This is a genomic window from Caulobacter segnis (genome assembly GCF_031454995.1).
GTDB lineage: Bacteria > Pseudomonadota > Alphaproteobacteria > Caulobacterales > Caulobacteraceae > Caulobacter > Caulobacter segnis_E.
Map to the genome: position 1 here is coordinate 1 of NZ_JAVDRV010000002.1, position 57,671 is coordinate 57,671.

Consider the following 57,671-nt stretch of genomic DNA (forward strand, 5'->3'; position numbering starts at 1 on the left):
GCCGAAGGCGGCGAGGCGCAGGTGACGATCTTCGCCTCGGGCACCGAGGTCGGCGTCGCCGTCGCCGCGCGCGACATCCTGCAGGCCCAGGGCAAGCCGACCCGCGTCGTCTCGACCCCCTGCTGGGAGCTGTTCGACAAGCAGGACGCCGCCTACCAGGCGTCGGTCATCGGCAAGGCCCCGGTCCGCGTCGCCGTGGAAGCCGGCATCAAGATGGGCTGGGAGCGCTTCATCGGCGAAACCGGCAAGTTCGTCGGCATGAAGAGCTTCGGCGCCTCCGCCCCGTTCGAGGTGCTCTATCAGAAGTTCGGCATCACCGCCGAAGCCGTCGCCGAAGCGGCCTCGGAGGGCCTCCTGTGATCGACAGGCCTGTCTTACGGGCTGTCTTCTTTGACCGTGACGGCGTGATCAATGTCGATCATGGCTATGTGCATGATCCAAAGGCGCTGGAATGGGTCGAGGGCGCGCGCGAAATCCTCGCGGAGCTGACGAAGGCGGGCGTGAAGGTTTTGGTCGTCACCAATCAATCGGGTGTCGCCAGGGGCTATTTCGACGAGGCGGCTGTCGACGGCTTCCATGCGGCCATCCAAGCTGGGCTATCGGAGGCTGGCGCCAAGGTCGACGCCTTCTATTCTTGCCCCTATCACGAGAGCGCGCTCATCGAGCGATATCGTCATCCCGATCATCCGGATCGTAAGCCCAATCCTGGAATGATCCTTCGCGGGTTGGCTGACTGGGCGCTACGGCCCGAGGAGGCCTGCATGGTTGGCGACAAGGCTTCCGACGTTGAAGCGGCCAACCGTGCCGGCATGGAGGGCTATCTCTATACTGGTGGTGATCTCGCGGCGTTCTTACGCAGCAAGATCGTGGCTCGCTTTCATATCCAAGGATTCGAGACGTTTGGTGAGATTCGGCGGTCGACATCCTGAGATGTCTTAATTTGGATATTGCATCGATCGCGAGCTTTTTATTTGTTTTCGCAGTCGAGTGAGTTGAGTTCGTTGTGAAAGGGTCGCAGTTATGTGACCATAAAGGCTTTGGGAGCGTATGTTTCGATTGCTTGTTTGATCGACCTACGCGAGTGAAATTTCTAACTGTTTGTCCCGTTGTTTGAACGGGGATGTTGTTGTGGGGAACCTTCGATGCGCGTAGCGATGATTGGCACGGGTTATGTGGGCCTGGTGTCTGGGGCGTGTTTCGCCGACTTCGGTCACGTGGTGACGTGCATCGACAAGGATCCGAGCAAGATCGAGCGGCTGGAGCGGGGCGAGATCCCGATCTTCGAGCCGGGGCTGGATGACCTGGTCGCCCGCAACGTCCGTGAAGGCCGGCTGTTCTTCACCCTGGACGGCGCCCAGGCGATCAAGGACGCCGACGCGGTGTTCATCGCCGTGGGCACCCCCACGCGCCGGGGCGATGGCCACGCCGACCTCTCCTACGTCTATGCCGCCGCCGAGGAGATCGCCGGCCTGATCGATGGCTTCACGGTGGTGGTCACCAAGTCGACCGTGCCGGTGGGCACCGGCGACGAGGTCGAGGCGATCATTAAGAAGGTCCGCCCCGACGCCCAGTTCGCCGTGGTGTCCAACCCCGAGTTCCTGCGCGAAGGCGCGGCGATCGAGGACTTCAAGCGCCCCGACCGCGTGGTCGTGGGCACCGACGACGAGCGGGCCCAGGCGGTGATGCGCGACCTCTATCGTCCGCTGAGCCTGAACGAGACCCCGATCGTCTTCACCGGCCGCCGCACCAGCGAGCTGATCAAGTATGCCGCCAACGCGTTCCTGGCGATGAAGATCACCTTCATCAACGAGATGGCCGACCTCTGCGAGAAGGTCGGGGCCGACGTCCAATCGGTGGCCAAGGGCATTGGCCTGGACAAGCGGATCGGCGGCAAGTTCCTGAACGCCGGCCCGGGCTATGGCGGCAGCTGCTTCCCCAAGGACACCATCGCGCTCGTCAAGACCGCCCAGCAATACGGCGCGCCGACCCGCCTGATCGAGACCACGGTCGAGGTCAACGACGCGCGCAAGAAGGCCATGGCCACGAAGGTGGCCGAGGCCATCGGCTCGACGGATCTCGTCGGCAAGACGATCGGTGTGCTGGGCGTGACCTTCAAGCCCAACACCGACGACATGCGCGACGCCCCCAGCCTCGACATCCTGCCGGCCCTGCAGGCCATGGGCGCCCAGGTCCAGGCCTTCGACCCCGAAGGCGCCAAGGAAGCCGCCCACATGCTGGAAGGCGTGAACTTCAAGGCCGGCGCCTACGAGGCGGCCGAGGGCGCCGACGCCCTGGTCATCCTGACCGAGTGGGACCAGTTCCGGGCTCTGGATCTCGACCGCGTCAAGCTGCTGATGAAGGCTCCGGTCGTCGTCGACCTGCGCAACGTCTATAAGCCGGCCGAGATGGTCCGGTATGGCTTCACCTACGCCAGCATTGGCCGGGCATCGTGATGTCGCGGCGCATCTTTATCTACGGGATGAACTACGCCCCTGAATTCACGGGCGTAGGGCGCTATACGGGTGAGATCGGCGAGCACTTGGTCTCGATCGGCCATGAGGTCAGCGTCGTCACCACCGCGCCCCACTATCCGGGGTGGAAGGCGCGCGACGGCTATTCCGCCAAGGCTTGGTTCAAAGAGATGGTCGCCGGCGCGACCGTCTTCCGCTGCCCACTCTATCTTGACGCGGACATGAAGGGCTTCAAGCGCCTGCTGGCGCCGCTCACATTCGCGCTGACCTCGGCGCCGGTGGCCTTCTATCAGATCCTGAAGCAGCGCCCCGATGTCGTCCTCGCGGTCGAGCCAACCTTGTTCGTGGCGCCGATGGCCTTGCTGGCGGGTAAGTTGGTCGGCGCGAAGGTCGTGCTTCACGTACAGGACCTAGAGATCGACGCGGCCTTCGCCGTCGGCCATCTGCGCAAAGGGGGGCTCTTGGCCAAGCTAGGCGCGGCGTTCGAGCGCGTGGTGATGAAGGGCTTCGACCGCGTCATCACCATCTCGCACCGCATGGCCGAAAAGATCGTCGAAAAGGGCGTGAAGGCCGACCGGGTCGAGATGATCCGGAACTGGGTGGATGTTGATCGCATCAAGCCGCTGGCCGGCGCTTCGCCCTACCGGGATGAGCTCGGCCTGACCGACAAGGACTTCGTCGTCCTGTATGCCGGGGCGATTGGGGCCAAGCAGGGCGTTGGCCTGCTCATCGAGGCCGCCCGTCTTCTGGCTGACCGCCCCGAGGTGGTCTTTGTCGTCGCCGGTGATGGGCCCATGCGTCCGGCCCTCGAGGAAGCGGCGAAATCGCTGCCTAATCTTCGGGTGAAGCCATTTCAGCCCGAGGAGCGCTTCAACGACTTCCTGGGTCTCGCCGACCTGCACGTCCTGCCCCAGGAGCGCGGGGCCGCCGATCTGCTGCTGCCTTCGAAGCTCGGAGGTATGCTGGCTTCGGGCCGCCGTATCCTCGTGACCGCCGATGCTGGCACGGAGCTGGCGCTATTCCTGGGCGACTCTTGCGCCTTCGTGCCGCCGGGCGACTCGCGCGCGATGGCCGAGGCTATCGCGCGCGAGTCAGGGGCGGGGGCCGATCCGGACGCCAGCGCGGCGCGATTGCAAAGAGCCGCGTCGCTGGCCAAGGCGACCGTCATCGAGCGGTTCGTCGCCGCTGTCACCGAATGGCGGGGCGCGCCAGCTTCGCTCGTTCCAAACGAAAAATACTGAGGCTTCGACCATGGACCTCTCGCACCTGCAACATCTCCTTGAGGGCATCGCCAAGGCAAAAGTGCTTTGCCTTGGCGATGTGATGATCGATCGCTTCGTCTATGGCGACGTCGCCCGAATCTCACCTGAAGGCCCCATCCCCGTACTTAGCCGTAGCCGCCAGGCCGTGATGCTTGGCGCCGCCGGTAACGTGGCGCGGAACGTGGCCGCGCTGGGCGCGCATGCCGTCTTGGTCGGCGTCGTTGGCGACGACCCGACGGCGAGCGAGTTTGACCAGTTGGTCGCTGGCGAGACGCGACTTTCGGGCCGCTTGGTGCCCGAGGCCGGGCGGCGTACGACCGTGAAGACGAGGTTCGTGGCCGGTGGTCAGCAACTGCTGCGCGTCGACGAGGAAGACGCCTACGCGGTCTCGTCGTTGACCTGTGCGTCCTTGGCGGCCCAGATCAGCGAAACGGCGGACGCCAGCGTGCTAATGATCTCCGACTACGCCAAGGGCGTCGTCACCACCGAAGTCGTGGAGGCCTGTCTTCGCGCGGCCAAGGCGCGCGGCATACCCGTTATCGTCGACCCCAAGGGGCGTAGCTTCGCCAAGTACGGCGAGGTCGATCTGATCAAGCCGAACGCCAAGGAATTGGCGCTGGTGGTGGATTTGCCCGTGGGTACCGACGCCGAAGCCGAGGTGGCCCTGGCCAAGGCTCTTTCCGAGTGCTCGGCCAAGGCGATCCTCGTGACACGTTCCGAGAAGGGCATGTCCCTGGGCGTGCGTGGCGAGCCGGTCCGGCACTTCAAGGCCGCGCCGAAGGCCGTGTTCGACGTCTCCGGAGCGGGCGACACTTGCCTCGCCGCGCTGGGCTGCGCGCTCAGCGCTGGCCATGGCCTGGTCGAAGCGGCGGAACTGGCGTTGCTGGCGTCAAGCCTCGTGGTCGGTAAGCCCGGCACCGCGGTGATCACGCCAGCCGAACTGATCGAGGGCGAACTCTCCGCTCACCTGACTCCGGTCGAAGCCAAGGTCACCAGCCTGACCCGCGCGGCCGCGGTCGTGGAAGCCTGGCGCGAAAGCGGCCTCAAGGTCGGCTTCACCAACGGTTGTTTCGACATCCTTCACCGCGGCCACGTCACCTATCTCGCCGACGCGCGCCGAAATTGCGACCGCCTGATCGTGGCGCTCAACACCGACGCTTCGGTCAAGCGCTTGAAGGGTGATAGTCGGCCGGTCAACGGCCTGGAATCTCGCGCCTTGGTCATGGCCAGCCTCGCGTCGGTGGATCTTGTGGTCCCCTTCGACGAGGACACGCCGCTGAGTCTTATCGAGGCGCTTCGGCCCGACGTGCTGTTGAAGGGGGGTGACTACACGGAGGATCAGGTCGTGGGCGCCAAGGAGGTCCGGGCCTATGGTGGCGAGGTCAGGTTGGTGGAGTTGGTGGACGGCTACTCCACGACGGCCGCGATCCGTCGCATGGCGGGTGTCGCATGAGCCGGCGTTGGATTCTCGTTACGGGCGGCGCCGGTTTCATCGGTTCGAACATCGTCGCCGAGCTGTGCGCGCGCGATGACTACGACATCGCGGTCTGCGATCGCCTGCGCAGCGCCGAGAGCGGCAAGTGGCGCAACATCGCCAAGCAGCCCATCGCGGACTTCGTCGCGCCCGAGGCCATGTTCGCGTGGCTTGACGAGCGCCAGGGAGAGGTCGAGGCCATTATCCACATGGGCGCGATCTCCTCCACGACCGAGCCTGACGCGGACCTGATCATTCACAACAACTTCTCGCTGTCCAAGGCGCTGTGGGCCTGGTGCGCCAAGCACGAAACGCGGCTCATTTACGCCTCGTCGGCGGCCACCTATGGCGATGGCGCTCTCGGCTTCGACGACGCCGACGACGAGGCCTCGCTCAAGGCGCTGCGCCCGCTGAACGCCTACGGGTGGTCGAAGGCGCTTTTCGACATTCATGCGCGCCGCCAAGCTGATCGCGGCTTCGCGCCGCCTCAGTGGGCGGGTCTGAAGTTCTTCAACGTCTACGGGCCGAACGAGTATCACAAGGGCTCCATGCGCTCGGTCGTTCACCAAGTGTGGCCGGCGGCGTCAAAGGGCGAGACGGTCTCCCTGTTCCGCTCGCACCGCCCTGACTACGCCGACGGCGGCCAGCTGCGCGACTTCGTCTATGTGCGGGATTGCGCGTCAGTCGCCGTCTGGCTGCTGACCGCGCCGAACGTCAGCGGCGTTTTCAATCTGGGCACTGGCCAAGCGCGTTCTTTCAAGGATCTCGCGACAGCGGTGTTCAAGGTCGCGGGTCAGGAGCCGCGCCTCAGCTACATCGACACGCCGGCGGTCATTCGCGACAAGTACCAGTACTTCACGCAGGCGCGGATGGATCGGCTCGTCGCCGCGGGATACGGCAAGCCGTTCACAAGCCTTGAAGATGGTGTATCAGACTACGTGCTAGGCTATCTCGCGACGGAGGAAGCCTATCGGTAATTCCTTCTGGAGGTTGGGTAATTTCCTAGCCTTCTAACGATTTCGGTCGTTGAGCACAGGCATAACGGAGCCCTCTTGGTCGCTGAAGATCGTAAAATCGCGAGCTTGTCTTTCGGCTTCGGCTGCCTTGCGGTCGTTGCGTTTCTTATTCAGCTCGGTTTTCCAGACGCTCCGAAAACGCTCGTTCCAATCGTTCTCATTGGGTTCACAATTGGAATGATGATGGTCCGGCAGGGACTGTCGGATCCTGTGGTCATCGTGGCGACCTCTCTGGCCATATATGGCGGTCTTCCACTCTTTACGATGCCGGAATCCGGTACGCTTAACTTCGGTCTATCCTATTATGGAGCGTATCTGATCTATGCCACGGCATCGGTAGCGGTCATTTTTTCAATTGGCCTCTCGGTAGTTCTTATTCGGGGGGCAAAGGTCGAGCGCCGTGATGCTCCGGAAAGGCAAGATGTCTGGCTTCGGGCGTCGATAATCGCGTCCTCTATTAGTGTTATTCTCACCGCATTCTATGTTCTTCAGAATGGGACAGTTTTTACGGGGAACAAACAATACGGTGAAATGTTCCTGGCGCGACATGCGGCCGGATCAGGAATTCTTTTGCTTGGCGTGCCGTTGGCGGTTGCTGGCCTCTGCCTCCATCTATCGAGTGGCGTAAAGAGAAGAGTTGATATTCTTTTATTGAACTTTGCTCCGTTTATTTTCCTTTATATTACTCATATGCAGAGAAAATATCTCATTATACCGGCGATCATTTATGCTGCGCGGGTTATCAGGGTGAGGAGCGCGTCACGCGTCGCCGCCATCTTGGCCGGTATTTTTGTCGGCCTCGTGGTGTTCAGCTACGCCGGTTATCTCAGGATCAACAACATTTCGTTCTCGGAAGCCCTGAGCGAAAAGTCCCTGGCGGGCTTCTCAAACCAGTCTAGCGCCCAGTCCATTGGTGGGGAGACGATCATCCTCTATGCTACGGCCTCGTCCGCTTACAATGGTCAGGTTACGGCCCTTCCGATGGCGGGCGACTATTTTCTGGCGCCGATGATGTCGTTGCCCCAGTTCGTATTTGGTCGCGCGATTTTTACTAGTCTGAATGATCGGTTTTCCGAAACCGTGACCCGCGCGGCTTATTTCCGCGGCGGCGGTTGGGGGTTCTCTTTCTTTGGGGAGGCGTTCGCCGTCGGAGGCTTCGCCGTCGTGGCGCTAGTCACCTTTGTCATGGTTCTCGGCTTCCGTTGGCTCTACGTTCGGGCGCGTGCAACGGGCTGGCAAGGGGTCGCCAGCGCGGTCTGTCTCGCAAGTCTACCGAACGCGCTTTGGTTCCAGCGCAACGCCTTTGCTTACTTTTTTCGAGAGTTCCTAGTCATCCAGGTGCTTACGATACTGCTGGTTGTCGCGATGGCGATGCTTCTGACTCAGTGGTCGAGCCAGGGGGCTCGTCGGACTAAGTCCTCCTGAGATGAGCAATTCGCGCGGAGGCCTTGCTGCCGTGCCTGATCTGGTTGCCGCGCGGGATGCTGAGGTCGTCGATTTCGACACTTCCTTCGACGATATCGATCGTCGGCTTGAAGGCGTTCGAGCCGGCTCGCCGAATATCCAGCTTGCCGATGTGCACGCTTGTGGAAGCAGGGGCTACGTATAGGGCGCCGTGCCGATAGCCCCGCGAAATCGCGCTTCGTATCCTGATATGTTCGCCAGAAATTGAGATATCCGCATCCTTCGCGCCGGCACCATTGTTGATGCCGGTATAGGAGGTCATGTCGCAATCGTGCGCATGGCGGATGAAGATGCCGCTGCCGAAGCAGTCTTCACTGACGACGGTATGTATTTTTATCCTGGTACAGGGGTGTTCGGGCGACCCCTGGATCTTGATCCCGGAATTTTGAGTGTTGCCCCTTCGAAATTCCGCCGAAATAATTTCAACTCGATTTGATCCGGGTGATATTTTGATCCCTGCGTCGCAGTCTTCGGCAGTTATGCTGGATATACAAACGTCGATTCCGCCAATTAGAAAAGGATTTCCTGGTTGGTGAGGGTTTCTATATTTCCGTATCCTTGAGGCTGATATTTTTCCTATAATACATCTAGATATGTTCTGTCCCGGAGTTCCTCCAAGCATTATTGCTTGTCCGGTTATATTTGTTGCGTAAATTCGGTCTAACTTACAATCTGATACCGACGTGAATACGCATCCAGTATAATTGCAGTTTTTGATTCCGATATCTTCAAACGTGCTCGTAGTGGTTCCGTGGAACCATATCATCGGAGTTGTTCTGTCGCCGAAGTTACCATCGACGGTAACATTTCTAATAGAAATTCGATCGCCTAGGGCGTGAGTATTCTTGTTGCTCAGGGCAATGGCGTCTTCGTTGTTGTCCACTAACAGAATCGAATTTCTGAAGTCGACGCTTGCACCATCCGGAACTTCGATACAGTATTTTTTCGATATCTTCTGACCCATAGGATTCACGAAGAACTTAGTGCCTACGGAATTCAGTCTGTAAATCGCGCCAGCGGTGCCGAGGACCGTGGATCCGTTTTTGGCGGAAGCCTGCAAGGCTAGGTTTATGGCCTCGCTGTCGAGGGCCTTACCGTCTCCCTTCGCTCCGAAATCCGCTAGCCGCGCCGTGCCTCCAACATAGTTGTTGGAGCCCACGAGGGCGGACGTGAGTGCGGTGAGGAATTCGCGTCGATCAGGGGGAATGGGCATTTTGGGCATTTTCGCGACTAGGCGAAGCTCACTTGGTCGAGAGCTTTCGAAGCCTTGTCGATATAAGGCCGAATTCGCGAGAGACGAGGTCGAAGGGTGGCTTCGCGAGTGCCTCGAAAAGGCTGTTTGCGGGCATATCGAAAAAGCGCGTCACCCAGAATAGCGAAATGCCCGCGTAGGCGACGTCCATGGCGAGCACGCTGAGCGCCGCGCCGTTCAGGCCGATGTGCCTGGCGAGAAACCAGGAGAGGCCGAGATAGGGAAGCGCCATCGCGACGATCCAGAACGTCGCGCGATCCAGCTTGTTGACCGACATGAGCGCTTCCTGGCTTGGCAGCGACAGCGAGAAGAAGGCGGTGGACGCGCAGCAGATTAGCAGCAGCTCGTAGGACGGGGTGATGCGGTGCGCTGTCCAAACCGTAATCACGGTCGGTCCCGCCAGAACGACGAAGGGGATGGCGGCCAGCGCCAGCCACATCGAGAACCGGGTGGTGCCCTTGAGGAGCCCGCGCGCGCCTTCGTAGTCGCCTCTGCCGACGGCCATGGAGAGTTCGACCGTGGCGGCGTGGGCCGGAATGTCGATCGGGATGCGCACCATGCGCATGAGCATGGTCGTGACGGAATAGAGCGCGACGGCCGAAGGGCCCGCGACGCCAGCGAGAATGATCCGCGGCGCCTGCACGGTCATGCCGTAGTAGCCCAGGCTCATCGACAGCACGCCCAGCATCGGACGCCAAAGCCGCCCGATGACGGACTTCTTGAGGTGCAGGCCAGCGAAAAGGTCGGGCGCTGTCCTGTAAAGGCATACCAGCTGCGCCATGAGATAAAGGCCGGAGGTTATCAGATAGACTAGCACCGCTTGCTCCGGCCTCGCGGCGAATAGGCCGACCATGAGCAGTAGGCCCGAGAACTCGCCGAGCTGCCGCGTGGCGTCGATGAAGGTGGCCAGTCCATATCGGCCCAGAGCGCTGAGCGCGGCCTGCACCACGTTGCCGGTCGTGTAGATGATAATTTGAGCCGCCAGGACGGTGAGCACGAACGTCACCTGGTCCGCGCCCATGAAGCTGGCGTTGAGGATCTGGCCCATCGGCAAGACGCGAATCGCGATGGCGAAGGCGAGGCCCGCGGTCAGGCCGATACCACCGACCAGGGCGAGGCAGGTCTGGAAGGACTGAATGACGGCGGCGCGGTCTCCGCGTCCGTCGGCCATGGCCATGTCCGATCGCACGGTGCCGGGCACGCCGACATTGGTGTAGGCGAGGTAAGTGGTCAGCGCGGTGAGGGCCAGCCATTCCCCGTAGCCTCCCGCGCCCCAGCGCGTGATGAGCACAGGGACGGTCAGGACCTGGCCAAGGATCAGGACGCCCCGGCCATAGATCGCGCTCGCCAGGCCTTTAACCAGGCGTGTCCGAGCCGTGCTTGTCATAAATCATCCCCACGCGACGCCAATGGGTTGCTGTGCAGCTATGCCGGCAACGCCACCGAGTCGATCTCAAGTGCAGCTATTAGTCTTCTTGCGCGGAAAAAAATGTCTTTGTCACCGACATTTCTCCAATGTGTAGGCTCTATATCAGTGGTCCAAACTTTACGCTCGCCTTGCGAGACACTATGGCTCTTTCGCTCGGTAAGAGCGCAGTTGGGCTGTGGGGCGCGCCGATCATTGCGAAGCCATGAACCATGTCCGCCGAGCGCTTTGCCGGCCTTGCGCCGCCACCTTTTTACAACTGAAAGTCGAGCCCTTCATGTCTGACGCCGCCAGAGCGCCGAGCAAGGTGCTGATCTATCGCCTCGGCAGTCTCGGCGACACCGTGGTGGCCGTGCCGTGCTTCCGCCGGATCATGGAGGCCTTTCCGAACGCGGAGCGCATCGTCCTGACCAATCGGCCAGTATCCAGCAAGGCCGCGCCCCTTGAGATCATCCTTCGCGATGGCGGTTTCATCCACCGCGCCATCGCCTACCCCGTTGGACTGCGTGATCCGGCGGCATTGGTCGCGCTCGCTCGCCGCATCCGGGCGGAGCGCATAGACACGCTGGTCTATGTCGGCGGCGGACGTGGACGCTTGGCGGTGTGGCGCGACCTGGTGTTCTTCCGCGCCTGCGGGATCCGCAAGGTAATTGGCGCTCCGACGAGACCCGATCTGGCCATAAACCGCGTGGACGAGGCCGGCGTCGTCGAGCCGGAGGCCTCCCGCCTGGCCCGGTGCTTGGCGCCCCTGGGGGCTATCGACCTGCTGGCGCCCGACGCCTTCGACCTGAACCTGACACCCGACGAACACGCCAAGGCGGCGAGCCTGCTGGAGGCGCCCTTCGATCAGCCATTCATGGCGGTGAACACGGGCGGCAAGGTCGTCGAGAAAGACTGGGGCGAGGCGAATTGGATCGCGCTCTTCGGGGAGATCGCGCGGAGCCTGTCGCTGCCTCTCGTGTTCGTGGGCGGCGCGGAGGACAGCGCGCGCGCCCAAACCCTGGGCGCGCTCTGGAAAGGCCCGTGGCTTGACGCTTGCGGAAAACTGGCGCCGCGGGAAACCGCCGCGCTGCTGACACGCGCGGCGTTTTTCGTCGGCCATGACAGCGGGCCCATGCACCTGGCGGCCTCGGCGGGCGCGCCGTGCATCGGCATGTTCGGTGTCATCAACCGACCACGAAAATGGCACCCGTTCGGCGCGCGGCATCGCATCTTGCATGACACGGCGGGTGTCGAACGCATTTCGGTGGACGCCGTCCAGGAGGCCATCATGGAAATGGTGGCGACCCACATGCCGCGTGCCGCCGCTACGGAGGTGACCGCGTCGTGAGGCTTTTGCACTTGATCGCCACGGTGGATCCGGCTTCTGGCGGTCCGATCGAAGGCCTTGTCCGGCAGAACGAGGTGACGCGGGACACCGTGTCACGTGAGGTCGCCAGCCTCGACGCGCCCGACGCCGCTTTCCTGGCTGCCTTTCCGATGCCCGTACATGCCTTGGGAAATGGCGGCGGCGGACGTTTCTCGCGATACGGGTACACGCCCCGCTTCGTGCCCTGGCTGCGCGAGAACGTCCATAAATATGACGCTGTTGTCGTGCATGGCCTTTGGAACTACGTGGCGATGGGGGCATCGCGCGTACTGCCTGGCGGGCCGACGCCGTACTTCGTTTTTACCCACGGCATGATGGATCCTTGGTTCCGCCAGACCTATCCGCTGAAGCACTGGCTGAAGCAGCTGTTCTGGTGGATCGGCGAGGGGCGCGTGGCGGCCGGGGCCAAGCGCGTCTTCTTCACGTGCGAAGAGGAGCGCAGACAGGCGCGCGGGGTCTTCCTGGGCCATCGCTATCCGGAAGAGGTAGTCGGCTACGGCGCGGTAGATCCTCCCGCGGCGACCGCCGCTCAGGTCAAGGCCTTCCAGGACGCGACGCCCGGTCTGCGGGATAGGCGGTATGCGTTGTTTCTGAGCCGCATCCATCGCAAGAAAGGCTGCGACCTGCTGGTCGAGGCCTTCGCGCGCGTCGCCAAGGAGCGTCCTGACCTTGATCTGGTCATGGCTGGTCCCGATGCGACGGACTGGCGCCCGGAGCTTGGCGCGTTGGCCGCCCGGCTGGATGTCGCAGATCGCATCCATTGGCCCGGACCGCTGTTCGGGGACGCGAAGTGGGGCGCGATGCGGGGCGCGGAAGTCTTCATCCTGCCCTCACACCAAGAGAACTTCGGCATTGCCGTCGCGGAGGCTCTGGCCTGTGGCGCGGCTGTCCTGATCAGCGACAAGGTCAACATCTGGAGAGAGGTGGAGGAGGGCGGCGCCGGCCTCGTCGCGCCCGATGACCTCGAAGGGACAGAAGCGCTGCTGAGGCGTTGGTGTGGGCTATCTGACGGCGAAAAGGATGGAATGCGACGTTCGGCGCGTGCGCTGTTCGAGCGCAGCTTCGATGTTCGCAACACGGCGCCAGCCCTGATCGCGACTATAAGATCGCTGCTGTGATCCACGGTCGACGCCAAGGCGAGGACCCTTCTTTGGAAGCTGCATTCTCATGACGACCATTCTCGATGCGGCTCGGAGCCGTCCCATGGAGGGGGGCGCGAGTTTTCCGCTGTCCCACCGACTGCTGCGCGCGGCCTGGGGCGTGGTCTGGGGAGGGCTGGGCGCCTGGACGCCAACACCGCTGCACGGCTGGCGTCGTATGTTGCTCAGGTTGTTCGGCGCCAAGATCGACAAGACCGCCAAGGTCTACCCCGGCGTTCGGGTCTGGTATCCGCCGAACCTGACCATGGGCCCCTATGCCTGCTTGGGGCCTCGGTCGGACTGTTACTGCATGGCTCCGGTCTTGTTGAAGGACTACGCGTTGGTCTCGCAGGGGGCCTATATCTGCGCGGGCACCCACGACATCGACGACCCGAACTTCCAATTGCAGGCTTTTCCGATCACCCTAGAAGCCAGGGCCTGGGTCGCGGCCGACGCCTTCGTCGGGCCGGGCGTGACCGTCGGCGAGGGCGCGGTGCTGGGCGCCCGGGCCGTGACGGTCAAGCCGCTGGCCCCCTGGTCTGTCTATGCCGGCAATCCAGCCCGTCTCATCCGAGCCCGGACCTCACCCTTCGCTTCTGACACGGACCGCCCATGACGCTTGCTGTTCTAATCCTGACCCACAACGAGGCCCACCATATCGGGCGCGCGCTGGCGTCGGTGTCCGGGATCGCGACCGAAACCTTCATCGTGGACTCGGGTTCGACCGACGGGACGGTGGAGATCGCCAGGGCGGCGGGGGCGACCGTCCTGACCAACCCATGGGTCAACTACGCCAACCAATTCCAATGGGGTTTGGACAACGCGCCGATTACCGCCGAATGGGTGATGCGCCTTGACGCGGACGAGGTGATCGAGCCGGATCTCGCGAGGGTGATCGCCCAGCGCCTGGGCCAGCTTCCCGCCGAGGTCACGGGCGTCAACCTAAAGCGTAAGCACGTCTTCATGGGGCGTTGGATCCGTCATGGCGGCCGCTATCCGCTGATCCTGCTGCGCATTTGGCGCCGAGGCCTGGGGCGCATCGAGAACCGCTGGATGGATGAACACATCATCCTGGAGCGCGGCGCGACGGTGGTCTTCGAGGGGGGCTTCTCCGACGTAAACCTGGGCGACCTGACCTTCTTCACCGACAAGCACAATAAGTACGCGACCCGTGAGGCGGTCGACGTCCTCAATCAGCGGCTCGGTCTGTTCCCGCGTGACGAGGCGCTCGGCGATGCGTCGGAACAGGCGACCAAGAAGCGTGGTGTCAAGGAAGGCTTCTACAACCGCCTGCCGTTCGGGCTGGGACCGATAGGCTATTTCCTCTACCGGTACTTCTGGCAGCTCGGCTTCCTGGACGGCAAGGAAGGCGCGATCTACCACGGCCTTCAGGGTCTTTGGTACCGCTTCCTAGTTGATGCCAAGCTGCTCGAGCTTGAGCGCGCGCTGGCCGAAGTGGAAGGGCGGAAGGCTAAGCTCGCTCTATTGGCGCGCCTGACGGGGCTGAAGCTGCCGGCGGCGGATGCGGATTGACCGGCTCTTATATCGAACGCCCCCGCCAGTCGCGGGGGCGTTCGACACGCAAGGCGAGGGCCCTTTAAAGGCCGCCCACGGCTATTGGCGGCTATCGGCCGATAGGAAGGCCTGGTAGGCGCGTTGCACACCGTTCGGAAGCGCGATGCGCGGCGACCAGCCCATACCGCGCAGCTTATCGGCGCTCATAAGCTTACGGGGTGTGCCGTCAGGCTTGGATGTGTCGGTAATGATCCGACCATTGAAACCCACGACCTCGCAGACCAGCTGGGCTAGCTCGAGGATGGTAATGTCCTCACCCGAGCCCACATTGACGTGCTCGAAGTCCGAATAGGTCTTCATCAGGAACACGCAGGCGTCGGCGCAGTCGTCGGCGTTCAGGAACTCGCGGCGCGGCGTGCCCGTGCCCCAGATCGTGATGCTGTCGGCGCCGGCCAGCTTGGCCTCGTGCGCCTTGCGGATCAGGGCCGGCATCACGTGGCTGCTGTTGAGGTCGTAGTTGTCGCCCAGGCCGTAGAGGTTGGTCGGCATGGCGCTGATGAAGTCGCAGCCGTGCTGCTTGCGATAAGCCTGGGCCAGCTTGATGCCGGCGATCTTGGCGATCGCGTACCACTCGTTGGTCGGCTCAAGCGGACCGGTGAGCAGGGCGTCTTCCATGATCGGCTGTGGCGCGAACTTCGGGTAGATGCACGACGAGCCTAGGAACAGCATCTTGCCGACGCCGCTGCGCCAGGCCGCGTCGACGATGTTCGTCTCGATGACCAGGTTCTTGTAGAGGAAGTCGGCCGGATAGGTGTCGTTGGCCAGGATGCCGCCGACCTTGGCCGCCGCCATGAAGATGGCGTCCGGCTTTTCCTTGGCCATCCATGCTTCGACGGCGCTCTGGCGCTCGAGATCGAGCACGTCGCGGCCGGTGGTCAGGATTTCGCAGCCTTCGGAGGCGAGGCGCCGAACGATGGCGGATCCGACCATCCCGCGATGGCCGGCCACCCAGACGCGCTTACCCTCGAGAGGGAAGATCACGTCATTCGGCATTGCGACGCTTCTCCCGCGCGACATTGATCATGTCGGCCGCGACCATTTCGGCGCAGAGCTGCTCCCACTTGGTTTCGTGGACCCAGCCGAGCTTGGTCTTGGCCTTGGTCGGGTCGCCGATCAGCAGCTCGACCTCGGTCGGGCGGAAGTAGCGCGGATCGACCTCGACCAGCACCTTGCCGGTCTCGGCGCAGGTGCCCTTCTCGTCGACGCCGGTCCCCGACCAGTTGATCGTGATGCCCACTTCCGAGAAGGCCTTGGTCACGAAGTCGCGGACCAGGGTGGTTTCACCGGTGGCCAGGACGTAATCGTCGGCCGTTTCCTGCTGCAGCATCAGCCACATGCCGCGGACGTACTCGCGGGCATGGCCCCAGTCGCGCTTGGCGTCGAGGTTGCCCAGATAGAGCTTGTCCTGGAAGCCTTGTTTGATGGCCGCGACAGCGCGGGTGATCTTGCGGGTGACGAAGGTCTCGCCGCGCAGCGGGCTCTCGTGGTTGAACAGAATGCCGTTGCTGGCGTGGATGCCGTAGGCTTCGCGGTAGTTCACCACGATCCAATAGCTGTAGAGCTTCGCGGCGGCGTACGGGCTGCGCGGATAGAACGGGGTCTTTTCGCTCTGCGGCACTTCCTGCACCAGGCCGTACAGCTCCGAGGTCGAGGCCTGGTAGAACTTGGTCTTCTTCTCGAGGCCCAGGATGCGGATGGCTTCCAGCAGACGCAGGGTGCCGGTGCCGTCGGCGTTGCTCGTATATTCCGGGGTCTCGAAGCTGACCTGAACGTGGCTCTGGGCCGCCAGGTTGTAGATTTCGTCGGGTTGGGTCTGCTGCACGATCCGGATCAGGTTCGTGCTGTCGGTCATGTCGCCGTAGTGCAGGATGAACCGCGGATCGGCTTCGTGCGGATCTTGATAGAGATGCTCGATCCGGCCTGTGTTGAACGACGACGAGCGCCGCTTCACGCCATGGACCGTATAGCCCTTCGAGAGCAGCAGCTCCGACAGGTACGCGCCATCTTGCCCGGTCACGCCCGTGATGAGCGCGACCTTACCATTGCTTTTAACCGTCATTAGATCCCCACCATCAGGAACGCGGCTATTTCGCCTTGCGTAGCCGCTCCTTATCCCATGCATATGAACGACGCGAGACTGAATATGCTTTGTGCCGCCAAAAGTTCTGATTGGGCGTTGCGAGAGCAGGTAGCGGCCCGCCGTGTCCAAGTCGCGGGGGGACTTAAGTGAGGCGCCCGCCGATGTTCGTTAGAACTGAGCTTTTATTGATTGCCTAACGGGCGCGGTCCTGCTTTTGGGAGCTTGGCGATGAAGCCGCGCTGATCATGGGGGTTCGGGTGGGGATGCAGAGGGCGCGAGCGTCGAAAGAAGTCGTCGCGGGACTGGATGCGGCTCGGGCTCTGGCGGCTGTTTATGTTGTGGTTCACCACATTGCCATGGATCGAGGCGTGTCCGGCCTACTCGGCGCTACCCTCAGGTTGGGGCAGGAAGCGGTTATCGTGTTCTTTGTTCTCAGCGGCGTGGTGATATTTCTTAACGAATATAATCGCGTGAGCGGATTGTGGGCGTATTGTCTAAGAAGATTGCGGCGGATTTATCCCCCTTTGATCGTGTCGTTCTTCGTATCCGCCCTCGTAGCGCTGGACAATGGAGAGCTTTTTTCGAAGTTCAGCGCCGCGAATTTGTTGGGAAATCTGGCGTCTCTTCAGGACATCCGTGGGTTGAAACCCGGGGTGTGGGTTGATCCGTTCCTCGGAAACTCCCCCCTTTGGTCCCTCTCCTACGAAGTCGCGTTCTACGCGATCTTTCCAGCGGTCATGATTATCTGGAGGCGCTCTCCCGTCCTCTCATCCCACGTCGTGGGCGCGATTTCGTGCCTAGCCTATATTTCCTACGTCGCTGCGCCTAACCATCTTTCCCTGGTCGTAGCCTACTTCCAAGTGTGGTGGCTGGGCGCCATGGCGGTCGCTCAAGCTCTGAAGGGGTACCGAACGGCCGCGTCTTTGAAGGTGGAATTATTCTGGAGTTTCGCTCTGTGCGGGTTGGCCGCGGCCGCGGTGGCGATCGCGGGATACAAGGGGTTTGGCTACTATCCTTTTCTGCAGTTCCGGCATTTCTTTCTGGCGACGGTCGTTGTGTGCGCCTTGTTTGGGCCGGCCGGCTTATTCCTCGCCGCTGGCGCCGCGAGATGGGCTGGAGCGTGGGCTTTTATTTCATCGATCTCGTACGGTTTGTACATTTTCCACTACCCGCTAGTCGTGCAATGGAAGCGCGCGCACAGCTTCGCTGGCCTCCTGTTCGCGGGGAGCATGCTTCTAGTTTGCGCCTGGGCCTTTGACAGACAGTTGAACCGCGTTTTACCCAAGGCTCCTGCTTAGGGTGAGGGCGGGGTGCGCGGCGGCGGGCTATGGTCGGGGGCTAGTCGGGACCGTGCTGTCCTTTTGAACGATCGCGATCATTGATTTCGCCAGCGCGGGTATTCTTCCCACGTTTTTCCATCGTGGGCGATGAAAGCCGCCATCCGCTAGAAGGCGGGTCAGTGTGCGTTTTGACCAGAACTTGATGTGCATGTGCTCATGTAGCGCCGTGAAGTGCTTGTCCCAGCCGTCGACGATAGAGATCGCCAGATTTTTCCAATACCCATGGTACGGAGTCGTGATGATCAGCACGCCGCCGGGATTCAGCGCCCGCTGACACGTTTCGATCATCTTCTGTGGCGAGTACAAGTGCTCGATCACTTCGGCGCTCACGATGGCGTCGAACAAGCCGTGGGATGTGAGGTCGTCGTAGGCGGAGCCTCTGATGAAGGACAGTTCTGGATAAGAGAGGCGAGCGGCGTCGATCCCGTCGCTCGATGGCTCGATCCCGACGGTGTCATAGCCCGCCCTCGCAAGCGCCGCCGTGATCCTGCCATTTCCGCTACCAAGGTCGAGAACCCTTCGTGGGCGCTTTTCGCCCAGAACCTCAAGTATGGCGGGGAGGAGGTAGTCGTGGCTCTCAACGGCGTTGGTTGACCAGCCGTATCGCTCGATCGTGCCCATGATGCCCTTCCCCTGGCGATCTGGTGCGCTCAATTTCGATACTTTGGTATGGCGGACGATTGATTGTAAAGCCTCCGGTGAATTTTCGATGGCGGCGAGGCCGGCGAAGCCGTGATGCGCTATCCGCCCCCGATATCGTGATTATTTGACGGAAAATTCGCGCCCGTGCATCGGTGTGGGTGACGACCATAAGAACAAGGCGGGGAAACGTTGTCGGAAGGACGCGCGCGCGTCGTGGCCTGGCTGGGGCGGGAGATCCTGCCCCATGAAGCTTCCGTGCGCGCCTGGTTGCGGCGCTCGTTCGCCGCCGCTGGCGATGTCGACGACATCATCCAGGAGACCTATTGCCGCTTGGCCGCCTTGACCAACATCGAGCACATCGACCAGCCGCGCGGCTATTTCTTTCAGGCCGCGCGTAGCGTCGCGCTGGAGCAGATTCGCCGCGCCCGCGTGGTGCGGATCGAGACGGTCAGCGAGATCGAGGCGCTTGACCTAGCTCTGGAGGATCCCTCGGCTGAACGCATCGTCTCTGGCCGGCGAGAGCTTGAGCGGGTGAGGGGACTGATCGCCGATCTGCCCGAGCGATGCCGCCGCATCTTCGAGATGCGCAAGATTGAGGGTGTTCCCCAGCGCGAGATCGCCCAACGCCTGGGGGTTACCGAGAATGTCGTCGAGAACGAAGCGGTGAGGGGGCTGCGCGCCATCCTCGCGGCCATGACCGAGCAGGACGCGCCGACGCGCGCCCATGGAACGAGGGACCGGGGAGCGAGAGAGAAGAGCGATGGTCGAACGCGAAAGCGCCGCTGAGATCGAGGCGGACGCCGCCCGATGGGTGGTTCGCCTCGACCGTGACGGCAAGAATCCGGACCTGCGCGCCGACCTCGGGACCTGGCTGGCTGGCGACCGTCGGCGCGTGGGCGCCTACGCCCGGGCCCAGGCGGCCTGGACGCACATGGATCGCGCCAGCGTGCTGGCGGGCGAGTCTGCTCCGCGCGAAGTCGGGCCGTCCCTGGTTCGCCGCCGAGGCGTGATCGCGGGCCTTGGCGCCTTGGCCGCCGGCCTCGCCTCGGCCTTCATCGCGCCGCGCTTGCTGGCCCGCCGCTATGACACCGCCTTGGGCGAGATCCGGCGCGTGCCGATGTCCGACGGGTCCGTCGCGGCGATCAACACCGACTCCACTCTGGAGATCGCCATGCGGCCGAACCTGCGGGCGGTGAAGCTTGAGCGGGGCGAGGCCTGGTTCGCCGTGGCCAAGGATCCCGAGCGCCCCTTCGTGGTCGAGAGCGGGCCAGTACGGATCCGTGCGGTTGGCACGGCCTTTTCGGTGCGCAAGCGCGAGGGGGGCAGCGACGTTCTGGTCACCGAGGGCGTGGTCGAGGTGTGGACCAAGGACGGCGAGACGCCGGCGCGCCGCGTCGCCGCGGGACAGCGGCTGTTCGCCGCGAATGACGCGGACGTCTTGACCTCGCCCAGGGGCGACGCGGACCTTGGGCGCCAGTTGGCCTGGCGCGACGGCCAGATCGTTTTGGACGGCCAGACGCTGGCCGAGGCCGCCGCCGAGTTCAATCGCTACAATGACCGCAAGATCGAGGTGGCCGATCCGCGCCTGGCCAATGAGCGCTTCGTTGGCTGGTTCCGCACCAACGATCCGCAAGGCTTCGCCGAGGCCGCCGCGACGACTTTCAATGGCACGGTCAGCCTGAACAACGACACCATCGTTCTGCGGGTCGGCTGACGTCTCCTAGGAAATTTTTCTGCGATCGCTGACGGAAACCGGTTTCCCGCTCATCGCTTGAGGCAGGTGCTCCCAGAAGCGCCGCTTGAACAACGTTTAGAGGGAGGGGCCGTATGCGGACGTCGCTGCGCAACCACAACACCAAATCCTATTTGATGCTCGCCGCCGGTGCGACCACGCTGCTGGCCGCCGCCAGCGCCCAGGCCCAGGTGCGCAAGTTCGACGTGGCCGAGCAGCCCGCCGCCACGGGGATCCCCCAGTTCGGCAAACAGGCCGAGCTGCAGATCCTGGCGCCGCAGGGCGCGGTGCGGGGCAAGCGCGTGAACGCCGTGCGCGGCGCCTATACGGTCGAGGAAGGCTTGGCGCGTCTGCTGCGCGGGGCTGAGCTGACCGTTGTCTCCAACAACGGGCGAACCGCGGTGCTTGGACAAAGCGCGTCGCTCCAGCTGGCTTCGACCGCCCCCGTGCCGTTGATCGCCGCCCAGGCCGCCGCCCCCCTCGCGCCCCAGGAGCCCGAAGCCGCCGCCGAGGTCGAGGAGATCGTCGTGACGGGTTTCCGCGCCAGCCTGCAGAGCGCCATGAACATCAAGCGCCGCGCCAGCGGCGTGGTCGACGTCATCAAGGCCGAGGACATCGCCGACTTCCCGGACGCCAACCTCGCCGAGTCCATCCAGCGCGTGCCCGGCGTGTCGATCGCCCGGGACGCCGGCGAGGGGCGCCAGATCACCGTCCGGGGCCTTGGGCCTCAGTTCACCCGCGTTCGCATCAACGGCGTCGAGGGCCAGAGCACGACCAGCGGCACCGACAGCTCGGGCGGCGCCAACCGCAATCGCGCCTTCGACTTCAACGTCTTCGCCTCGGAGCTCTTCAACAGCATCACCGTGCGCAAGACCGCCTCGGCCCAGACCGAAGAGGGTTCGCTGGGCGCCACGGTGGATCTGCAGACCGGCCGCCCATTTGACTACAAAGGCGCGACCTTCGTGGTCTCGGCCCAGGAGGGCTATAACGACCTCTCCAAGTCGTGGGACCCGCGCCTGGCGGTCCTGGCCTCCAACACCTGGTTCGACGGCAAGCTCGGGGCCCTGGTCTCGGTGGCCTACACCAAGCGTGAATTGCTTGAGGAAGGCCACGGTTCGGGCGGCTGGCTGAACGGGACGGAAGTGGGCGGCTTCAACAAGGCCTCGCCCTTCGCCCAGGCGAGCTCGGCCTCGGTCTTCACCCCGCGCTTCCCGCGCTATGGCCGCCTGACCCACAACCAGGAGCGCCTGGGGATCACCGGCTCGTTCCAGATGCGCCCCGACGATCGCACCCTGATCGGCCTCGACGTCCTCTATTCCGACTTCAAGGCCACCCGCGAGGAGAATTGGCTCGAAGCCTTGTCGTTCGCCCGCAACGCCTCGCAAGGCGGACGGCCCGAGATCATCGTCCGCGACGGCGTCGTCAACGCCAAGGGCGACATGGTCTACGGCCTGTTCGACGATGTCGACGTCGAGAGCGAAACCCGCTTCGACAAGCTGGATACCCGGTACAGCCAGGCCACCTTCACGGCCGAGCACGAGTTTGGCGACCGCTTCAAGCTGAGCGGTCTTGTGGGATTCTCGAAGTCTGATTTCGACAACCCGATCCAGACCACGGTGATCCTCAATCGCGAGAACGCGGACGGCTTCTCGTACGATTATCGGAACAACGCCAAGCTGCCGTCGATGAACTTCGGCTTCGATGTCACCGATCCGCTGGCCTACAACTTCGGCGCCGCGCGTTCGGAGATCCGGCTGCGGCCGCAGGGCGTGACCAACAAGATCGCCACGGCCCAGCTGGATGGCGACTATCGGATCAACGACGGCCTGTCTTTGAAGGTCGGGGTCAATTTCAAGAAGTACAATTTCGACTCCTGGGCGCAGGCGAGGGTCAATGAGTCGGTGGTGCCGACCCTGCCGGCCGGCGTCACGCTCTCGAGCCTGACCAAGATGGTCTCGGGCTTCGGCGATGGCCTGGGCGCGTCGGGCATCCCCACCCGTTGGGCCGCCCCGGACCTCGACGCTTTCGCCAAGCTGTTCGACATCTATAGCGGCAAGGGCCTGTTCGAGCTTTCCGGCGCCAGCAATTCCAACGCGCGCGGCAACATCCGCGGCGTCGAGGAAAAGGACAGCGCCGCCTACGCCCAACTGGATTTCCAGACCGACCGCCTGGCCTGGCCGATCCGCGGCGACATCGGCGTTCGCTACGTCAAGACCGAGCAGAGCTCGACCGGGTATCAGCTGGTGGCCGGCGCGGCCCAGCAGACGACCGTCAATCGCGACTATGACGACGTCCTGCCGGCCCTGAACCTGACGGCCGAGGTCACGCCCGACTTCCTGCTGCGCTTCGGCGCGGCCAAGGTCATGACACGTCCGAACCTGGGCAGCCTGACCCCCGGCGGCAGCCTGTCGACGGTCGGCGTGTTCAGCGTCAGCTCCGGCAATCCCTACCTGAAGCCGATCCGCGCCACGACCTACGACCTGTCGGCGGAGTGGTACTTCGCCAAGGACGCCCTGCTGTCGGTGGGCCTCTTCTACAAAGACATCGAGAGCTACATCCAAACCTCGCGGATTTCTCAGCCGTTCAACGCCTCGGGTCTGCCGCTCAGCCTGCTCGACGGCTTGGGCGTCTCGGCGAGCGACACCTTCCTGTTCAGCCAGCCGGTCAACACCGAGGGCGGACCGCTGAAGGGCGTGGAGATCAGCTACCAGCAACCGTTCAGTTTCCTGCCGGACGTCCTGCGCAACACCGGCGCGATCTTCAACGTGACGCTGGTCGACTCCAAGATCGACTACATCTCGGCCCGCTCGCCGACCGGGTTCGTGCAGAACGATCTGGTGGGGCTGTCGAAGAACGCCTTCAACGCCACCCTCTACTACGAGGATGAGAAGTTCAGCGCCCGCGTCTCGGCCGCCTATCGCGACAAGTACCTGACCGCCGTTCCCAGCGGCACCAGCACCAACGACATCGACGGCGTGCGCTCGACCACCACCGTCGACGCCTCGGCCTCCTACGCGATCAACAAGCGTCTGAAACTGACCTTCGAGGGGCTGAACCTGACGGACGAGTTTAACGATCAGTACACGGATAGTGTCCGCAACAGCGTCTACGTCTATTCCCACACCGGCCGGCAGTTCAATTTCGGGCTGCGGTACTCCTTTTAGGCCATTCCTCCTCCCGAGGAATTTGGGGCGCCGGTCCTTCCCGTCCGGCGCCCGCTCTTTCTTGATCTCTCGCCTCGGAAAGACACATGTCGCCATCGCCTCCTTGCCGCCGAACGGTCCTGGCCGGCGCCGCGTTGCTGGCCCCAAGTCTCGCCCTGGCCGCTCCGCGCTACGACGCTGCCCTGTGGCGCGGGACGGGGCGGAACCCCTACGGCGCCCCTGGCTATCCAAGCCTTTCGGCCGCCATCGCGGCGGCCCCAGCCAGCGGAACCCGCCCGTTCCGGATCCTCGTCACGCGCGGCGTCTGGGACGAGCAGGTGGTCATCGACAAGCCGTTCGTCGAGCTGGTGGGCGAGGACCGCGGGGCCTCGATCATCAGTCACTTGGCCGCCTCGGGCCTGACGGCGCCGGACGGCAAGCGCTGGGGCACGTTCCGCACGCCCACCCTGTTCGTGCGGGCGCCGGACTTCGCCGCCAGCAACCTCACCATCCAGAACGCCTTCGACGGCCTGGCCGAGATGTCCAAGCCGGGCGGCCTGCACTCGCACGACGGCGCGGGGCCCCAGGCGGTCGCGCTGATGCTGGACAAGGGCTCCGACCGCGCGCGCCTGCGCGAGGTGGATATTCTGGGCTACCAGGACACCCTGTTTCCCGACGCCGGAACCAGCCTCTTCGAGCGCTGCCTGATCACCGGAAGCTACGACTTCATCTTCGGCGCGGGCCGGGCCCTCTTCCGCCGGTGCGAGATCCGCTCGCGGCCTCGCCCGGTCGATCCGATCGAAGGCTACATCGTCGCCCCCAGCACGCCGATCGACCAGCCGGTCGGCTTTGTCTTCCACCAGTGCCGCCTCACCAAGGAGGCGGGAACCAAGCCGGCTTCGGTCTATCTGGGGCGCCCCTGGCGGCCTTCGAGCCAGTTTTCCGACGGCCGTTACGGCGATCCGAAGTATGTCGGCATGTCCGCCTTCATCGACTGCTGGTTGGACGACCACATCGCTCCGGAGGGGTGGACCCAGATGTGGTACACCGGCAAGGACGGCAATCCGCGCACCATGCTCCAGCCCGAGGACGCGCGGTTCTCACAGTTTCGCCTTTCAGGGCCGGGGAGCGCCGGCTCCTTCAAGCGTGGCCGTTGGTTGTCCGCGTCCGAGGCGGCGGCTTTGGTCTCGTCCGCCCTTCGGTTGGCCGTGTAGGATCAAGCTCTGCGACGGCTCTTCAGTTCGAAGGGGTCAGGATGATCCCGTCGGCCGCTTCGCTTAGGGTCAGACCATGCGTCGCCGCCACCAACCGCGCCGTCTCGCGCGGGGCCGTCGCCCGGAAGCGGCCGGTCAGGCGAAGTTCTGCCAGCGCGGGCCCGCTCAGCCTCAAGGGGTGTCGGGCGTTGGCGCGATTGAGCTCGATCACGAGGTCGCCGAGCCGGCCGTTGTTCAGCTCGATCCAACCGCTACGCCAGTCGCCGGCCGCGGCGGGATCGAAGCGGAGCCGCCCTTCGATCCCGCGCGCGGAAACCCGCACGCTCTCGCCGGCGACCACGACCGCCGACCGGTCGGGGTCCGCGGCCGAGACAACCCGCACCTTGCCCTCGCGCACCGTGACCTCGGTCGCGTCGGCCAGCCGATTGACGTTGAAGGCGGTGCCCAGCGCCGTGACCGAGGCGTCGCGCGCATGCACGGTGAAGGGGCGGGACGGGTCGTGGGCGACCTTGAAGAAGGCCTCGCCGCGGTCGAGCCTTATATTCCGCGCGCGTCGCGCCAGGGCCACGCGCGCCTCGGAGTCGCCGTTCAGGGTCACGCTGGAGCCGTCGGCCAACACCTGGATCCGTTGGCGGCCCTGAGGAGTCTCGAGCTTGAGGGCGGATCCTGGCCAGGCCGCGACCACGACGGCGGCGGCCACCGCCGCGCCGGCCAGCGCCCATGGCGCCAAGCCTTGGCCGCGCGGCTTGATCTTGATTCGAGCCGTCGCGCGGGCGTTGGCCATGGCGTGACGCAAGGAGGTGGAGGCGATCAGGTCGCGATGCGCGGCCAGCAGGGCCTCGCGACGCGGCTCGACCGCCAGCCAGGCTTCCAACTGGGAGGCGTCTGGAGCGGGCAGCGGGGCGGCCGCCAGGCGGTCGGCCCAAAGCGCCGCCAGATGATCGTCGGTCATGTCGAGATGGGTTTGGCGCATGCGGGCTATCCTTCGCCCCGCGCGGAAAATCCATCCTGGTGGACCTTGCGCAGGGCCGCCGACGCGCGGCTGTAGTGCTTCTGGACCGCCTCGGGGGTCAGGCGCAGATCCTGGGCGATGCGATCGTAGCCTTGGCCCTCCAAGCGTCGGCGCAGATACACTTCCCGCCGAAGTCTCGGCATGGCGGCGATGGCGCGGGAGAACGCCTCGGCCAACTCCCGTCCCTCGAGAAGGGCGCCTGGACCCGGCTGCTCGCAAGGCTCGCCGTCGTCCAACGCTTCGAAGCTGGGTCGTTGGCCGCGGTCGCGCATCAGGTTGTCGAGCACGCGAAACGCATAGGCCAGCGGATTGAGCAGGGGCGCTCGGCGCGCGCGCTGCAGGAGGCGTAGCACCGTTTCCTGAAAGAGGTCTTCGGCTTCGTGGCCATCGGCGCCGCGTCGGCGAGCATAGGCCTTCAGCCGGGTCTCATGCGCGCGCACGGTCTCGAAGACCGGCACGGGTTCATTCTGCGCCATTCCTGGATTCCAGGTCTCGCCGCGCCCCGAAGGCGGGCTCGATCATCGGCGGCGTTAGCCGAACTGTACGGCAGTTTTGTGAATGTCTCCGCGAAGATCACAAATGAACGCGCCCGACACGGGGAGCGATTTGAAGGAAATTGTCAGCATAGGGAAAATATATCGCCGATCCGTCCATGGGGATTGTCTTGAGAGAAAAATAAAAGTTTTGCGACGCCTGTCTGATCTCCCCAGGAACGCTGTCTACCCCGTTCGAGACCCGAGAAACCGGGCTCAAGGTTCTGGGGGCGTTCGATGAGCTACAAGTCTCGACTTCTCGCCGCGGTGGCGGCGCTTTCGGTAATAGGCGGGGCCGGCGTGGCGCTGGCTCAGCCCGCGCCCGCCGCGCCGCTGACCGCGGAAGCCCGCTTCGACATCCCCGCGCAGGATTTGAGCGCGGCGCTGATGGCGTTCTCGCGTGTTTCCGGCGTGGCCGTTTCGGCCGATCCGGCGCTGACCCGTGGTCGCCAGTCGGTGGCCGTCGACGGACGCATGCGCGCCGAGGCGGCGCTGAAGCAGATGCTTTCGGGCGCGCCGCTGACGGCCGAGGTGATCAACGGGGCCGTCGTGCTGCGTGAACGCCCTTTGGCCGCCGCCGATGAGGTCGATGCGCTGATCGTCGTCGGCTACGCGGCGGGCCTGCGCAAGTCGCTCGACGCCAAGCGCGACGCCGACATGATCACCGACGTCGTCAGCGCCAACGACATGGGCAAGCTGCCCTCGTCCAACCTCACCGAGGCGGTCTCGCGTCTGCCAGGCGTCTCGGCGGTGCGCAATCACACGACAGGCGAGGGCGACCGCATCTCGATCCGGGGCCTGGCCACCGAGTACAACGCCTATTCGGTCAACGGCGTGCGCCTGGGCGGCATGGGCTCGCCCAGCGACAACTTCTATCGTGGCGTGCGCTTGAGCTTCCTGCCGGCGGCCGGCGTCGACTCGATCACCGTGTTCAAGTCGATCCTGCCCAATATGGACGGCGACGCCTTGGGCGGTTCGGTCGAGATCCGCACCCCCACCGCGTTCGACTTCAAGCCCACGCACTTGGCGGTGTCGGTGGAAGGCACGATGCTGGACAAGCGCGACCGCAAGAAATCCGGCGAGGCTCAGCTGGCCTTCGGGCGTCAGTTCAACGAGAATCTTGGCCTGTTCGTCACCGCCAGCTACTCGCGCCGCAATTCGCAGTTCGAGCAGGTCGGCGGGTCGGGCGACGACATGCCCCAGCGCTGGTTCGTCACCAACAAGTCGCGCGACTTCGACACCTCGACCTTCCAGACCCTGGGGGTCGAGCTGTCGGCCGGCGAGACCAAGGTCGAGCGCAAGGGCGTCAACGCCTCGCTCGACTGGCGCAACGCCGACCACGAGGTCCATCTGCGCGGCCAGTACAACGTCTATGACGAAACCGAATTCCGTAACCGGCTGAACTTCCGCAACTATGCCGACCGCATTTCCGAGCGCCTGGTCCAGAGGGACAAGTCCCGCACCGACCTGATGACGCCCGACAAGGCGGTCATCGGCGTCGAGAACGGCGTGCGCGTCTACGGCTATTCGGTCAACGACATCGTCGATCAGAACAAGGACGGCCGGATCACCGACGCCGACCGCAAGACCAAGAGCTTCTACAGCCTGGATGGGTCTTCCGGCCTTTGGGACCCGCAAGGCTTCCGGCTGCGTCGCTATTGGGAGGGGGGCTCGACCGAGGGCGTACTGGGCTCCGCCACCCTGGGCGGCAAGAGCCGCTTCGGGGACCTGACCGTCGACTACGACGTCTCGTACTCCAACTCGCGCGACAACATCAAAGACGAGTTCGAGCTGCAGTTCCGCACCGACGCCTATAACTGGCTGGGCAACAAGGGCGTGTTCGTCTCGACCGCCGGCGATCCGCGCTTTCCGAAATGGGTGCTGAACGCCGCCGGCATGGCCGCCGTCCAGGACCCGGCCGCTTTCAAATATTCGGGCATGACCGCGGGCTTTGGCGATAACGAGGAGACGCTCAAGCAGGCCCAGTTCAACCTGGCCTACGTGCCCGCCAGCGACTGGCTGCGGGAGCTGAAGGCGGGCGTGAAGATGTCGGTGTCGGAGCGTCGCAAGACGGGCGGCAGCTTCATCGACCTGACTCGCGACGGGACGATGGCCGACTTCACGCCGTACTTTGGTCAGTCGATCGATAATCTGTTCGGGGGTGTCTATTCGGGTCAGTACCGGCTGGGCGTGACCATCGACACCGACAAGATGATGGCCGAGCTGCGCAAGGCCCAGGACGGCAAGTCCACCTTCTTCGGCGGCCTGGCGACGTCGCCGGACGCGGCGGAGGTCTCCAACGAGGACAGCTGGAACTATAAAGAGACCATCCTTGCCGGCTACGCGATGGGCAAGGCCCAGTTCGGCAAGGCCGAGGTGATCACCGGGGTGCGGGTCGAGAGCACGCGCAACGACATCCAGGCCTGGCTTGAAGACCCGCTGAAGGGCGACACCTTCACGCGCGACAAGTCCGACTTCGTCAATGTGCTGCCGTCGATCCACACGAACTACAAGTTCCGCGACGACCTGATCCTGCGCGGCGCGGTCTGGACCAGCTTCTCGCGTCCGGACATCAACCGCATGAGCTCGGCCAAGTCCTACGGCTACAACACAGATCCGAACGGCGACGGCAAGACCGATCCCAAGGACAAGTGGATCCTGGAAAGCGTCACCACCGGCAATCCCGACCTGAAGCCGATGAAGGCGGTCAACTACGACGCCTCGCTGGAATGGTACAACGGCAAGACCGGCGCCTATTCGGTCGGCGTCTTCCACAAGGACATCCGCAACTTCCTGTTCCGCTCCTCGTCCAGCGTCATCCAGGACGGCACGACCGACAACTACACGGACGGCACGGGCGTCGACATCTCGACGCCGATGAACGGCAAGTCCGCCAAGGTGACCGGCGTGGAGGTCAACGCCCGCCAGATCCTGCACTGGCTGCCGGCGCCGTTCGATGGGCTGGGCGTCGCGGCCAACATGACCTTCCAGAGGGCGCGCGCCGTCACGGGCATCAGCTGGCACCCGGCCGGCCTGGAGCTGCCGCTGATGGAGACACCCTCGCGCCTGGCCAATCTGGAGGTCTTCTGGGAGCGCAATGGTTGGGAGGCCTATGTCTCGTACAGCTACCAAGCCAAGGCGCTGGAGGACATCGAGGACTACGGCAACGACCCTTACGAGCAGGACTACAAGTTTGTCGACCTGATGGTTCGCCGTCACTTCAACGACCGGATGGCCGCCACGTTCAAGGTGCAGAACGCCCTGGACAGCCACACCTACTGGTACACGTTCGGCAAGGCCAAGGGCGGCATCCGCGACTACATCGAGAACGGCCGTTACATCAGCCTCAGCTTCGACTGGAAGCTCTAACCGTTACGCCGGCGGATCGCCTTCGTGCGGTCCTTCGGCGCCGGCGCGCCTGGTCCGCCCCAGGCGCGCCACGTCGGCGCGGCTCCCCTTGGCCGCGCCGACCCCAATTTTCCTGAACGCTTGATCCGAGTGGACCATGACCCAGACCCTGTCCCGCGTCCTTGACGCGTCTCTCAAGCTGGCGGTGACGCTGAGCCGCGGCGCCGCCCTGGCGGCCCTGGCGGCCCTGTCGCTGGGGAGCGCGGCGGCGGCCGAGGGACCGGCCAAGGCCCGCGCGCCGGCTGAACAGGTCATCGCCGGCGGCAAGCCCCAGCGGCTGATCGTCAATCCGACCGAGGATCCCTCGCGCGGCTTCGCGGTGACCTGGCGCATGGAGGCGGGCGCTGGCAAGGGCCTCGTGGAATACGCCGAAGCAACCCCCGGTCCAGCGTTCGAGGACGCCGTCCAGACCGTCATGGCCGACAGCGAGGTGATCCAGTACGTTCCTCGCAACGGCCCGCCGGTCTCGGCGACCGCCCACAGCGCCGTGATAGAGGGGCTGAAGCCTGAAACCCTCTATGTCTACCGCGTGGGCGATGGCCGGACCTTCAGCGCCTGGCGCCAGGTCCGCACCGCCGCGGCGAGCGCCAAGCCGTTCACCTTCCTCTACTTCGGCGACGTGCAGAACGAGGTCGAGAGCCACGGCTCGCGGGTCATGCGCATGGCGCGTCGCCTGGCGCCGGAGGCGGCTCTGGCTCTCTACGCCGGCGACCTGATCAACCGTTCGGACGCCGACCGGGAGTGGGCGGAGTGGTTCGACATGGCCCCGGATCTCCACGCCGAGCTTCTCACCCTGCCCAGCCCGGGCAACCACGAATACGGCCCGCCCGTCGACGGGCGTCAGCCCCTGGCGCCGCAGTGGCGTCAGCAGTTCACCCTGCCGCGCAACGGTCCGGCCGGCGTTTCGGCTCTGTCGGAGACCGTCTACCAGGTCGACTATCAGGGCGTGCGGTTCCTGTCCCTCGACGCCGACGCGATCAGCGACTCTCCGGAGCTCGCCGATGCGACGCTGAAGTGGCTGGAAGCGCGGCTGACCGACAATCCAAACGCCTGGACCGTCGTCTTCCTGCACTATCCGATCTATTCGACCGCCAAGGGACGCGACAACGCCGAGCTGCGGGCGGCGCTGGAGCCCGTGCTCCAGAAGCACGGCGTCGATCTGGTGCTTCAGGGGCACGACCATACCTACGCCCGGGGACGCAAGGGCGGGCCGGTCTATGTCGTCTCGGTAGCCGGGCCCAAGCAGTATGTGGGCGGCGACCGCGAGTGGGCCAGCCGTAAGGCGACCGGCGTGCAGCTGTTCCAGGCGATCAGCGTCGATGGCGGCGAGCTGACCTACAAGGCCTATACCGCGACCGGCGCGCTCTATGACGCCTTCCGGCTGAGCAAGCCGGTTCGCGGCAAGCCCGCTCGCCTGATCGACCTGGCGCCTAAAAGCGCCGAACTCGACCTGAAGCGCGCGCCGTGATCCGTCGCCTCGCCCTACTGACCCTGCTGGGCTTGGGCCTGGCCACCGGAGCGCGGGCGGCCGGACCGTCGGAGCGCTGCGCCGACACGCCCGCCATGGCCGCGGCGCTCGCGCGCCTCGCCAGGCCCGACGCTGGCCTGATGATCGCGGCTCACCGCGGCGCTCATAGCCGCGCCCCGGAGAACAGCTTGGCCGCCATAGAGGCCGCCATCGCCGAGGGCGCGGATATCGTCGAGATCGACATCGCCGTCACCCAGGATGGAACGCCGGTGCTGATGCACGATCGAATGGTCGACCGGACGACGACGGGGAAGGGCGGCGTCGAGGACAAGACCGCCGCGGAAATCGCGGCGCTGCGGCTGAAACGGCCCAACGGCCTCGTTGGCGACGAGGCTCCGCCGACGCTGGCGCGGGCGCTCGCCCTGGCCTGCGGGCGCATCCTGGTCGATCTTGACCTGAAGAGCGACCGTCTGGGCCCGATCGTTGAGACGGTCAACGCGTCCGGCATGCGCGCCACCAGCCTGTATTTCGACAGTGACCCGGCCGTCCTGGCGCGGGTGAGGGCGTTGGATCCGGGCGCGCGCTTGATGGTTCGCCTGACGACGGATTTGCCACTGGCCGAGCTTTTGAACAGCGCCGGCGCGGCTCAAGTCGTTCACGCCGATCTCGAAAGTCTGACGCCAAAGGCTCGCGCCGATATTTCCAAGCGAGGTCTTCGCGTCTGGCTCAACAGCCTTGGAGACGCCGACGCGCGGCTGATCGCGGGCGACCCCGGCGGCGTCGAGGACTTGCTGGGCCTGGGCGCGACCATTCTCCAGACCGATGCGGTACCCGAACTCGCCGCCTTCAGGCGCTAGCGGCGAGGGGCGCTGGGGGAGGCGGCTATCGGATGTCGCCGTTCCGCGAGCGACCCCATGGCGGCGAATGGCGCGTCACCGCCAATCGCCATGACCTGGGGAGCGCGGAACAGGCGCGGTCATGGGTTCAGCCGCCAGCGCCCACGCGGGAGAGCCGCGCCTGCATGCGCTGCCAAGTGCTCAGCTTGATGGGTTCGCCTCGGCGGAGCTTGGTCCAGGTGGTTTCGCTGATTCCGTAGACATGGGTGAGGTGTTCACGGGTGATGGCGGGCAGAGCGTGCTTGAGTGTCTCGAAGCGCTCGGGGGTGATGACGATGGTGTCGGTCACGCTGAAATCCAACGGTGCGGGAAGGGACGCGGCCGGCGCTAAGGGGGGAGCGCCGACCGCTGACGATCGTCGGGGACTCCGCGATCGTTACTAGTGGGCCGCCACGGCGGGCTTGCGATAGTCGAGGGCGGGCGGGCGATCGCCGAGCATGGCCTTGTAGGTGAAGTTCGGGCCCCGTCGTTCGTTCAGCTCGGCCTTGGCCTTTTTGACGATATCCGGGTTGGCGAAGAGATCCGCGCCCGTCAGGGCCAGGGTCTTGGCGGCGTTGACCGCGCCCTTCACGCCGATCGACGAGCCGGCGGCGGCGACGTTCTGCCAGCTATGGCCGGCCGATCCCGGCACGAAGGTCGCCGTGCCCAGGCCCACGGTCGGGGTAACCCAGCTGATGTCCGACACGTCGGTCGAGCCGCCGCCGCCTTCCAGTTCGACCTTGTAGGGCTCGACCGTCTTGACCGTGTCGATCGACGGCGGATTGACCAGCGAGGTCTGGATTTTCTTGGCGAAGGCGACCTCTTCCGGCGTCCAGGTGATGCCCCCGACCTTGCGCAGGTTGGCGTCCATCACGCGGCCCAGGGTGTCGTTGGGGAGTAGGGCGTAGACGCCGCCGGTGATCTCCTTGTCGACCGTGGTGCCGGTGGCCAGGGCGGCGCCCTCGGCGGCCTTTTCGACCCGCGACCAGACGTCTTTGACCACGGCCGGATCGGGGTGGCGGACGTAGTAGTAGACCTCGGCGAAGTTGGGCACGACGTTGGGGGCGGTGCCGCCGGCGGTGATCACGTAGTGGATGCGGGTCTTGTCGGGCGTGTGTTCGCGCAGGAAGTTGGTCGCCACGTCCATGACCTCGACGCCGTCGAGCGCCGAGCGGCCCTTTTCAGGCGCGCCGGCGGCGTGGGCCGAAACGCCGTGGAAGCGGAACTTGCCGCTGATATTGGCCATCGACACGCCCTGCACGGCCGAATTGCTATTGGCCGGGTGCCAGTGCAGCGTGGCGTCGACGTCGTTGAAGAGGCCGTCGCGGACGAAATAGACCTTGCCCGAGCCGCCTTCCTCGGCGGGCGTGCCGTAGACGCGCAGCTCGCCCTTGATGTTGTTCTTGACCATCCATTCCTTGAGCGCGACGGCTGCGCCGACCGAGGCGGCGCCGAAGAGGTTGTGGCCGCAGCCGTGGCCGGCGATCTGCCCAGGGATGCCGGTCTTCACGGGATCGGCGGTCTGCGCGAGGCCGGGCAGGGCGTCGAACTCGGCCAGGATGGCGATGACCGGACCGGCGCCGTTCTTGTAGCTGGCGACAAAGGCCGTCGGCTCGCCGGCCACGCCCGCCTTCACCTGGAAGCCGGCGGCCTTCAGCTGATCCTGCAGCACGGCGGTGCTCTTGGTCTCCTGATAGCCGACCTCGGCGAAGCCCCAGATCTTCATGGCCGCGTCCTTGATGTTCGCCGCGTCGGCGTCGACGAGCTTGAGGATCTGGGCCTTCTCGGCCTCGGTGACCGGCTTGGCGAAGGCGTGCGGCGCCAGGACCCCGCTCGCGATCGTGGCGGACAAGAGGGCGAGCTTGAGGGCGGGCATCTTCATTGGAACGTTTCCCCGAGGAAAAGGCAAAGGATCCCGCCGTCGGACAACGGAACGGAGGCGGTCGATCTGTAAGACGCAGCACGACGCCGCGACCTCACCTCATGCTCGAGAAAACTCGCGCGCCGTGTTCAGGCGCCGCGCGAGGGGCGAACCAGCTCGATCCGCCGGGCGTCGCTACGCGCGACTTCCACGAGCCCATAGGTGCGCAGCGCCGCGACAAACGCATCGACCTGGCCGGTCTTGAAGACCCCGCTCACCGGGGTCGCGGCCAGGGCGGGATCCGAGACGTTCAGCTTGCGCTCCGAGAAACGATTCATCTCGGCGATCACCGCCGAAAGGGGCTCGCCGTCGAAGACGAGGCGGCCTTGCAGCCAAGCCGCCTCCTTGGCGGTGTCGACGGTGTTGATCGTCCAGTGGGCGCGATCGGCGGCCAAGAAGCGCGACCCGGCGGACATCTCGACCTGGCGCGGGCCCTTGGGTGAAGCGCCGGCGATCCGCACGCGGCCCTCGACCAGGGTCACCGATAGCCTGCCGGGCTCCAGCCGCACGTCGAAAGCCGTCCCGACGGCGGTGACGGACTTGTCGCCGGCGGCGACGACGAACGGACGAGTCTCGTCCTTGGCGACCTGGAAGTAGGCCTGCCCCTTGAGTAGCGTCAGCCTGCGCTCACGATCCCAATGATTGACCCGGACGGCGGAGTCGGTGCTGAGGGTCACCACCGAATTGTCGGCTAAGCGGAACGTCGAGCGCTCGCCCACGGCGGTGGTGAAGACCGGCTCGTCGGGGACCGGCGCGACGTCTTCGCCGCCCGCGAACCGGCGCCAGCCGAAGGCCGCGACGCCGGCGAAGGCCACCAGGCTGGCCGCGGCCAGGCCCAGGTTGCGCCGGCTGACCAGGCGCGGCCGCGATTCGTCGAGGCTCAGCGCGTCGGCCCGCAGCGCCGCGAGGGCCGGGTCGTCCTCCAGGCTGGAAAGGCCATGCCAGGTGGCGCCGACGGCGTTCCAGGCGTCGGCGTGCCGCGCGTCGGCGCTGAGCCAACGCTGGAAGTCGCGTCGTTCATGGAGGGTGACATCGCCGCCCTGCAGCCGCGCGAACCAGGCGGCCGCCGCGCTAGCCGGGTCTTCGGGTCTCTCTTGCTCCGACGTTGTCGACGTCATCCTGGTCCCGCAGGCGTTCGTGCAAGTGCCGAAGCGCCTTCATCACGTGTTTCTCGACAGCGCTGACGGAGACACCCAGGCGCTGGGCGACGAGCTTGTAGCTCATCTCCTCGAAGCGCACGAGGATGAAAACCCGTCGCGTACGTTCCGGCAGCGCATTCAAGGCCGCCATCACCCGCGCCACCTGTTCGCGTCCCTGTAAGACGCGCTCGGGAGACATTTCATCAACAGGGTGATGCGTTTCTTGCAATTCGCAGTGATCGGAGCGGCGGCGAGTGCGATCTCGGCGACCGCGGTCGATCAGGACATTGGCCGCCACCTCGAACAGGTAACCCTCGACGTTGTTCACGACGGGGGCGGGCTGGCGCTTTTGGATTCGCAGGAGGACCTCTTGCACCAAGTCCTCGACATCGGCGGCCGGCGCGCGACGCGAAAAGAAGGCGCGCAGCGCGGGGATGAAGCGCGTGCCACTGTCGACCAGGGTCGCCGCGTCCCCGGACGCTCTCGACGTTTTGACGCCCCAAATCATTACTACCGCCCCGACATGCGACAGTTAGGTGAAATCCTGCTTTCCCGTCTGTCAAGCCGCCGGCGGGCGACAGGCGCGAACGCACGCGAGCTTTGACAGGTTGCCTAAAGCCTGTGCAGCGCGCGATCTTGGGGGGCGGGCGGCGCGGACTTTGGCATGGACGCCCGTCAAAATAAGGCATGGTCCGCGCCCTCGACGGTGCGAGATACAAGCCGCCGGGGAGGTCGGGAGTCGCTGTTGTTCAGGTCCAGAGCGTTGGGAGCGCCGCGTAGGCGCGGCCTCGTCACGGCCCTGCTCTGCGCGGCGGCCGTTGGCGTCTTCGCGCCAGCCGGGGCTCTGGCGGGGCCGGGCCCATTATCGGACGCCCGCCGTTTCGACCTGCCCGCCCAGCCCTTGAGCCAGGCGCTGAACCAACTGGCGTTGCGCAGCGATCGCGAAATCCTGTTCTCTCCGACCCTTACCCTGGGACGCCGGAGCCCGTCCCTGAGCGGGACCTTCACCGCGGAGCAGGCCTTGGCCCGACTGCTGGCCGGTTCGGGTCTGACCTTTCGGCTTGAGGGGCGCAGCTTCCTGGTGGTGCCGGCGCCCAAGCCGCGCGAGGAGCCGGAGGCGCGCCCTTCGCCGGTCGCGCCCCCCATCGATCTGGACAGTCTGGTCGTCACGGCGCTGAAACGCTCGAGCCTGGTCCAGCGGACGCCCGTCAGCATGGTGGTGGTCGATGGCGAGCAACTCTCGCGCATGGCGATGGCCAATATCGAACAGGCCGCGCCGATGCTGCCCGGGTTGAAGCTGATCTCCACGGCCTTCGGCCGGCGTCTGGTGCTGAGGGGGGTCCACGGAGCGGGCGAGGCCACGACCGGCCTCTACTACGACGAAACGCCGATGACGGGTCCGGTGGGCACCACGGCCGACCCAGGGGTCATGGCGCCGGAGCTGGCGCTGGTGGACGTCGATCGGATCGAGCTGCTGCGCGGTCCCCAGGGAACGCTCTACGGCTCGGGCGCCATGGGCGGAGCCCTGCGCATCCTGTTCAAACGACCCGATCTCGGCGGCGACACCGGCTTGGTCGGCGTCTCCGTCGCGAGCCTCGCCCATGGCGGACGGTCCGCCAGCGCCGCGGCGGTGTTGAACGCCGTGGTGGTCCCCGACGCGCTGGCGGTGCGCCTGACGGCCTATGATCAGCGCCAACCGGGAGTGATCGACAATATCCGGCTGGGCCTTTCCGACGTCGACGACTCGCGCGTGCGGGGCGTTCGGCTGGCCGCGCTCTGGGAGAAGAGCCCGCGGCTGTCGGTCCTGGTCTCGGGCTCGCATCAGTCCAGCCATCGTGGCGACATCTCCGCTTGGAACGACACGGCCGGACCTTGGCGCACGGTCCACGCCGGACGCGCACCCTTCGACGGCGACATCGATCTGGCCTCGGCTGTCGTGAAGTGGCGCGGAGACGCCGTCGATATCACCGCCGTCTCGTCCTGGTATCGCTGGAAGCTGGTGCGGCGATCCGACTATAGCGGCGTCTTGCTGGGTGAGCGGACCAGCGCCGCCGGCTGCAGGCGAATGTTCTCGATCGCGGCGGCCTGCAGCGGCGCGCAGATGGCCGGCTATTCGGCCTATGTCGACAGCGTCTATCCGGCGATCCTAAACCAGCCCGCCGACCTCACCGCTCGGATTCACGAAATCCGCGCCGCCTCCATCGGCTCCGGACCCCTGCGCTGGAGTCTCGGCGCCTACAGCGAGGTCCGCGAGGACTATATCGACAGCCAGGTCCGCCACGTCGACCCCGCGACGGGCGGTCCGGTCGAGCCGACGGTGTTGATCGGGCGGCGGGACATCGAGAACCACCTGTCCCAGCACGCGGTCTTTGGCGAGGCGTCTTACGCCGTCGCGCCAGGCGCGGAGCTGACGATCGGCGCGCGACGCTTCGACTACGTCAAGCGAGACCGAGGCGCGGTGCAGATTCCCAACGTGATCTCGGGCACCTGGATGGACTACGCGATCGACGCCCGCGCCCGCGAGCGGGGCTGGAGCTTGAAGGCGCTGGCCAGCCGCGAGTTCGCCCCGGGCCTGTTCGGTTACGCCCAGATCTCGCAGGGCTTCCGCCCTGGGGGCGTGAACGTGGTGCCGGGCCTGCCCGAAACCCTGGCCGTCTATCGATCCGACAGGCTCGACAACGCTGAACTGGGCCTGAAGAGCCAGAGCGCCGATCGCCGCCTGGCGCTGAACCTGGCCCTGTACCGCGCGCGCTGGCGCGACATGCAGTACGCGGCCCAGACCCAGAACCGGGCCTTCAACTACGTGACCAACATCGGAGCCGCCCGCATCCAGGGCCTCGAGGTCGAAGGAACCGCGCGGAAGGTCGCCGGCTGGGACCTGGCGGCCAGCCTCACCCTGACGGACGCGCGGCTGACCGCCGACCAGGTGGCCAACAGCGCCATCGGCTTGGGGCTGAAAGGCGATCGGCTGCCCAGCGTCCCGAAGGTCTCCGCCTCGGCTTCGGTCGAGCGGCGCTGGACGCTCGCCGACGCCTTGACGGCCCGACTACGGTTTGACGCCCACTACGCCGGGGTGGCGCGCTCGGCCTTCAACGCCGGCAACGCGGACTACCTGAAGATGGGCGGCTATGCGGCGTTTGGCGTCAGCGCCGGCCTGGAGAACCGCGCTTGGAGCGCTGACCTGTCGGTCGAGAACCTGCTGGATCGGGCGGGACGGGCGTCGGCGGCGCGGAACACGTTTGGCCCCGTCGAGTACTTCGGCATCATGCCGCGCGCCGTGCGACTCTCGCTTGAGCGCCGCTTCTGACCGGCATCTTTTTACCGGCCAACGGTGAGGGAACCTCTGGGGCTTGCGTCTGATCCTACAGGCCGCCGTCGAGCGGACCGACAAGAGGGGATCAATATGATGCAGTTTCGCGGCCTTCGGGCCTTGGCCCTGGGCGCCAGCGCGCTGAGCAGCCTGGTGGCGGGCCACGCGCTCGCCCAGCAAGCGTCCGACAGCGCGACGATCGAGGAAGTCGTCGTCACCGCGCTAAAGCGCTCGACCACGGTCCAGACCACGCCGATCAGCGTCAGCGCGGTCACCGAGAAGTCTCTGCAAGCTCTGGGCGCCTCGGGCATCCAGGACTATTTCCGCACCGTTCCGAACCTGCAGGTCGACGGTAACTCGCCCACCAGCCGCCGTCTGACCCTGCGCGGCGTGCGCAGCGCCGGCGAAGCCACGGTCGGCCTCTACTACGACGAAACCCCGCTGACCGGTCCGGCCGGCACGACGGCCGACGCCAGCTCGACCAGCGCCGACGTGAACCTGTTCGACGCCGAGCGCGTCGAGGTGCTGCGCGGGCCGCAGGGCACGCTGTACGGCTCGGGCTCCATGGGCGGCACGCTGCGCGTGATCCTCAACAAGCCCGACAGCAGCCGCTACGCCGGCGCCGTCGAGGCCCAGGGAACCAGCACCAAGGGCGGAAACGCCGGCTATTCGGTGAAGGGCATGGTCAACGTGCCGCTGATCGAGGACAAGCTGGCCGCGCGCCTGGTGCTCTACAAGACCGAGGGCGGCGGCTATGTCGATGACGTCCGGCTGAACAAGAAGAACATCAACGATCAGCATTCCAGCGGCGGTCGTCTGATGCTGGGCTTCACGCCCACCGATAACCTGACGATCAACGCCTCGGGCCTGTTCCAGAAGACCACCCTGGACGGCCAGAACACCTGGTACCCCGCGCTGGGCAAGGAAGAGTACAGGACCAATGCTCGGGTCATCGCGCCGACGAGCGACAACCTGCGGCTCTACAACGTCACGGGCAAGTGGGACCTGAGCTTCGCCACGGTCACGGCGACCTCATCCTACTACAAGTGGACGCTGCTGCGGAACTCCGACTACAGCCCGACGCTGTCGGGCAGCCGCGCGAGCGCGTCCTCGTGCCGTAACTGGGTCGCCGGCGGACCGGCTCCCGCCGGCTCGACGAACCCGGCCTGCACCGCGGCCCAGTTGACCGCCTACACCGCCTACGCCGACAGCCGCACCCCCGGCGCGCTGTACCAGCCGATGGGCCTGACCTCGTGGAACCACGAGTTGCGCGCGAACGGGTCGCTGTTCGACGACAAGGTCGACTGGACCGCCGGCGTCTATCTCGAGAAGCGTGACGACTACATCGAGAGCAAGGTCGCCAAGGGCGACGCCACCACCGGGATCATCAACCCCAACGACCTGACCGCCTGGCGCCATGTCGGCACCGAGACCAAGCAGACCGCCTTCTTCGGTGAAGTCTCGTACAAGCCCATCGAGAAGCTGACCCTGACCGGCGGCCTGCGCCGCTTCAAATACGACAAGACGGTCTCGGGCCAGGTCCTGATCAGCAACTTCATCACCCAGTCCTACGTGGGGCCGGCTGCCCAGGTCGACGCCAGCGCCGACGGCTGGGTCAGCAAGCTGAACGCCTCCTACCAGGTGACCTCCGATGTCATGGTCTACGCGGTGGCGGCCAAGGGCTTCCGTCCGGGCGGCGCCAACAACGTGCCGGGCCTGGCCAGCGCGCTGCTGGCCTATCAGCCGGACAGCCTGTGGAACTATGAAGGCGGCATCAAGAGCCAGTGGTTCGACCGTCGCCTGACGCTGAACGCGGCGGCCTATCAGATCGACTGGTCGAACATGCAGATCTCGGCCACCAGCGCCAATGGGGCCTTCAGCTACCTGACCAACGCCGGCAAGGCCAAGATCAAGGGCTTGGAGATCGAGGCCACGGCGCGTCCGATCGCGGGTCTGACGATCAGCGGCACCGCCGCCGTCGTCGACGCCAAGCTAACGGAGGACCAGGCCAACTCGACCATCCTGATCACCGGCTCGACCGGCCTGCGCGGCGACGAGTTCCCGAACGTGGCCAAGTACAGCGGCTCGGCGTCGGTTGAATACACCTGGCCTCTGAAGGGCGACCTCAACGGCTTGGTTCGCGCCGACTACGCCTATGTCGGCGAGTCGGCCTCGCAGTTCCGTCCGACATACGTCTACTACGAGAAGCAGGGCGACTATGGCTACGCGAACATCCGCGCCGGTGTCGAGGGCGCGGACTGGGGCGCCTATGTCTTCGTCAACAACCTGACCGACGAAGTCGGGCTGATGAGCGTGACCTCCGCGGTCAACAACCCCAAACAGGTTGTCAGCATCAGTCCGCGCACGGCCGGCTTCCAGGTCCGCAAGCGCTTCTAAGTCTCTGGGCGGGCGGACATTGTGTCCGCCCGCCCTTATCATTGCTCCTGTCGCGACCGACTGGGCGGTATCGGCTTCGACGGACCTAGACCGGCGTGGCCTAGCGTCGACGTGCGACGAGCGCCCAGAGAAGGGCGGCGATCGAGGACGCCAGTGCGGCCGCGCCAATCACGTCCCAGACGCCATCGCCCAGCAGGGCGGTGACAAGACCGAAAATGCTGAGCGCGGCGAGGGCGATCGGGACGCGGAAGACCTGCCACAAGTTCAAATGCTGGCCGCTTGGCTTCATCCGGCGCGCTTCCGCTTGACCAGCCAAAGATACAGGCCGGATCCCAAGATCACGATCGTGGCGATGTCGAGCAGGGCCCACAGCACCTTGAGGCCAAGTCCGCCGTAGTCGCCAAAATGCAGCGGTTGCGACAGCGACAGCGCCTTCACATACCAAGGCGTCGGCGCGACGGCCGCGAGCTGGCCGGTGCGGGCGTCGATCAGGGCCGGGGTGGTCAGGTGCGCGGTCAGCGGCGAGTCGCCGTGGAAGAACACCGCGTAGTGGTGGTCGGTTGAATAGCTGGAGCCAGGGAAGGCCACGAACTGCAGCCGCATCCCGGGGAGGGCCGCCCTGGCGCGGTCGACGGCCGCTTGCAAGGAGCTGCGCTGGCCGAGGGGCGCGGGGGCGTCGTAAGCCTGGGTCAGCTCCCTGAGCGCCGTGTTCTTCCAATAGTCGATGATGGGCGTCGCCAGGGTGTTGACGACGCCGGTCGCGCCGACCACCAGCACCCAGGCCATGGTCACCGCGCCCAACAGGTTGTGATAGTCCAGCCAACGCGTCCGGGCCTGCTTGCTGGCCCGCACCGCGCCGAACGGCAGGCGGCGCATGAACGGCGCGTAGAGCACGACGCCCGAGACCAGGGCCGCGATCAATAAAAGGCCCATTCCGCCCAGGAACAGCATCCCCGGCAGTCCCAGGAACATGTCGGTGTGCAGCTGGAGCAGAAATTCCATGACCGGATGACCGGCCACCGACGGCGCGGCGTCGCCGCTGGTCTGGTCGATCGGCTGGAAGCTGTAGACGCCGGCCTTGGCGCCGGGTTGGACGCTAGTGACGTTCACCACCGGCCGGTCCTCGTCGAAGCTCATGAAGGCCGGAACTTCGCCCGGCTTGCGAGCCAGGGCGGTCTCCAGCACCTGGTCGAGGTTCAGCTTGGGCCCGTCCGGACGCGCCGGCCGCCAGGGCTCGCTCAGCAGGGCGTGCTCGATCTCGTGCGTGAACACCAGCGGCAGGCCGGTGACGCACAGCATCAGCAGGAAAGCGGTCGAGACCAGGCTCGACCACTTGTGAACCCACGACCAGGCGCGGAGCGTCCGGGCCCTCATCCGGTCTAGAAGTCCGCGCTGACCGACAGGCGCAGGGTGCGCGGCGCGCCCAGCGTCAGGTAGTTGGCGCCGGGATAGCCGCCGACCGCGACCCACTGGTCCTTGCCGGCCAGGTTTTCGACGCGGGCGCGCAGGGTGATGGACCGGCCGCTCGCCTCGAAGGCGTAGCGGGCGCCGGCGTCGAAGCGGGTCCACGCGTCCAGGCTGACGGTGTTGCTAGCGTTGGCTGGCTGCGCGCCCGTGTGGGTCATGCGACCTTCGACCGTCAGGCCGTCGACGGGTTTCACGTCCCACTCGACGTTCAGGTTGGCCTGGAACTCGGGCACGCCGATCGGCGACTTGCCGGCCAGGCCCGGGGTGAGGGCGCGGTTGACCTTGGCGTCCAGCCAGGTGGCGCCGCCCAGCAGGCGCAGGCCCTCGGTCGGTTGGCCATGGACCGTCAGTTCGACGCCCTTGTTCTCCTGCTCGCCGCCATCGGTGTAGCGTCGGCTGGCGGTGTCGAAGAACTCGCTGGGCTGGGTGGTGCGGAAGAGGCTGACCGCGCCGCCGAACGCGCCGGCGTCGTACTTGGCGCCGATCTCGGTCTGCTTGCCGCGGAACGGCGAGAGAATCTCGCCGGCATTGGCCACGACCACGCCGTTCACCTGGGCCGGCGCCGTCTTTCCAGGAACGAGCGCCTCGGCGTAGTTGGCGTAGAGCGAGACCTTGTCGCTGGGCTTGAACACCGCAGCCAGCGCGGGGGTCGTGGCGTGGCCGTCATAGGCCGCGCTCCGCGCGCCAGTGTTGTAGTCGTACGAGCGGGTCTGGACGTCTTGGTAACGCACGCCGACGGTCAGCAGCACCCTGTCGTTCAAGAACGACAGGGTGTCGGCGACGGCGACGCCCCGGTTCTTGGCGCGCTCGGTGACATTCGGGTCGGACTTGGAGCCGCCCACGAAGAAATCCGGGTTCGGCGCGGGCGCCGCGACGGGCCGGTAGAGGTTGCTGGCGAAGCCGGCGAAGTTCGAGAAGGCGTAGGCGTTCCGGGACTTCAGGCTCACCGAGGTCGCCGAGGCGACAAGGGCGTGGGCGACGGGCCCGGTCGCGAACTTGGCGCGCAGGCCGGCGTCGGCCGAGACGACGGTGTCCTTGCGGACATTGTCGAAGCGATAAGCGCTGAGCGTACCGTCCGGCTGGGCGGTCGGATTGGCCAGCACGTTGTCTTCCTTGCCCTTGCGGCCGCCGACGGCGGCCCAGGCGCTAAGCGTGTCGGTCAGGTCGAACTCGCCGCGCGCCGCGCCAAACAGCTGGCGCTCGTCGGTGTAGGTCCAGGGCTGGGCGAAGCTCTTGCCGGCGTCCGGCGCCTTGGGGATCGCCCCGGCCGGGGTAACGGTCGGGCGCGGGGCGTCGATGTGATGGTCCTGCCAGCCCAGGTCCGCCGAGAAGCGGGCGCGGTCGCCGCGGCGGTCCAGGCCCAGGCCGACGACCTTCAGGGAGCGCTTCTCGTCGTCGACCGCCGTCTCGCCATCGCGCACGGCAAGATTGGCGCGCACGCCGTAGGCGTCGTTTTCGCCGAAGCGGCGGGCCACGTCGGCCGAGCCGTGGACTTGGCTCCCGCCATCCCAGCCGGCGGTGAGGCGGGTCAGCGGCGCGGTCGGGGCGCGCTTGGGCATCAGGTTGAAGGCGCCGCCGACGCCGCTGCCGCCGGGCGCCGCGCCATTCAGGAAAGCATTGGCGCCGCGGAACACGTCGACCCGCTCGATCAGTTCGGCCGCCACGAACTGCCGGGGCAGGACGCCGTAGAGGCCGTTATAGGTCATGTCGTCCGAGTAAACGGGGAAGCCGCGAACGATGTACAGTTCCTGGAAGTTGCCGAAGCCCTTGGAGACGCGGACGGTCGGATCGTTCTGGAGCACGTCGGCGACGCTGCGCGCCTGCTGGTTGCGAACGAGGGCCTCGGTGTAGCTGGTGATCGCGAACGGCGTGTCCATCGTGTCGAGCGTACCCAACAGGCCGACCCGCGCGCCCTTCGCGATCTGACCGCCAGCGTAGGCGGGCGGCAGGCGCACCTGCGAGCCGGTGATGATGACCGTGTCCACCGCCGTATCGTCGGCCTGGCGGGCCAACGCGGGACCTGCGAGCGCGGCGCAGACCAGGGATGACGACAGCAGCCAGGCGAGACGAGGGGACATTGCAAAACCCAATATTGCGAGTGCGTCGCAATATCCCTGCCGGCCTTCGCTTTCAAGGCTTCTTTGTGGGCGTTGTCGCGCGGCGGCGACGAGTGACTGAACGAAGGCGTTCTAGAATGTCCTCCACGCGTGGCGGAGCGACCTCGATCTCCCCTTCCGACCGGGGCGCTCGTCGCCGAGCGGACCGCCGAAACCCAAGAGATCGTGGCCGCCGCCACGCGCCAGCTCACCAACCACCAGGCCACGCCGATCGCGATCACCGCCGTGGCCTGCGAGCCGATTGATGAGCGTGGGTCTAGAGCGCCGCGGATGTCTCCGCCGGCCCTAGAAGGACTTCTTGACGCCGATCTCGAAGGTCCGGCCCAGCGGATTGCCGGTCCAAGGGTCGTAGCCGAACTCCTCCTGGGCCGGCGGCGGATCCTTGTCGAAGATGTTCGCGGCGGTCAGGGTGAGCGCCATGTCCTCGCCCAGGCCGAGGCGATAGGTGAAGTCGGTCGTCACCCAGTCCTTGCCGTTCTCGCCATACTGGACGCCGGCTCGCTCATCCTGGACCGCCGAGACGAAGTTGACGCCCAGGCGGAAGTTCTGGCGACCCAGCCCGTAATTGACGCCGAGGTTGGCCCGCAGCTTGGGCGCGGCCTGGGCGAAGGTGGCGAAGTTCAGCGTGCCTAGCCGATCGTCGCCGGTCGAGATGGTCACCCCATCCAGCGTGGTCGGACCGGTCCTCAGGGCGGTGACGCGCGTGGCGGTCAGGCTGATGTCCAGGTCGCCGTCACCCAGCGGCAGGCCGTAGCTGGCCTGGATGTCGAAGCCCTTGGTCGTCTGGCCCGGGCCGTTGCCGTACCGGGTCGAGACGGCCGAGAAGCTGCCGACGCCGCTCATCCCCACCGCGCAACCGTTGTTGAAGGTGATGCGCGCCAAGAGCGGCTGCTTGGAGGCGTCGCAGGTGGTGATCGTGCCGCCCGCGCCGTTGAAGACGAGGCTCGCGATCTGGTTCGGATCGGCGACCTGGCCGATCTGGTCCTTGGTGCGGATGTCGAAGTAGTCGACGATCAGTCGGAGCCTGTGGTCGTCGGCGACGCCGCGGCTCTGCCAGATGACGCCGACGTTGCCGGTCTTGGCGGTTTCCGGCTTGAGGTCGGTGTCGGTGATGAACTGCGCCGCCAACCAGTTGCTGGCCGCCACCGTATAGGTGCGCGCGGCCACCGTGATGGCTCCCGGCGTCACGCCCAGCGGCGGCGTCTGATAGTTGGTGCCGTACGAGGCGCGCACGGTCAGCGGCCCCCAGACGTTCCACTTGCCCGAAACCTTGTAGACCGTGGCGCCCAGGTCGTTGGAGAAGCGCTCGCGACGCGCCGCCAGTTGGAGGTCGACGTTCGAGAACAGCGGGACCTGCAGTTCGCCAAACAGCGAGTATTGGCTCTGCTCGGCCTGGCTGGGCAGTGTCGGAGCGAACAGGACGAATGGCCCGGGCGCGTCGGGGGTGCAGCCGCGGAAGTTCGGATCGGTCGTGGGCAGTGGCGTGGGGCTGAGATTACCCGAGCCGGCGCCATTGGCGCTGGTGGTGTTGCTGGGCCACTCGCACTGGATGGAGCCGTTGTTAAAGGTGCTGGGCACGTTCACCCGGTTGGCCAAGGACCGATACTGGGCGCCGATCGCCCAGCCGATGTCCCCGCCGGGAAGCTGGATCCCGGAACGGCCGTTGAAGACGAGGTCGGCCGTGAAGTTGTGGCTCAGGGTCTCGACCGCGCGCGGGTCGAACATCCAAAGCGCCAGGTCCTCGGGGTTTTCCTTGCCCGCGACGTAGTTGGGATTGGCCAGGCCGCGAACCGGCTGGCCCTTGAACGAGCTCGAGAAGGGGTTCCAGTACTGGCAGCCGTTCTTGCCGGCGGCCGCGGCGTTCTGCGTCCCGAAGCGGCTGGGATCCAGGTCCGTGGCGCGGCAGTTGGGACCGCCGAAGCCGTTCATCGCTTCCTGCAGGCGATAGCCGATGGTGTCGGCGTGGGTGTTGTAGTTGTAGGCGTCGTTATAGGTCAGGGCGAAGTCGTAGCCGACCTGCTTGGCGAACGGCGCCACGTCGCCGAGATCGCCCGTCAGGCCCGCCGACACGCGCCAGACCTTGTTGTCGATGCGGTCGGCCACGCCAAAGCCGTCACCGCCCGAGTAGTACGGATTGCCGCCGTGGCCGAACAGTCGGTAGGTCACCGGGGTGAAGCCCTGGGCGCCGACGATGCCGTTCTTGGCGGCGAACTCGGCCGCGAACGGGTTGGTGATCGGAACGTAGAACTGGTTCACGGCGCCGGTGGCCAGGGCCGGACCGCGCGAGACGGGCTGGGCCGGCGAACCCATGACCTGCGGCAGGGTCACGCGGCCGTACGAAGCGTCCATGTGGAACTTCATCGTGTCGGTGATCCGCGCCTTCAGCTGGGCGTAGAGGCGATAGATGTCCTGCTTCTCCACCAGCCGGTAGTAGGGGATGTAGTTGTAGGCGCAGGTGAAGTTGTTGTCGTAGCGGCCGCCGACGGCGGCGCAGCTGGCGGGCGTGAAGTCCGAGACGATGCCGCCCACGGCCGGGCCCCATTCGCCGACGTCCGTGGCGCTGGGCGTGGCGGGCAGGGCGCCCCGGGGGATCCAGCCCGTCAGGTTGGTCAGGGTAGACCAAGGGGCCGGATTGTAGCCGGTCCCCGGGTTCAGCGAGGCCTTGGTGAAGTCCCGCTCCATCGTATTCAGGCGCGAGCGGTGCTCATATTCGGCCGAGACCAGCAGATTGACGCGGTCCTCGCCGATCCCCCCCATGACGCCGACCGAATAGTCGCCTTTCGACCCCTTGATATGCTTGTACTGAGCCTGGGCCTGCAGACCCACGAAGCGCTCCAGGGTGATGAAGTTGACGACGCCGCCGGTGGCGTCGGCGCCGTAGATCACCGCCGCGCCGTCCTTCAGCACCTCGGTGCGGGCCAGGGCGACCGACGGCACGTTGGCGGTGTTCTGGTTCATCCGCCGGCCGTTCAGCAGGACCAGCGTCTTGTCGGCGCCCAGGCCGCGAAGATTGTAGTTCACCGAGCCGACCAGGGCCGGGCCGCCGAAATAATAGGACTCGCCGGTCGTGGGCCCCGAGATCGTCAGGCTCTTGGCGAATTCCAGCGCCGTGGGCGAGCCCTGCTTCTCGAGGTCGGCTTGCGAATAGACCTCGACGGGGAGGGCGGCGTCGAGCGCCGAGCCCCTGATGTTCGATCCGGTGACGACGATTTCCTCGACCTGGGTGGATGGGTCCTGAGCCGGCCTCTCCTGGCCGTGCGCGGTCGCGCCCCAGCCCGCGAGTCCCATCACCAGCGCGACGCCAGACGCGCCCATTAGCCCGATTTTCATGGTGCGATCCCTCCCGTTGAATGAGTCTATAACGCTCATTCTCACAAGAGTGAGTGTTGTGGCATCGTCGCCCTCTCGTCAATGACCATTGTTCGGTCACATGGTCGTAGCCTCGCGGGCGACGGCGGCATGCGAACGATTGACAGGCGCGCGCCGCGCCCTACTACCCGGATACGGAGCGACGAGGAGGACGGCTTGTCGGGAGACACCAAGGCGCGGCGGACCAAGGCGGAGCAACGCGCTCAGAGCCTGGAGCAGATCCTGGACGCGGCCGAGTATCTGTTTTCGCAGAACGGTCTGTATGGCGTGACCCTGCGGGATGTCGCCTTGCGGGTCGGCATCCATACGACGCTGCTGAACTACTACTTCAAGGACAAGACCAACCTGTTCGAGGCGGTGTTCGCCCGCCGCGCCGGGGTGACCTCGGGTCGCCGAATGATCGCCCTGGAGCAATACGAGCAGGCTGCCGGGGACAACCCCACGGTGGAGGGCGCGCTCCACGCCTTCCTCGATACCGACCTTGATCTCTATTACGAGGGCGGCGAGCACTGGATGAACTACGCCGCCTTCTGCGCCCGGGTCAGCAACACGCCCGAGGGCGCGGCCCTGATGGACGAGCACTTCGATCCCGTCGTCCTGAAGCTGGTCGGCATCCTCAAGCGCGCCCTGCCGGACTATGCCGACGAGGAGATCTTCTGGGGCTACCACTTCGTGTCGGGCGCGCTGATGAACACCCTGGCGCGGACGGGCCGGATCGACCGGCTGTCCGGCGGCCTTTGTCATTCCGACGACTTCCCCGCGGTCAAGAAGCGCATCGCCCGCTTCATGGCGGCGGGCTTCATCGCCCTGAAGGGCTGAGGGGCAGGCGGCCTAACGGGCCTCCTCTTTCCGGAAGATCCTGGCTAGCCCGAGGAAGAGGCCGATCGCCAGAACGTAGAACGGCGTCAGCGTGAAGAGGGCCATCTGCAGCGAGTTGTGCGGATGGGTGGCGCGGAAGAAGTCGCTGGCCGCCCCGACATAGGTGGGGCCAAGGCCCAGGCCGATGAAGTTCATCACCAGCAGCAGGAGGGCGCCGGACATCACCCGCTGCTCGGGACGGACCTCTTCCTGCACCAGCGCCACCGCCGACGACAGGTAGAAGTAGTTGAGGAAGGTCGGGCCGATCAGCAAGGCCAGCGCCATCGGCCAGTTCGGCGCCCAGACGAAGCCGACATAGAAGGGGATCGCCAGGGTCAGCGAGATCACCGGGGCCATGGCGTAGACCAGCTTGGACTTGCGGGTGAAGTGGTCGATCACACGGCCCGAGACATAGATGCCGGCGCTCATGCCCACGCCGACGACCAGCGCGTACCACACGGCGACCTCGCCGAGCGTCATGCCTTTCTCGCGCATCAGGAAGAGGGTGGTGAAATTGCCAAGGCCGTAGGTCACGAACTGGGTCGCGCCGCTGCCCAGGGCGGCCAACATCAAGGTCGGCCGCGAGAAGAACATTCGCAGGGTGGGCCAGAAGGCGGCTTTCTCGGGCTTTGTCCCCGCGCCGTCGAGGCCGCCGCGCGGGGGCTCCTTGACGACCAAAGGCAGGACGAACGCGGCGATCAGGCCCACGACGCCCAGCACGACGAAGGCGTAGCGCCAGTTGAAGGCCGCCGCGATCGCGCCGCCGAAGGCGATGCCGAGCGCCGCGCCCACCGGAGGCCCCAGATTGTAGAGGCCAAGCGCCGTGCCGCGACGTCCCGGCGGGAAGTAGTCGGTGATGATCGCGTAGGACGGCGGCACGCCGCCGGCCTCGCCGAAGCCGACCGTCATGCGCGAGAAGGCGAACTCGCCATAGCTTCGCGACAGGCCGCAGGCCACGGTCGCCGCGCTCCAGATCCCACAGGCCAGGCTGAGCACCGCGACGCGGTTGGTCCGGTCGGCCAGCCACCCGACCGGGATGGCGATGAAGCAGTAGAACATCGCGAAGTAGAGCCCGCCGATCAGGCCAAGCTGTCCGTCGGTGACATTCAGCGTGTCCTGGATGGGCTTGGCCAGGATCGACATCAACTGGCGGTCCAGGAAGTTCAGGACGTAGACAAACCACAACATGGCCAGGACCACCCAGGCCCTCCGGTTCGGCGCGGGATAAGGACGGTCGGAGCGCGCGGACAGGGCCGCGTCGCTGGTGCGCGCGAGATCGTTCAAGGTTTCCTCCCGGACGCCCGTTGTCGGGCTTGGCTTGCCCGGAACATGACGCCAATCGTTCTCGTTCGTCAACATTCACACTCGTGAGAGTGAGTGTTGACAGCGGTGCGGTTCGTCGCCACCGTGGGTTGGCGACGTCGACGCTGAATGATCGACGCGTTTGGGGAGTGAACGCCATGAAGGCTGGGCTACTCGCGTCGGCTTGCGCCGTAGCGCTCGTCGCGGTTTCGACAACGCCGGTTCGGGCCCAGGAGGCCGGTTCCGCGGAGCAGGGGAGGGACGCCGCGCTCGTGGGAGAAGTCGTCGTCACCGCTACCCGCCGTCCGGAGAAGCTCCAGGACGTGCCGCTCAGCGTCACGGCCTTCGACCAGAAGGAGCTGACCGCCAAGGGCATCGTCGGCTACGAGGGTCTGGCGCGCCAGACCCCGGGCGTCGTGCTGAACCGCGCCACCGCCAACTTCAACAACTTCACAGCGCGCGGCATCGCCACCAACGGCTATGGCGCCAACCTGCAGAGCACGGTCGCGGTCTATATCGACGAGCTGCCGATCTCGACCATCGGCAACACCACGGTGCTGGACCCGAACCTGTTCGACGTCGAGCGGGTCGAGTTCCTCCGCGGTCCGCAGGGAACGCTGTTTGGCTCGGGCTCGCTGTCGGGCGCGCTGCGCATTCTCACGAAGGCGCCGAACCTGTCGAGCCGGGAGGGGGCGGCCCTGGTCGATTACGGCCTGACGGGTTCGGACTCGCTGCGCCAGCGCTACAACGGCATGCTCAACATGCCGATCATCGAGGACAAGCTGGCCCTGCGCGTCGTGGGCTTTTACCGGCACGAAGAGGGCTACCTCGATAACGTTGGCACCAAGGTCCACAATTCCAACACCCTGGTGAACTGGGGCGGCCGCGCGAACCTGCTGTGGAAGCCGAACGAGCGCCTGTCGGTGAAGGCGCTGTTCTCCTACGAGGACAGCAACCCCAAGGACTCTTCGATGATCAGTCCGGCGCTGGGGCGGGAAAAGCGCGTCTCGGACCGGCCGGACCTCTTCGTCGGCAAGCTGCGCACCCACAATGTCACGATCGACTACCAGTTCGATGGGGCGCGCCTGACCAGTTCGTCGACCTATTCGAAGTTCGACCAGAAGTTTTACGTCGACCTGGCCGGCACGTTCGGCGGGGCGATCGCCTTCGCCCTCGACGCGAACGCCAACCAGCAGACCTTCGTCGAGGAGGCGCGCCTGGCCTCCGACCCTGGGGGCAAGGTCGATTGGGTGATCGGCGGCTTCTATCTCGATCGCCGCCTGGACGTGGACTACTTCTACCGCTCCAACCCGGCCTTCCTGGCGGCGCGGGGTATCACCGGCCTGCCGGACGAATACTACCAGCGCCAGTACACCCACTTCCTCTCGCACGAGAAGGCGGCGTTCGGGCAGCTGACCTACCGTTTCACCGACAAGGTCTGGGCGACCGGCGGCATCCGCTACGGCAAGGTCGACTCTCAGGGCTTCACCGAGGCGGGCGGCTATAACAGCGCCTATCTGACCAACGCCCTGCTGGGGATCCGAGGACCGCTGACCTTGGTCCCGATCGCCGCGGCCACGGGCGTCAAGGCGACCGGCAGCAAGCCCTCGTTCAAGGTCAGCCTGTCGTACAAGCCGTCGTCGGCCCTGACGACCTACGCTACCGTCTCGACGGGCTTCCGCACGCCGGTGGTCAATGGGTTCGCGGGCCGGCCTAGCCTCGTCAATCCCAACGACCTGATCATCCCGAACGGCGCTTCGTCGGACGACCTCGTCAACTACGAGATCGGGGCCAAGGGACGCTTCCTGAACGGGCGTCTGGCGGCCAATGTCGCGGTCTATCTGATCGACTGGAGCAACATCCAGGTCCAGGCCAACCGCGTTTCCGACAGCGTCCAGTTCGCCACCAACATCGGCGCGGCGCGCAGCAAGGGGATCGAGCTAGAACTCCTGGCCTATCCCGCCAAGGGGCTGACCGTGGGCCTGAACGGGTCGCTGAACGAGGCCAAGGTCACCGAGCTGAGCCCGGCCGAGGCGGCGATCTCCGGTGCGGTGGTGGGCGCGCGACTGGCCTCGCCGAAGGTTCAGGGCTCGGTGTTCGTCAACTACGGCTGGGACTTGACGCCGAAGGCCAAGGCCAATCTGTCGGTCGTGCTGCAGCATGTCGGCTCGTACCCGGGATCGTTCCCGCGCGTGCCCGGTCAGCCCACGGTGACCAGCGCGACCTACGGGTTCACGGACTCGTACCAGAACGTCAACGCCACCTTCGCCGTCGCCATGGGCCAGACCACGATCGGCGCCTATGTCGAGAACCTCTTCGACGATCACTCGATCACCTACGTCCACCCCGAGGCGTTCCTCGCCAGCCGGTTCGCGACCATGCGGCCGCGCACGGCGGGCGTGCGCCTAGGCTATGCGTTCTAGGGGGAGCGATGCGCAAAAGCTCCTTCGCATCGATCTTCGCCCTGGGTCTCGCGGCCTTGGCGGGGACGCCGGCCGTCGCTCTCGTCGACCAGCCCGTCGCGCGCGCGCCGGCCGGCGCTGTTCGCGGCGTCGAGGCGGACGGCCTGCGCGTGTTCAAGGGCATCCCTTACGCGGCCGCGCCCACGGGCGCGCTGCGCTGGAAGCCGCCCGCGCAGGCGCCCGCTTGGAGCGGCGTGCGCGACGCCCGGGACTTCGGCCCGGCCTGCTGGCAGCCCAAGCCCCGAGCGGGCAGCATCTACGCCTCGCCACTGAAGGCGTTTAGCGAGGACTGCCTGTCGTTGAACGTCTGGGCGCCGGACGCCGCCAAGAAAGCTCCCGTCCTGGTCTGGATCCACGGCGGCTCGCTGATCGTCGGCTCCAGCGGCGAGGGCCTGTACGACGGCGCGGGGCTGGCCAGACAGGGCGTCGTGGTCGTCTCGATCAACTATCGTCTCGGCGTGCTAGGCTATCTGGCCCATCCGGAACTGAGCGCCGAGTCACCCGATCGCGTCTCGGGCAACTACGGTCTCCTCGATCAGATCGCCGCGCTGAAATGGGTCCAGCGCAATATCGCCGCGTTCGGCGGCGATCCGGCCAACGTCACCATCGCGGGCGAGTCCGCCGGCGGTCTCAGCGTCATGTATCTGATGGCCTCGCCGGCCGCGCGAGGGCTGTTCCACAAGGCGATCGCCCAGAGCGCCTACATGATCTCGACGCCCCAACTTCGCGAGCCGAGGTTCGGCCATGTCCCCGCGGAGGCCATGGGCGCGGCGACGGCCGCCAAGCTGGGCGCCAAGAGCCTGGCGGATCTTCGCGCGATGGACGCCGAAACCCTCGCCACCTCGGCCTTGATGGCTGGCTTCCAGACCTTCGGGGCCGTCGACGGCAAGATCCTGCCCAAGCAGCTCGTCGACACCTTCGACGCCGGCGAGCAGGCTCCCGTGCCGATCCTCGCCGGCTTCAATAGCGGCGAGATCCGCTCGCTGCGGATCCTGGCGCCGCCGCCGCCCGCCAGCGCCGCGGCCTACGAGACGGAAATCCGGGCTCGCTACGGGGAGCTCGCCGACGACTTCCTCAAGCTCTATCCGTCCGATGATGTCGCCGAGAGCGTGCTGCTGGCGCCGCGCGACGCCCTCTATGGCTGGACGGCCGAGCGACTGGTCGCCAAGCAGACGCGGCTGGGGGCGTCGGGCTATCTCTACTATTTCGATCACGGCTATCCGGCCGCCGACGCCGCCGGCCTGCACGGCTTTCACGCCGCCGAGTTGCCTTACGTCTTCGGCACCTCCGCGAGCGTCCCGCCGGCCTGGCCGAAGATTCCCGACACGCCCGACGAAGCCGCGCTGTCGGCGACCATGATCGGCTACTGGACCAGCTTCGCTCGCGACGGCGTTCCAAGGGCCAAGGGCGCTCCAGACTGGAAACCCTACGGGACCGAGCGGGCCTACATGACCTTCGCTCAAGGGGCCCAACCCGGAACGCGCCCGCGGCCGGGCATGTACGAATTGAACGAGGCCGTCATGTGCCGACGCCGCGCCCAGGGCGACCTTTCCTGGAACTGGAATGTCGGCGTCGTCTCGCCCCCGCTGCCTTCTGGAGTTTCTTCGTGCCGATGATCGACGGCGAGATGCAGGCGTTTTCCCTGACGCTCGACAAGTTCCTGGACCACGCCGCGAAGTGGACGCCGAAAGCCCAGGTGGTGACGGCGCGGGAGGATGGCCGGCGCGATCACATCGGCTACGCTGATCTGCGTGATCGAGCCCTGAGGGTGTCGAGCGTGCTCGAGGGGATGGGCGTCCAGGCCGGCGACCGCGTCGCGACCCTCGCTTGGAACAGCCAGGACCACGTCCAGGTCTGGTTCGCGATCATGGGCATGGGCGCGGTCTGCCACACCCTGAATCCGCGCCTGACCGCCGAACAGCTGGCCGCGATGGCGGTCCAGTCCGAGGCGCGCGTCCTGATCGCGTCGGCCGATCTTGCGCCCTTGGCGCGTCGGATCATGGAAACCACCCCCAGCCTCGCGCGCCTGCTGATCATCGACGGCGAGGCTAGCGAGGGCGAGGCGCTGGCCGCGATGGTCGAGGCTGAAACACGGCGCGCCGCCTGGGGCCGTTTCGACGAGACCGCGCCCTGCGGCCTGTGCTTCACCTCCGGCACCACGGGCGCGCCGAAGGGCGTGACCTACACCCACCGTTCCAGCTACCTGCACACCCTACGCATTCTGCAGGTCGACGGCATGGCGATCTCGGGCGCCGACGCGGTGCTCGCCGTGGTGCCGATGTTCCATGCCAACGCCTGGGGGCTTCCATTCGCCGCGCCCGCCGTCGGCGCCAAGCTGGTGCTGCCGGGCCGCAACGCCAATGGGGCCAGCCTGGCCCGGTTGATCGCGGCCGAGGGCGTTACGATTGGGGTGGGCGTGCCGACCGTCTGGGCGGGGCTGCTGGAGCACCTCGAGACGAGCGGCGAAACCCTGCCATCGCTGAAGCGGATCATCGTCGGCGGCGCCCCCATGCCGCCAGCCCTGATGACGCGTATCGAGCAACGCCTTGGCGCGCGGGTGCAGACCAGCTGGGGCATGACCGAACTGTCGCCCTGCGGCGTTCTCGCCCCCTTGACCGCTCCGGGCGAGGCCGCGGTGTCGGGACGTCCAGCGGTGGGCGTCGATCTCCTGCTCACCGACGCCGAGGGGGTCGCCTTGCCGGGCCAGCGGGAGGCCGAGGGCCATCTGCGGGTGCGGGGCGCATCGGTGGTCGCGCGCTATTTCGGCCAGGACGTCCCCGCCACCGACGCCGACGGCTGGTTCGCCACGGGCGACCTGGCGCGCATCGACGAAGAGGGCAATCTGTACATCACCGGTCGCGCCAAGGACCTGATCAAGTCGGGCGGCGAGTGGATCAATCCGACCGAGATCGAGGCGCTGGTCGGCGCCCTGCCGCAGGTCGCCCAGGTCGCGGTGATCGGTCGGCCCGATCCCAAATGGGGCGAACGCCCGATCCTGTTGGTGGAGACGAAGCACGAGGTCAGCGACGAGGCCTTGCTGGCCTCGCTGCGCGGTCGCGTGGCCAACTGGTGGATCCCCGACGCCGTCTATCGTCTGCCGCGCATGCCCCTGGCCCCCACCGGGAAGATCGACAAAATTCGGCTGAAATCGGAGTACGGCGCCGGCTGAGCCGACGCGCATCCGACATCGCATGGAAGCTCCCTTGTCCCAACCCGTCCAGCCGCGCCGCCGCGCCACCAAGGCCGAGCAGCGCGCCGAGAAGATGGAGCGGATCCTCGACGCGGCCGAGGAGCTGTTCTCGAAGCACGGGCTGTACGGCGTGACGTTGAAGGACGTCGCCCAGCGGGTCGGCGCGCACCACACGCTGCTCAACTACTACTTCGATGACAAGAAGGCCCTGTTCGACGCCGTCTTCGCTCGGCGCGCGGTGGTCACCAGTCAGCGGCGAATGCGGGCGCTCGATGACTACGAACGGTCCTGTGGCGGTCAGCCGACGGTGGAGGGCGCTCTGCGCGCCTTTCTCGACACCGATCTCGACCTCTATATCGAGGGCGGCGAAGGGTGGAAGAACTACGCGGCCCTTGGCGCCCAGGTCGCCAACACGCCTGAATGGGGCGCGGCCCTGATGGACGAACATTTCGACCCAGTGGTTCTGCGGCTGATCGATCTGCTGAAGCGGGCGCTGCCTGGCCGCGCCGAGGCGGACATCTTCTGGGGCTACCACTTCGTCACGGGAGCCTTGATGCTGACCCTGGCCAGGACCGGTCGGATCGACAAGCTGTCGGGCGGCGCGTGCAAGTCGGACGACTTCGCCGCCGTCAAGAACCGCATGGCCAGCTTCATGGCCGCCGGTTTCCTGTCGGTGTGCACGGGAGAGAAGCAGGGGACCTAGAAACGGGCCCGGCCACGGGCGGAGCCTTATCAAACACATTCACTGCTGTGTTAGTGAATTAAATTGCGAGCCTCGGCTCGTGAACGAAAGGGGTTACCTATGTTGCTTGATGGACGGATCGCGATCGTCACTGGAGCGGGCGGCGGGCTGGGACGCGCGCATGCGCTGTATCTGGCCAGCCAGGGCGCCAAGGTGGTCGTCAACGATCTCACGTGGGAAGCGGCGGATCGTGTCGCCGCCGAGATCGTGGCCCTTGGCGGCGCGGCGATCGGCGTTGCCGCGTCGGTCACGGACGAGGCGGCCGTGGGCGCCATGGTCGAGCAGGTCGTCGCGCGCTGGGGGCGGGTCGACATCCTCGTCAGCAACGCCGGCATCCTTCGCGACAAGACATTCGCCAAGATGAGCCTGGATGACTTCCGGCTCGTGGTGGACGTTCACCTGATGGGCGCGGCGGTCTGCGCCAAGGCGGTCTGGGGGATCATGCGCGAGCAGGGCTACGGCCGTATCGTGATGACCACCTCGTCCTCGGGCCTCTACGGCAATTTCGGCCAAGCCAACTATGGCGCGGCCAAGATGGCTCTGGTGGGCTTGATGCAGACCCTTGCGATCGAAGGCGAGAAATACGGTGTCCGGGTCAACTGCCTGGCGCCGACGGCGGCGACCGGCATGACCGAGGGCGTGCTTTCGCCCGAGACCCTACAACGGCTGGACCCCGCCTTGGTCAGCCCGGGCCTGCTGGCCCTGGTCGCCGACGACGCGCCGACCCGCGCCATCCTGTGCGCGGGCGCCGGCCACTTCGCGACCGCCAACATCACCTTGACGGGGGGACGCTATATCGGCGGCGGTCGCGACGCCGGCGAGCAACTGATCAGGCAATGGGGCGAGGTGACCGATCGCGCCGGCGAGATCGTCCCGGCCTATGGCTTTGTCCAGTCCGAGCGGGAGATCGCCAGCGCCGAACTGGTCGCGGGCCGCGCGGCGGAGCGCGCCTGATGCGCCACGCCGTCATCGTCTCCACGGCGCGCACGCCGATCGGCCGCGCCTATCGCGGCGGCTTCAACGACACGCCGCCGACCGTCCTGGCCGCGCACGCCCTCGGCCACGCTGTCTCGCGCGCCGGCGTGGCGCCCGACGAGATCGACGACTGCATCCTCGGATGCTCGCTGCCTCAGGGAGGGCAGGCGACGATCGGCCGTATGGCGGCGCTCCGGGCCGGCCTACCGGTCGAGGTTCCGGGCATGACCCTGGACCGTCAGTGCTCGTCGGGCCTGATGACCATCGCCACCGCGGCCAAGCAGGTCATCGTCGATCGCATGGACGTCATCGTGGCGGGCGGGGTGGAGTCGATCTCGCTGGTGCAGACTCCCCAGATGCGGGTCGATCAGGACCCTGGTCTCGTGGCCATGCATCCGGACGCCTACATGCCGATGCTGGACACCGCCGAGACCGTCGCCGCGCGGTATGGCGTCACGCGCGAGGCCTGCGATCTCTATGGCCTGTCCTCGCAGTTCCGCGCCGCCGCGGCGCGGGGCGCGGGCCGC

At 65.9% G+C, this 57,671-nt stretch carries 44 protein-coding genes (1 of these 44 running past the window's edge); 28 read left to right on the forward strand and 16 right to left on the reverse strand.

All coding sequences use genetic code 11. The annotated features are described in order from the left end of the window. From J2728_RS06335 to wzy, 7 genes are all read left to right on the forward strand, one after another. The coding region (locus J2728_RS06335) for a transketolase-like TK C-terminal-containing protein (RefSeq protein ID WP_309997608.1) at positions 1-360 on the forward strand (360 nt) is incomplete at its 5' end. Next, positions 357-929, forward strand: coding sequence for a D-glycero-alpha-D-manno-heptose-1,7-bisphosphate 7-phosphatase (locus J2728_RS06340; protein ID WP_309997609.1), 573 nt, complete (start codon positions 357-359; stop codon positions 927-929). The genes J2728_RS06335 and J2728_RS06340, both read left to right, overlap by 4 nt. 213 nt (positions 930-1,142) lie before the next feature. Continuing rightward, the gene (locus tag J2728_RS06345) at positions 1,143-2,453 is read left to right on the forward strand and encodes a UDP-glucose dehydrogenase family protein (RefSeq protein WP_309997611.1); all 1,311 of its coding nucleotides are present in this window, start codon (positions 1,143-1,145) and stop codon (positions 2,451-2,453) included. Further along, positions 2,453-3,712, forward strand: coding sequence for a WcaI family glycosyltransferase (locus tag J2728_RS06350; RefSeq protein ID WP_309997613.1), 1,260 nt, complete (start codon positions 2,453-2,455; stop codon positions 3,710-3,712). Before J2728_RS06345 ends, J2728_RS06350 begins: the two co-directional genes overlap by 1 nt. A 10-nt stretch (positions 3,713-3,722) precedes the next feature. After that, on the forward strand, positions 3,723-5,186 hold the full coding sequence (gene rfaE2 / locus J2728_RS06355) for a D-glycero-beta-D-manno-heptose 1-phosphate adenylyltransferase (RefSeq protein WP_309997616.1): 1,464 nt from the start codon (positions 3,723-3,725) through the stop codon (positions 5,184-5,186). Further along, positions 5,183-6,184 (forward strand): ADP-glyceromanno-heptose 6-epimerase, encoded by a 1,002-nt coding sequence (gene rfaD, locus J2728_RS06360; protein ID WP_309997617.1) that lies wholly within the window; start codon positions 5,183-5,185, stop codon positions 6,182-6,184. The genes rfaE2 and rfaD overlap by 4 nt, the downstream gene beginning before the upstream one ends. 75 nt (positions 6,185-6,259) lie before the next feature. After that, positions 6,260-7,648 (forward strand): O-antigen polysaccharide polymerase Wzy, encoded by a 1,389-nt coding sequence (gene wzy, locus J2728_RS06365; protein WP_309997618.1) that lies wholly within the window; start codon positions 6,260-6,262, stop codon positions 7,646-7,648. Here wzy and J2728_RS06370 read toward each other — a convergent pair. After that, positions 7,635-8,900 carry a hypothetical protein gene (locus J2728_RS06370; protein WP_309997619.1) on the reverse strand — a complete coding sequence of 422 codons (1,266 nt, stop codon included), beginning with the start codon at positions 8,898-8,900 and terminating at the stop codon, positions 7,635-7,637. The genes wzy and J2728_RS06370 overlap by 14 nt on opposite strands. A gap of 28 nt (positions 8,901-8,928) precedes the next feature. Further along, positions 8,929-10,230: a lipopolysaccharide biosynthesis protein gene (locus tag J2728_RS06375; RefSeq protein ID WP_309997621.1), complete on the reverse strand. Its 1,302-nt coding sequence runs from the start codon at positions 10,228-10,230 to the stop codon at positions 8,929-8,931. A 412-nt stretch (positions 10,231-10,642) separates the two neighbouring features. Between J2728_RS06375 and J2728_RS06380 the strand changes: the two genes are divergently transcribed. The 4 genes from J2728_RS06380 to J2728_RS06395 are packed head-to-tail and all read left to right on the forward strand — an operon-like array spanning position 10,643 to position 14,406. Continuing rightward, the gene (locus tag J2728_RS06380) at positions 10,643-11,695 is read left to right on the forward strand and encodes a glycosyltransferase family 9 protein (protein ID WP_309997623.1); all 1,053 of its coding nucleotides are present in this window, start codon (positions 10,643-10,645) and stop codon (positions 11,693-11,695) included. Positions 11,696-11,706: 11 nt separating this feature from the next. Next, positions 11,707-12,852: a glycosyltransferase gene (locus J2728_RS06385; RefSeq protein WP_309997624.1), complete on the forward strand. Its 1,146-nt coding sequence runs from the start codon at positions 11,707-11,709 to the stop codon at positions 12,850-12,852. A 49-nt stretch (positions 12,853-12,901) separates the two neighbouring features. Continuing rightward, positions 12,902-13,489 carry an LbetaH domain-containing protein gene (locus tag J2728_RS06390; protein WP_309997625.1) on the forward strand — a complete coding sequence of 196 codons (588 nt, stop codon included), beginning with the start codon at positions 12,902-12,904 and terminating at the stop codon, positions 13,487-13,489. Further along, on the forward strand, positions 13,486-14,406 hold the full coding sequence (locus J2728_RS06395) for a glycosyltransferase family 2 protein (protein WP_309997626.1): 921 nt from the start codon (positions 13,486-13,488) through the stop codon (positions 14,404-14,406). Before J2728_RS06390 ends, J2728_RS06395 begins: the two co-directional genes overlap by 4 nt. An 81-nt stretch (positions 14,407-14,487) precedes the next feature. Here J2728_RS06395 and fcl read toward each other — a convergent pair whose 3' ends face one another. After that, the gene (gene fcl, locus J2728_RS06400) at positions 14,488-15,465 is read right to left on the reverse strand and encodes a GDP-L-fucose synthase (RefSeq protein WP_309997627.1); all 978 of its coding nucleotides are present in this window, start codon (positions 15,463-15,465) and stop codon (positions 14,488-14,490) included. Then, a complete protein-coding gene (gene gmd / locus J2728_RS06405; RefSeq protein WP_309997629.1) occupies positions 15,431-16,507 on the reverse strand; it encodes a GDP-mannose 4,6-dehydratase in 1,077 nt (358 codons plus the stop codon). Before gmd ends, fcl begins: the two co-directional genes overlap by 35 nt. Positions 16,508-16,791: 284 nt before the next feature. Here gmd and J2728_RS06410 point away from each other — a divergent pair, with 284 nt between their 5' ends. Next, positions 16,792-17,826 (forward strand): acyltransferase family protein, encoded by a 1,035-nt coding sequence (locus J2728_RS06410; RefSeq protein WP_309999413.1) that lies wholly within the window; start codon positions 16,792-16,794, stop codon positions 17,824-17,826. Between the two features lie 27 nt (positions 17,827-17,853). On the opposite strand, the gene J2728_RS06415 is transcribed toward J2728_RS06410, so the two are convergent. Next, a complete protein-coding gene (locus tag J2728_RS06415; protein WP_309997630.1) occupies positions 17,854-18,489 on the reverse strand; it encodes a class I SAM-dependent methyltransferase in 636 nt (211 codons plus the stop codon). 210 nt (positions 18,490-18,699) lie between these two features. On the opposite strand from J2728_RS06415, the gene J2728_RS06420 reads away from it, so the two are divergent. The 4 genes from J2728_RS06420 (at position 18,700) to J2728_RS06435 (ending at position 24,599) form a co-directional block, all read left to right on the forward strand. Continuing rightward, positions 18,700-19,296: an RNA polymerase sigma factor gene (locus tag J2728_RS06420; protein ID WP_309997632.1), complete on the forward strand. Its 597-nt coding sequence runs from the start codon at positions 18,700-18,702 to the stop codon at positions 19,294-19,296. Next, positions 19,271-20,224 carry a FecR family protein gene (locus J2728_RS06425; protein ID WP_309997633.1) on the forward strand — a complete coding sequence of 318 codons (954 nt, stop codon included), beginning with the start codon at positions 19,271-19,273 and terminating at the stop codon, positions 20,222-20,224. The genes J2728_RS06420 and J2728_RS06425 overlap by 26 nt, the downstream gene beginning before the upstream one ends. Positions 20,225-20,337: 113 nt before the next feature. Beyond that, positions 20,338-23,406, forward strand: coding sequence for a TonB-dependent receptor (locus J2728_RS06430; protein ID WP_309997634.1), 3,069 nt, complete (start codon positions 20,338-20,340; stop codon positions 23,404-23,406). An 86-nt stretch (positions 23,407-23,492) separates the two neighbouring features. Next, the gene (locus J2728_RS06435; protein ID WP_309997636.1) at positions 23,493-24,599 is read left to right on the forward strand and encodes a pectinesterase family protein; all 1,107 of its coding nucleotides are present in this window, start codon (positions 23,493-23,495) and stop codon (positions 24,597-24,599) included. A 22-nt stretch (positions 24,600-24,621) separates the two neighbouring features. Here J2728_RS06435 and J2728_RS06440 read toward each other — a convergent pair whose 3' ends face one another. Then, positions 24,622-25,572 (reverse strand): FecR family protein, encoded by a 951-nt coding sequence (locus tag J2728_RS06440; protein ID WP_309997638.1) that lies wholly within the window; start codon positions 25,570-25,572, stop codon positions 24,622-24,624. 5 nt (positions 25,573-25,577) lie between these two features. After that, positions 25,578-26,087: an RNA polymerase sigma factor gene (locus J2728_RS06445; RefSeq protein WP_309997639.1), complete on the reverse strand. Its 510-nt coding sequence runs from the start codon at positions 26,085-26,087 to the stop codon at positions 25,578-25,580. Between the two features lie 294 nt (positions 26,088-26,381). Here J2728_RS06445 and J2728_RS06450 point away from each other — a divergent pair, with 294 nt between their 5' ends. The 3 genes from J2728_RS06450 to J2728_RS06460 all read left to right on the forward strand — a co-directional run bounded on the left by J2728_RS06450 (position 26,382) and on the right by J2728_RS06460 (position 31,877). Continuing rightward, the gene (locus J2728_RS06450; protein ID WP_309997640.1) at positions 26,382-29,513 is read left to right on the forward strand and encodes a TonB-dependent receptor; all 3,132 of its coding nucleotides are present in this window, start codon (positions 26,382-26,384) and stop codon (positions 29,511-29,513) included. Between the two features lie 136 nt (positions 29,514-29,649). Continuing rightward, positions 29,650-31,020, forward strand: a complete 1,371-nt coding sequence (locus J2728_RS06455; protein ID WP_309997642.1) for a purple acid phosphatase family protein — start codon at positions 29,650-29,652, stop codon at positions 31,018-31,020. Next, the gene (locus J2728_RS06460; protein WP_309997644.1) at positions 31,017-31,877 is read left to right on the forward strand and encodes a glycerophosphodiester phosphodiesterase family protein; all 861 of its coding nucleotides are present in this window, start codon (positions 31,017-31,019) and stop codon (positions 31,875-31,877) included. The genes J2728_RS06455 and J2728_RS06460 overlap by 4 nt, the downstream gene beginning before the upstream one ends. Positions 31,878-32,004: 127 nt before the next feature. On the opposite strand, the gene J2728_RS06465 is transcribed toward J2728_RS06460, so the two are convergent. From J2728_RS06465 to J2728_RS06480, 4 genes are all read right to left on the reverse strand, one after another. Next, entirely contained in the window at positions 32,005-32,205 is a 201-nt protein-coding gene (locus J2728_RS06465; RefSeq protein ID WP_309997645.1) for a hypothetical protein, read from the reverse strand. Between the two features lie 90 nt (positions 32,206-32,295). Next, complete coding sequence (locus J2728_RS06470) at positions 32,296-33,777, reverse strand: amidohydrolase (RefSeq protein WP_309997647.1); 1,482 nt, start codon at positions 33,775-33,777, stop codon at positions 32,296-32,298. Between the two features lie 128 nt (positions 33,778-33,905). After that, positions 33,906-34,934 carry a FecR family protein gene (locus J2728_RS06475; RefSeq protein WP_309997649.1) on the reverse strand — a complete coding sequence of 343 codons (1,029 nt, stop codon included), beginning with the start codon at positions 34,932-34,934 and terminating at the stop codon, positions 33,906-33,908. Next, positions 34,888-35,463, reverse strand: coding sequence for an RNA polymerase sigma factor (locus tag J2728_RS06480; RefSeq protein ID WP_309997650.1), 576 nt, complete (start codon positions 35,461-35,463; stop codon positions 34,888-34,890). Before J2728_RS06480 ends, J2728_RS06475 begins: the two co-directional genes overlap by 47 nt. A gap of 237 nt (positions 35,464-35,700) precedes the next feature. Between J2728_RS06480 and J2728_RS06485 the strand changes: the two genes are divergently transcribed. Both J2728_RS06485 and J2728_RS06490 read left to right on the forward strand, forming a co-directional pair. Continuing rightward, entirely contained in the window at positions 35,701-38,262 is a 2,562-nt protein-coding gene (locus J2728_RS06485; RefSeq protein ID WP_309997651.1) for a TonB-dependent receptor, read from the forward strand. Between the two features lie 96 nt (positions 38,263-38,358). Next, positions 38,359-40,662: a TonB-dependent receptor gene (locus J2728_RS06490; protein WP_309997653.1), complete on the forward strand. Its 2,304-nt coding sequence runs from the start codon at positions 38,359-38,361 to the stop codon at positions 40,660-40,662. Positions 40,663-40,762: 100 nt separating this feature from the next. Here J2728_RS06490 and J2728_RS06495 read toward each other — a convergent pair whose 3' ends face one another. The 4 genes from J2728_RS06495 to J2728_RS06510 all read right to left on the reverse strand — a co-directional run bounded on the left by J2728_RS06495 (position 40,763) and on the right by J2728_RS06510 (position 47,576). Further along, positions 40,763-40,951 carry a hypothetical protein gene (locus J2728_RS06495; protein WP_309997654.1) on the reverse strand — a complete coding sequence of 63 codons (189 nt, stop codon included), beginning with the start codon at positions 40,949-40,951 and terminating at the stop codon, positions 40,763-40,765. Then, a complete protein-coding gene (locus J2728_RS06500; RefSeq protein WP_309997656.1) occupies positions 40,948-42,132 on the reverse strand; it encodes a PepSY-associated TM helix domain-containing protein in 1,185 nt (394 codons plus the stop codon). Before J2728_RS06500 ends, J2728_RS06495 begins: the two co-directional genes overlap by 4 nt. After that, a complete protein-coding gene (locus tag J2728_RS06505) occupies positions 42,042-44,207 on the reverse strand; it encodes a TonB-dependent receptor (protein ID WP_309997658.1) in 2,166 nt (721 codons plus the stop codon). Before J2728_RS06505 ends, J2728_RS06500 begins: the two co-directional genes overlap by 91 nt. Before the next feature lie 324 nt (positions 44,208-44,531). Next, positions 44,532-47,576 carry a TonB-dependent receptor domain-containing protein gene (locus J2728_RS06510; protein WP_309997660.1) on the reverse strand — a complete coding sequence of 1,015 codons (3,045 nt, stop codon included), beginning with the start codon at positions 47,574-47,576 and terminating at the stop codon, positions 44,532-44,534. Between the two features lie 195 nt (positions 47,577-47,771). Here J2728_RS06510 and J2728_RS06515 point away from each other — a divergent pair, with 195 nt between their 5' ends. Next, the gene (locus tag J2728_RS06515) at positions 47,772-48,434 is read left to right on the forward strand and encodes a TetR/AcrR family transcriptional regulator (protein WP_309997662.1); all 663 of its coding nucleotides are present in this window, start codon (positions 47,772-47,774) and stop codon (positions 48,432-48,434) included. 12 nt (positions 48,435-48,446) lie between these two features. Here the strand turns inward: J2728_RS06515 and J2728_RS06520 are convergent, their stop codons facing one another. After that, positions 48,447-49,757: a spinster family MFS transporter gene (locus J2728_RS06520; RefSeq protein WP_309997664.1), complete on the reverse strand. Its 1,311-nt coding sequence runs from the start codon at positions 49,755-49,757 to the stop codon at positions 48,447-48,449. A gap of 290 nt (positions 49,758-50,047) precedes the next feature. Between J2728_RS06520 and J2728_RS06525 the strand changes: the two genes are divergently transcribed. From J2728_RS06525 to J2728_RS06550, 6 genes are all read left to right on the forward strand, one after another. Beyond that, a complete protein-coding gene (locus tag J2728_RS06525) occupies positions 50,048-52,198 on the forward strand; it encodes a TonB-dependent receptor (RefSeq protein ID WP_309997666.1) in 2,151 nt (716 codons plus the stop codon). 8 nt (positions 52,199-52,206) lie between these two features. Then, positions 52,207-53,853 (forward strand): carboxylesterase/lipase family protein, encoded by a 1,647-nt coding sequence (locus J2728_RS06530; protein ID WP_309997668.1) that lies wholly within the window; start codon positions 52,207-52,209, stop codon positions 53,851-53,853. Beyond that, positions 53,850-55,406 carry an AMP-binding protein gene (locus J2728_RS06535; protein WP_309999414.1) on the forward strand — a complete coding sequence of 519 codons (1,557 nt, stop codon included), beginning with the start codon at positions 53,850-53,852 and terminating at the stop codon, positions 55,404-55,406. Before J2728_RS06530 ends, J2728_RS06535 begins: the two co-directional genes overlap by 4 nt. Before the next feature lie 22 nt (positions 55,407-55,428). Beyond that, entirely contained in the window at positions 55,429-56,130 is a 702-nt protein-coding gene (locus J2728_RS06540) for a TetR/AcrR family transcriptional regulator (protein ID WP_404979716.1), read from the forward strand. A 99-nt stretch (positions 56,131-56,229) separates the two neighbouring features. Next, positions 56,230-57,123: an SDR family NAD(P)-dependent oxidoreductase gene (locus J2728_RS06545; RefSeq protein WP_309997671.1), complete on the forward strand. Its 894-nt coding sequence runs from the start codon at positions 56,230-56,232 to the stop codon at positions 57,121-57,123. Beyond that, positions 57,123-57,671: the beginning of an acetyl-CoA C-acyltransferase gene (locus J2728_RS06550; protein ID WP_309997672.1), read on the forward strand. Its footprint extends 624 nt past the window's final position; 549 of the gene's 1,173 nt are visible here — the first part of the coding sequence; it begins with the start codon at positions 57,123-57,125; its stop codon lies beyond the right edge, outside the window. Before J2728_RS06545 ends, J2728_RS06550 begins: the two co-directional genes overlap by 1 nt.

Excerpts from the sequence above, each read along its gene's own strand:
- J2728_RS06345 (WP_309997611.1), top strand. The coding sequence starts at position 1,143 with ATGCGCGTAGCGATGATTGGCACGGGTTATGTGGGCCTGGTGTCTGGG.
- J2728_RS06350 (WP_309997613.1), top strand. The coding sequence starts at position 2,453 with ATGTCGCGGCGCATCTTTATCTACGGGATGAACTACGCCCCTGAATTC.
- rfaE2 (WP_309997616.1), top strand. The coding sequence starts at position 3,723 with ATGGACCTCTCGCACCTGCAACATCTCCTTGAGGGCATCGCCAAGGCA.
- rfaD (WP_309997617.1), top strand. The coding sequence starts at position 5,183 with ATGAGCCGGCGTTGGATTCTCGTTACGGGCGGCGCCGGTTTCATCGGT.
- J2728_RS06370 (WP_309997619.1), bottom strand. The coding sequence starts at position 8,900 with ATGCCCATTCCCCCTGATCGACGCGAATTCCTCACCGCACTCACGTCC.
- J2728_RS06380 (WP_309997623.1), top strand. The coding sequence starts at position 10,643 with ATGTCTGACGCCGCCAGAGCGCCGAGCAAGGTGCTGATCTATCGCCTC.
- J2728_RS06390 (WP_309997625.1), top strand. The coding sequence starts at position 12,902 with ATGACGACCATTCTCGATGCGGCTCGGAGCCGTCCCATGGAGGGGGGC.
- J2728_RS06395 (WP_309997626.1), top strand. The coding sequence starts at position 13,486 with ATGACGCTTGCTGTTCTAATCCTGACCCACAACGAGGCCCACCATATC.
- fcl (WP_309997627.1), bottom strand. The coding sequence starts at position 15,465 with ATGTCGCGCGGGAGAAGCGTCGCAATGCCGAATGACGTGATCTTCCCT.
- gmd (WP_309997629.1), bottom strand. The coding sequence starts at position 16,507 with ATGACGGTTAAAAGCAATGGTAAGGTCGCGCTCATCACGGGCGTGACC.
- J2728_RS06410 (WP_309999413.1), top strand. The coding sequence starts at position 16,792 with ATGCAGAGGGCGCGAGCGTCGAAAGAAGTCGTCGCGGGACTGGATGCG.
- J2728_RS06415 (WP_309997630.1), bottom strand. The coding sequence starts at position 18,489 with ATGGGCACGATCGAGCGATACGGCTGGTCAACCAACGCCGTTGAGAGC.
- J2728_RS06425 (WP_309997633.1), top strand. The coding sequence starts at position 19,271 with ATGGTCGAACGCGAAAGCGCCGCTGAGATCGAGGCGGACGCCGCCCGA.
- J2728_RS06430 (WP_309997634.1), top strand. The coding sequence starts at position 20,338 with ATGCGGACGTCGCTGCGCAACCACAACACCAAATCCTATTTGATGCTC.
- J2728_RS06435 (WP_309997636.1), top strand. The coding sequence starts at position 23,493 with ATGTCGCCATCGCCTCCTTGCCGCCGAACGGTCCTGGCCGGCGCCGCG.
- J2728_RS06440 (WP_309997638.1), bottom strand. The coding sequence starts at position 25,572 with ATGCGCCAAACCCATCTCGACATGACCGACGATCATCTGGCGGCGCTT.
- J2728_RS06445 (WP_309997639.1), bottom strand. The coding sequence starts at position 26,087 with ATGGCGCAGAATGAACCCGTGCCGGTCTTCGAGACCGTGCGCGCGCAT.
- J2728_RS06450 (WP_309997640.1), top strand. The coding sequence starts at position 26,382 with ATGAGCTACAAGTCTCGACTTCTCGCCGCGGTGGCGGCGCTTTCGGTA.
- J2728_RS06455 (WP_309997642.1), top strand. The coding sequence starts at position 29,650 with ATGACCCAGACCCTGTCCCGCGTCCTTGACGCGTCTCTCAAGCTGGCG.
- J2728_RS06470 (WP_309997647.1), bottom strand. The coding sequence starts at position 33,777 with ATGAAGATGCCCGCCCTCAAGCTCGCCCTCTTGTCCGCCACGATCGCG.
- J2728_RS06475 (WP_309997649.1), bottom strand. The coding sequence starts at position 34,934 with ATGACGTCGACAACGTCGGAGCAAGAGAGACCCGAAGACCCGGCTAGC.
- J2728_RS06480 (WP_309997650.1), bottom strand. The coding sequence starts at position 35,463 with ATGATTTGGGGCGTCAAAACGTCGAGAGCGTCCGGGGACGCGGCGACC.
- J2728_RS06490 (WP_309997653.1), top strand. The coding sequence starts at position 38,359 with ATGATGCAGTTTCGCGGCCTTCGGGCCTTGGCCCTGGGCGCCAGCGCG.
- J2728_RS06495 (WP_309997654.1), bottom strand. The coding sequence starts at position 40,951 with ATGAAGCCAAGCGGCCAGCATTTGAACTTGTGGCAGGTCTTCCGCGTC.
- J2728_RS06505 (WP_309997658.1), bottom strand. The coding sequence starts at position 44,207 with ATGTCCCCTCGTCTCGCCTGGCTGCTGTCGTCATCCCTGGTCTGCGCC.
- J2728_RS06510 (WP_309997660.1), bottom strand. The coding sequence starts at position 47,576 with ATGAAAATCGGGCTAATGGGCGCGTCTGGCGTCGCGCTGGTGATGGGA.
- J2728_RS06530 (WP_309997668.1), top strand. The coding sequence starts at position 52,207 with ATGCGCAAAAGCTCCTTCGCATCGATCTTCGCCCTGGGTCTCGCGGCC.
- J2728_RS06535 (WP_309999414.1), top strand. The coding sequence starts at position 53,850 with ATGATCGACGGCGAGATGCAGGCGTTTTCCCTGACGCTCGACAAGTTC.
- J2728_RS06540 (WP_404979716.1), top strand. The coding sequence starts at position 55,429 with ATGGAAGCTCCCTTGTCCCAACCCGTCCAGCCGCGCCGCCGCGCCACC.
- J2728_RS06545 (WP_309997671.1), top strand. The coding sequence starts at position 56,230 with ATGTTGCTTGATGGACGGATCGCGATCGTCACTGGAGCGGGCGGCGGG.